General features: G+C 66.6%; 40 protein-coding genes and 1 pseudogene. 22 read left to right on the top strand and 19 right to left on the bottom strand.

Going from position 1 to position 48707, the window contains the following annotated elements; genetic code table 11:
* From J7024_RS25975 to J7024_RS25960, 4 genes are all read left to right on the top strand, one after another.
* Window positions 1-130 (top strand): 4Fe-4S dicluster domain-containing protein (locus J7024_RS25975; protein WP_148091825.1); only part of this gene is annotated, 130 nt, incomplete at its 5' end.
* A 49-nt stretch (window positions 131-179) separates the two neighbouring features.
* Complete coding sequence (gene bktB / locus J7024_RS25970; protein WP_124897628.1) at window positions 180-1373, top strand: beta-ketothiolase BktB; 1194 nt, start codon at window positions 180-182, stop codon at window positions 1371-1373.
* A 37-nt stretch (window positions 1374-1410) separates the two neighbouring features.
* Window positions 1411-2265 (top strand): 3-hydroxybutyryl-CoA dehydrogenase, encoded by an 855-nt coding sequence (locus tag J7024_RS25965; protein WP_124897629.1) that lies wholly within the window; start codon window positions 1411-1413, stop codon window positions 2263-2265.
* Window positions 2266-2719: 454 nt separating this feature from the next.
* Entirely contained in the window at window positions 2720-3493 is a 774-nt protein-coding gene (locus tag J7024_RS25960) for an ABC transporter substrate-binding protein (protein WP_124897689.1), read from the top strand.
* Between the two features lie 313 nt (window positions 3494-3806).
* On the opposite strand, the gene J7024_RS25955 is transcribed toward J7024_RS25960, so the two are convergent.
* Entirely contained in the window at window positions 3807-4760 is a 954-nt protein-coding gene (locus tag J7024_RS25955; protein WP_175751856.1) for a LysR substrate-binding domain-containing protein, read from the bottom strand.
* Window positions 4761-4929: 169 nt separating this feature from the next.
* On the opposite strand from J7024_RS25955, the gene J7024_RS25950 reads away from it, so the two are divergent.
* The 6 genes from J7024_RS25950 (at window position 4930) to J7024_RS25925 (ending at window position 13082) form a co-directional block, all read left to right on the top strand.
* A complete protein-coding gene (locus tag J7024_RS25950) occupies window positions 4930-5979 on the top strand; it encodes an aromatic ring-hydroxylating dioxygenase subunit alpha (protein ID WP_175796487.1) in 1050 nt (349 codons plus the stop codon).
* A gap of 1 nt (window position 5980) precedes the next feature.
* Window positions 5981-7141 (top strand): 2Fe-2S iron-sulfur cluster-binding protein, encoded by a 1161-nt coding sequence (locus J7024_RS25945; protein WP_124897632.1) that lies wholly within the window; start codon window positions 5981-5983, stop codon window positions 7139-7141.
* 76 nt (window positions 7142-7217) lie between these two features.
* Window positions 7218-8342 (top strand): DUF2817 domain-containing protein, encoded by a 1125-nt coding sequence (locus J7024_RS25940; protein WP_124897633.1) that lies wholly within the window; start codon window positions 7218-7220, stop codon window positions 8340-8342.
* A gap of 139 nt (window positions 8343-8481) precedes the next feature.
* Window positions 8482-9513 carry a GlxA family transcriptional regulator gene (locus tag J7024_RS25935; protein WP_390680787.1) on the top strand — a complete coding sequence of 344 codons (1032 nt, stop codon included), beginning with the start codon at window positions 8482-8484 and terminating at the stop codon, window positions 9511-9513.
* A gap of 229 nt (window positions 9514-9742) precedes the next feature.
* Complete coding sequence (locus tag J7024_RS25930; protein ID WP_124897634.1) at window positions 9743-10954, top strand: M24 family metallopeptidase; 1212 nt, start codon at window positions 9743-9745, stop codon at window positions 10952-10954.
* 745 nt (window positions 10955-11699) lie between these two features.
* Window positions 11700-13082, top strand: a complete 1383-nt coding sequence (locus J7024_RS25925; RefSeq protein ID WP_175751860.1) for an MFS transporter — start codon at window positions 11700-11702, stop codon at window positions 13080-13082.
* 343 nt (window positions 13083-13425) lie between these two features.
* Here the strand turns inward: J7024_RS25925 and J7024_RS25920 are convergent, their stop codons facing one another.
* Entirely contained in the window at window positions 13426-13848 is a 423-nt protein-coding gene (locus tag J7024_RS25920; protein WP_124897635.1) for a PGDYG domain-containing protein, read from the bottom strand.
* A 208-nt stretch (window positions 13849-14056) separates the two neighbouring features.
* On the opposite strand from J7024_RS25920, the gene J7024_RS25915 reads away from it, so the two are divergent.
* Complete coding sequence (locus J7024_RS25915; protein ID WP_175858513.1) at window positions 14057-15118, top strand: hypothetical protein; 1062 nt, start codon at window positions 14057-14059, stop codon at window positions 15116-15118.
* A 25-nt stretch (window positions 15119-15143) separates the two neighbouring features.
* Here the strand turns inward: J7024_RS25915 and J7024_RS25910 are convergent, their stop codons facing one another.
* Complete coding sequence (locus J7024_RS25910) at window positions 15144-20606, bottom strand: AAA family ATPase (protein ID WP_234745588.1); 5463 nt, start codon at window positions 20604-20606, stop codon at window positions 15144-15146.
* A gap of 208 nt (window positions 20607-20814) precedes the next feature.
* Window positions 20815-21933: a LacI family DNA-binding transcriptional regulator gene (locus J7024_RS25905; RefSeq protein WP_175751863.1), complete on the bottom strand. Its 1119-nt coding sequence runs from the start codon at window positions 21931-21933 to the stop codon at window positions 20815-20817.
* Window positions 21934-22223: 290 nt separating this feature from the next.
* Between J7024_RS25905 and J7024_RS25900 the strand changes: the two genes are divergently transcribed.
* The 3 genes from J7024_RS25900 to J7024_RS25890 all read left to right on the top strand — a co-directional run bounded on the left by J7024_RS25900 (window position 22224) and on the right by J7024_RS25890 (window position 25691).
* On the top strand, window positions 22224-23546 hold the full coding sequence (locus J7024_RS25900; protein ID WP_124897639.1) for an MFS transporter: 1323 nt from the start codon (window positions 22224-22226) through the stop codon (window positions 23544-23546).
* 87 nt (window positions 23547-23633) lie between these two features.
* A complete protein-coding gene (aroB, locus tag J7024_RS25895; RefSeq protein WP_124897640.1) occupies window positions 23634-24746 on the top strand; it encodes a 3-dehydroquinate synthase in 1113 nt (370 codons plus the stop codon).
* A 12-nt stretch (window positions 24747-24758) separates the two neighbouring features.
* The gene (locus J7024_RS25890; RefSeq protein ID WP_124897641.1) at window positions 24759-25691 is read left to right on the top strand and encodes a PfkB family carbohydrate kinase; all 933 of its coding nucleotides are present in this window, start codon (window positions 24759-24761) and stop codon (window positions 25689-25691) included.
* 95 nt (window positions 25692-25786) lie between these two features.
* Here the strand turns inward: J7024_RS25890 and J7024_RS25885 are convergent, their stop codons facing one another.
* Window positions 25787-26164, bottom strand: coding sequence for a hypothetical protein (locus J7024_RS25885; RefSeq protein ID WP_175770630.1), 378 nt, complete (start codon window positions 26162-26164; stop codon window positions 25787-25789).
* A gap of 96 nt (window positions 26165-26260) precedes the next feature.
* Between J7024_RS25885 and J7024_RS25880 the strand changes: the two genes are divergently transcribed.
* A complete protein-coding gene (locus J7024_RS25880; RefSeq protein ID WP_124897643.1) occupies window positions 26261-26464 on the top strand; it encodes a hypothetical protein in 204 nt (67 codons plus the stop codon).
* A 271-nt stretch (window positions 26465-26735) separates the two neighbouring features.
* The gene (locus J7024_RS25875) at window positions 26736-30257 is read left to right on the top strand and encodes a pyruvate carboxylase (RefSeq protein WP_124897644.1); all 3522 of its coding nucleotides are present in this window, start codon (window positions 26736-26738) and stop codon (window positions 30255-30257) included.
* 146 nt (window positions 30258-30403) lie between these two features.
* Here J7024_RS25875 and deoC read toward each other — a convergent pair whose 3' ends face one another.
* Complete coding sequence (deoC, locus tag J7024_RS25870; protein WP_124897645.1) at window positions 30404-31084, bottom strand: deoxyribose-phosphate aldolase; 681 nt, start codon at window positions 31082-31084, stop codon at window positions 30404-30406.
* A 155-nt stretch (window positions 31085-31239) separates the two neighbouring features.
* Here deoC and deoR point away from each other — a divergent pair, with 155 nt between their 5' ends.
* Window positions 31240-32010 (top strand): DNA-binding transcriptional repressor DeoR, encoded by a 771-nt coding sequence (gene deoR / locus J7024_RS25865; RefSeq protein WP_124897646.1) that lies wholly within the window; start codon window positions 31240-31242, stop codon window positions 32008-32010.
* A 22-nt stretch (window positions 32011-32032) separates the two neighbouring features.
* On the opposite strand, the gene J7024_RS25860 is transcribed toward deoR, so the two are convergent.
* The 3 genes from J7024_RS25860 to rbsK are packed head-to-tail and all read right to left on the bottom strand — an operon-like array spanning window position 32033 to window position 35430.
* Window positions 32033-33085, bottom strand: coding sequence for an aldose 1-epimerase family protein (locus tag J7024_RS25860; protein WP_234745587.1), 1053 nt, complete (start codon window positions 33083-33085; stop codon window positions 32033-32035).
* Window positions 33086-33087: 2 nt separating this feature from the next.
* Window positions 33088-34461 carry an L-fucose:H+ symporter permease gene (fucP, locus tag J7024_RS25855; RefSeq protein ID WP_124897648.1) on the bottom strand — a complete coding sequence of 458 codons (1374 nt, stop codon included), beginning with the start codon at window positions 34459-34461 and terminating at the stop codon, window positions 33088-33090.
* 42 nt (window positions 34462-34503) lie between these two features.
* Entirely contained in the window at window positions 34504-35430 is a 927-nt protein-coding gene (gene rbsK / locus J7024_RS25850; protein ID WP_124897692.1) for a ribokinase, read from the bottom strand.
* A 400-nt stretch (window positions 35431-35830) separates the two neighbouring features.
* On the opposite strand from rbsK, the gene J7024_RS25845 reads away from it, so the two are divergent.
* The gene (locus tag J7024_RS25845) at window positions 35831-36976 is read left to right on the top strand and encodes a mandelate racemase/muconate lactonizing enzyme family protein (RefSeq protein WP_175751872.1); all 1146 of its coding nucleotides are present in this window, start codon (window positions 35831-35833) and stop codon (window positions 36974-36976) included.
* 157 nt (window positions 36977-37133) lie between these two features.
* Window positions 37134-38420: an MFS transporter gene (locus J7024_RS25840; protein ID WP_124897650.1), complete on the top strand. Its 1287-nt coding sequence runs from the start codon at window positions 37134-37136 to the stop codon at window positions 38418-38420.
* A gap of 28 nt (window positions 38421-38448) precedes the next feature.
* Here J7024_RS25840 and J7024_RS25835 read toward each other — a convergent pair whose 3' ends face one another.
* From J7024_RS25835 to J7024_RS25825, 3 genes are all read right to left on the bottom strand, one after another.
* Window positions 38449-39126 carry a hypothetical protein gene (locus J7024_RS25835; protein ID WP_124897651.1) on the bottom strand — a complete coding sequence of 226 codons (678 nt, stop codon included), beginning with the start codon at window positions 39124-39126 and terminating at the stop codon, window positions 38449-38451.
* A 230-nt stretch (window positions 39127-39356) separates the two neighbouring features.
* Window positions 39357-40217 (bottom strand): PhzF family phenazine biosynthesis protein, encoded by an 861-nt coding sequence (locus J7024_RS25830; RefSeq protein ID WP_124897652.1) that lies wholly within the window; start codon window positions 40215-40217, stop codon window positions 39357-39359.
* 190 nt (window positions 40218-40407) lie between these two features.
* Window positions 40408-41379 (bottom strand): AraC family transcriptional regulator, encoded by a 972-nt coding sequence (locus tag J7024_RS25825; RefSeq protein ID WP_234745586.1) that lies wholly within the window; start codon window positions 41377-41379, stop codon window positions 40408-40410.
* Window positions 41380-41473: 94 nt separating this feature from the next.
* Here J7024_RS25825 and J7024_RS25820 point away from each other — a divergent pair, with 94 nt between their 5' ends.
* Entirely contained in the window at window positions 41474-42307 is an 834-nt protein-coding gene (locus tag J7024_RS25820; RefSeq protein ID WP_124897654.1) for an oxidoreductase, read from the top strand.
* Window positions 42308-42652: 345 nt separating this feature from the next.
* Entirely contained in the window at window positions 42653-43489 is an 837-nt protein-coding gene (locus tag J7024_RS25815) for an alpha/beta fold hydrolase (RefSeq protein ID WP_175761848.1), read from the top strand.
* A gap of 133 nt (window positions 43490-43622) precedes the next feature.
* On the opposite strand, the gene J7024_RS25810 is transcribed toward J7024_RS25815, so the two are convergent.
* From J7024_RS25810 to J7024_RS37190, 6 genes are all read right to left on the bottom strand, one after another.
* Window positions 43623-45029, bottom strand: a complete 1407-nt coding sequence (locus tag J7024_RS25810; protein WP_124897656.1) for a 3-deoxy-D-arabino-heptulosonate 7-phosphate synthase — start codon at window positions 45027-45029, stop codon at window positions 43623-43625.
* A 221-nt stretch (window positions 45030-45250) separates the two neighbouring features.
* Window positions 45251-45661, bottom strand: a complete 411-nt coding sequence (locus J7024_RS25805) for an H-NS histone family protein (protein WP_124897657.1) — start codon at window positions 45659-45661, stop codon at window positions 45251-45253.
* On the bottom strand, window positions 45645-46667 hold the full coding sequence (locus J7024_RS25800) for a glycosyltransferase family 9 protein (protein WP_175761850.1): 1023 nt from the start codon (window positions 46665-46667) through the stop codon (window positions 45645-45647). The genes J7024_RS25805 and J7024_RS25800 overlap by 17 nt, the downstream gene beginning before the upstream one ends.
* Before the next feature lie 70 nt (window positions 46668-46737).
* On the bottom strand, window positions 46738-46950 hold the full coding sequence (locus J7024_RS25795) for a hypothetical protein (RefSeq protein WP_124897659.1): 213 nt from the start codon (window positions 46948-46950) through the stop codon (window positions 46738-46740).
* 13 nt (window positions 46951-46963) lie between these two features.
* The gene (locus J7024_RS25790; RefSeq protein ID WP_124897660.1) at window positions 46964-47737 is read right to left on the bottom strand and encodes a winged helix-turn-helix domain-containing protein; all 774 of its coding nucleotides are present in this window, start codon (window positions 47735-47737) and stop codon (window positions 46964-46966) included.
* A gap of 170 nt (window positions 47738-47907) precedes the next feature.
* Window positions 47908-48039: a hypothetical protein gene (locus J7024_RS37190; RefSeq protein ID WP_261323651.1), complete on the bottom strand. Its 132-nt coding sequence runs from the start codon at window positions 48037-48039 to the stop codon at window positions 47908-47910.
* Between the two features lie 11 nt (window positions 48040-48050).
* On the opposite strand from J7024_RS37190, the pseudogene J7024_RS25785 reads away from it, so the two are divergent.
* Window positions 48051-48362: pseudogene (locus J7024_RS25785) on the top strand (BamA/TamA family outer membrane protein); the annotation flags it as partial.
* A gap of 57 nt (window positions 48363-48419) precedes the next feature.
* On the opposite strand, the gene J7024_RS25780 reads toward J7024_RS25785, so the two are convergent.
* A complete protein-coding gene (locus J7024_RS25780) occupies window positions 48420-48614 on the bottom strand; it encodes a hypothetical protein (protein ID WP_175796490.1) in 195 nt (64 codons plus the stop codon).
* Window positions 48615-48707: the final 93 nt, after the last annotated feature.

Genomic DNA, 48707 nt, shown 5'->3' with positions numbered 1-48707 from the left:
CAGCGACCGGCTGGTGATCAACGCGCAGAACTGCGTGCACTGCAAGACCTGCGACATCAAGGACCCGACCCAGAACATCGTGTGGGTCACGCCGGAAGGCGGCGGTGGGCCGAATTACCCGAACATGTAACGCAAACGCATCCCCGCGCCCGCGGGCGCGAACGAACCGGAGTGAGACGATGAGCAATGCAGCGAAGGAAGTCGTGGTGGTGAGCGGTGTCCGTACCGCGATCGGCGATTTCGGCGGGAGCCTGAAGGATTTCTCGCCGACCGATCTCGGTGCGAAGGTCGTGAGCGAAGTGCTGTCGCGCGCGAACGTGCCGGGCGATGCGGTCGGCCATGTCGTGTTCGGCCACGTCGTGAACACCGAGCCGAAGGACATGTATCTCGCGCGTGTCGCGGCGATCAACGGCGGCGTCGCGCAGCACGCGCCGGCGCTGACGGTGAACCGTCTGTGCGGCTCGGGCCTGCAGGCGATCGTGTCGGCCGCGCAGACGATCATGCTCGGCGACGCCGACGTCGCGATCGGCGGCGGCTCGGAGAGCATGAGCCGTGCGCCGTACACGGTGCCGGCCGCGCGCTTCGGCCAGCGCATGGGCGACGGCAAGCTCGTCGACATGATGCTCGGCGCGCTGCACGACCCGTTCCAGACGATCCACATGGGCGTGACGGCCGAGAACGTCGCCAAGAAATACGGCATTTCGCGTGACGCGCAGGATGCGCTCGCGCTCGAATCGCATCGTCGCGCGGCGCGCGCGATCGCCGAGGGCCGCTTCAAGGACCAGATCCTGCCGATCTCGATCCGTACGAAGAAGGGCGAGATCGCATTCGACACCGACGAGCACGTGCGCCACGATGCCGGCCCGGACGATTTCACGAAGCTCAAGCCGGTGTTCGCGAAAGAGAACGGCACGGTGACGGCCGGCAACGCGTCGGGGATCAACGACGCCGCCGCCGCCGTGCTGATGATGAGTGCGGACGCTGCGCGCGCGCAGGGCGTGAAGCCGCTCGCGCGTCTCGTCGCGTATGCGCATGCGGGCGTCGATCCGGCGTACATGGGTATCGGCCCGGTACCGGCCACGCAGAAGGCGCTCGAGCGCGCGGGCCTGAAGATCGCCGATCTCGACGTAATCGAGGCGAACGAGGCGTTCGCCGCGCAGGCGTGCGCGGTCACGCAGGAACTCGGCCTCGATCCGGCCAAGGTCAACCCGAACGGCTCGGGCATTTCGCTCGGCCACCCGATCGGCGCGACCGGCGCGTTGATCACGGTCAAGGCGCTGTACGAACTCAAGCGCATCGGCGGGCGTTATGCGCTCGTGACGATGTGTATCGGCGGCGGTCAGGGGATTGCGGCAATCTTCGAGAACATCTGATAATCGACCGCTCAGCACCCGAACACACAGGAATCGTATGGCCATCGAAACCGTCGGCGTCGTGGGCGCCGGAACCATGGGCAACGGCATTGCGCAAACCGCAGCCGTTGCAGGACTCAACGTCGTGATGATCGACGTCAGCGATGCGGCGCTCGACAAGGGCGTCGCCGCGCTGAAGGGCAGCCTCGAGCGGCTCGTGTCGAAGGACAAGCTCGACGCCGGCGCACGCGACGCCGCACTTGCTCGCATCACGACGTCGACCGATTACGCGAAGCTCGCCGCGGTCGACATCGTGATCGAAGCCGCGACCGAAAACGTCGAGCTGAAGAGCCGCATCCTGAAGCAGATCGAGTCGGTCGCGCGGCCCGATGCGATCATCGCGACCAACACGTCGTCGATCTCGATCACCGCGCTCGCGGCGCTGCTCGCCGATCCGTCGCGCTTCGTCGGCATGCACTTCTTCAACCCGGTGCCGCTGATGCCGCTCGTCGAGATCATCCGCGGGCTGCAGACGAGCGAAGCAACCGCGTCGGCCGTGCGCGCGCTGACCGAGCGTTTCGACAAGTCGCCGATCGGCGTGCGCAACGCGCCGGGCTTCGTCGTGAACCGGATCCTCGTGCCGATGATCAACGAAGCGTTCTTCGTGCTGGCCGAAGGCATCGCGTCGGCCGAGGAGATCGATGCGGGGATGAAGCTCGGTGCGAACCATCCGATCGGGCCGCTCGCGCTGGCCGATCTGGTCGGTCTCGACGTGTGCCTCGCGGTGATGGACGTGTTTCTGAAGGATTTCGGCGACACGAAATACCGTGCATGCCCGCTGCTGCGCGAAATGGTGTCGGCCGGGCGCCTCGGGCGCAAGACCGGGCGCGGGGTGTACGACTACAGCAAGTAAGCGGCGCGTCGGTGCCACTTCGTACGGCCGCCTTCGGGCGGCCGTTTTCTTTGGGTGGCGCGTTCGCGCGTCGGGCACCCGCCAGATCCCGCGGCAACGTCCGTTTGAACATCGCGACTCCCGACGCATCCGCGAGCAGGCTCGCCGGGAACTCCCCGTCCTGCCGGTCGAACTCCTGCAGCGCACGGTCGGCCTGCGCCGCGCGAGCGGGGCGATCAGTGTTCGGCCTGCCGCGACACCCGGTATTCGGCAGATGAATATGCGGCGTCCAGGTGCAAGCCGAATTGCTCGACCGCACGCCGCCATTTTAGAAAAACTTAAGGGACGCGCAGCACGAGGCCTCTGTTCGGCGGAATTGTGGATTTTTAAGCTTGGTCCCGGTCGTTTCAACCTGTCGGCCGGGCACGCGCAACGTGAGTACGCGCCGCCTCGATCCGAGTTTCCTGGAGCACACATGAAAAACGCAATTGCCGGTCTGGTCATGCTGGTGTCGGCTGTTTCCGCCCATGCAGGCGACGCGACACGCCTTCGTTTCGGCGTGGATCCGTCCTACGCACCGTTCGAATCGAAAGCGCCGTCGGGGCAACTCGTCGGCTTCGACATCGATGTCGGCAACGAGATCTGCCGCCGTCTGAACGCGCGGTGCGTGTGGGTCGAGACGGCATTCGACGGCATCATCCCGGCGCTCAAGGGCCGAAAGTTCGACGCGATCCTGTCTGCAATGTCGGTCACCCCGCAGCGCGAGACGCAGGTTGCGTTCTCCACGTCGCTGTTCAATACGCCGAGCCGACTGGTCGGCCCGCGCGGCCGCGACCTCAAGCCGACCGTCGCGTCGCTGCGAGGCAAACGCGTCGGCGTCGCGCAGGGCTCGACTCAGGAGACCTATGCGCGCACGTATTGGGCACCTGCCGGCATCGAGGTCGTGTCGTACGCGAACCAGGAACTCGTATACAACGATCTGCGCGCCGGCCGCCTCGACGCGACGCTGACCGACATGATCGCCGCAAGCGAGGGGTTTCTGAAGACGCCGCAAGGCGCGGGCTATGCGTTCGTCGGTGAGCCGGTCGTCGACGAGAAGACGCTCGGCAAGGGCGTGGCGATCGGCCTGCGCAAGGAAGACGGCGCGCTGCGCGAAAAGATCGACGGCGCGATTGCGGCGATGAACCAGGACGGTACGTTCCGCCGGCTGGAACGCCGCTATTTCGATATCGAACAGTCGAATCCGTAACCGGAAACGGTGCCGTCGCGTGCCGCCCGGCGCATCGGGTGCCTGGGGGCGCCCGGATCGGCAGGCCGACCGATTGCAGCACCTCGCTCGCATGCGGCGAGGCCGACCGATTGCAGCACCTCGCTCGCATGCGGCGAGGCCGACGATAGTGCCGCGCGGATTGTCTCGATCAGGCAGTCGAGGAAGCATTCGGCGGCCGGATCCGGCGGTCGATTGCCCGGCGAGATCGTGCTGACCACGGCCTCTTCGAGCGCCTTGCGTAATGGCAGTGCGCAGCGCGCGGGTCGGCATCCGGCACAAGTTCCGAGTCGTGCTACGCGGCGCCCGTCGGGCGCGCCGCAACCAACTGGTCGCTGACCTGCTGCTGCTCGCGCGCACGCGTGAGCAGCCAGCGATGGAAGCTGCGGCATTCCGGTTTGTCGAACGCGCTTTTCTTCCACGCGAGGAAGTACGGCCACGGCAGCGGCAGTCCCGACGCGAGCGGCACGACGAGCCGCCCGGCGGCGACGTCGTCGACGATCATCGACGATTGCGCGAGCACGAAGCCGTGGCCGTCGATCGCAGCCTGGATCGCGATGCTCGACAGCGAGAAGGCATGGCGGACCGGCGCTGCCGTCGCCGCATCCACGCCATGCGCGTCGAACCAGTCCTGCCACGACGGCGGCGACGCGAATTTCGGCTGCCAGTCGATCGCGATCAGCGGGAACGGCAGCAGGTCGGCCGGCGCCGCGAGCGGTGTGCGATCGTGAAGCAGGTGCGGGCTGCACGCGGGCACCACGGCGTCGCGAAACAGCTCGACCGCGTTGTCGACGTCGGCGACGCGATCGCCATAGCTGATCCGGAAATCGATCTCGCAGCCGTCCGGAAACGGCTCGGTATGCGTGCCGTCGAGATAGAGGCTCAGTTCCGGGTAGGCCTGCTGCCATTCGATCACGCGTGGCGCGAGCCATTTCGACAGCAGCGACGGCAGTGCGCTGATCCGCAGGTTGCGGTCGTGCCGCGAGCGCTCGACTTCCGCGTGCGCGATGCGCAGCCGTTCGAACGCATCCGCGCAGCGCTCGTGGTAGCGGCGCCCGGCCGTCGTGAGCCGCAGCCGCTTGCCGTCCTTCTCGAGCAGGCTGATATCGAGCGTGTCCTCGAGCAGTTTCATCTGCTGGCTGACGGCGCCCGCCGAAATGCCGAGGCGTTTCGCGGCTTCGGCGATGCCGCCGCAGCGACCGACGGCTTCGAAGACCTGCAGCGCGCGCAAGGGAGGAAGCGTACTCATGGCAGTGGATCCGGCAAAAGCGCGATCGTAGACGAAATTCATTTTAGAGATACTAAAGCATCGATCAGTTTTGGGTAGCTATTCTTTCCTGTTGCGGTTTCTTATGCTTTGGTCTGAGCCATCGATACCGGGGAGCGCGGCGCGCGACTCCGAACCACAGGAGAATCGGATGTTTTTGAGAAACGCTTGGTATGTCGCGGCATGGGACAAGGATGTCACGCGCAGGCTGACGCCCGTGACGATGCTCGGCGAGCGCATCGTGCTGTATCGCAAGGCCGACGGCACGCCGGTGGCGCTCGAGGACGCGTGCCCGCACCGGATGCTGCCGCTGTCGATGGGCCGGCTGACGGGCGACGACGTCGAATGCGGCTATCACGGCCTGACGTTCGACTGTTCCGGCGCGTGCGTGCGCGCGCCCGGCTCGGCCCGGATTCCGGCACAGGCGATGGTCCGGCGGTATCCGGTCGCGGAGCGCTACGGGCTCGTGTGGGTATGGATGGGCGACGAAGCGGCTGCGGATCCGGACGCGATCCTGACGATCGACGAATGGGACGATCCGGCGTGGGGCCTCAATCGCGGCGATGCGATGACCGTCGATTGTCACTACCTGTACATGACCGACAACCTGCTCGATCCGTCGCATGTCGCGTGGGTGCATCGGTCGTCATTCGGCAACGCCGCGTGCGAATCCGAGCCGTTGAAGACGAGCATCGCCGACAACGGCGTGACCGTGTCGCGCTGGATGCGCGACGTCGACGTCGCGCCGTTCTACGCGAAATTCGTCCGCTTCGCGGGGCGCTGCGATCGCAAGCAGCATTACGAGGTGCGGTTTCCGTCGGTCGCGGTGATCAAGGCGATTTTCACGCCGGCCGGCACCGGCAGCGACGACGGTGCCGTGCATCCGGACGTGTTCCTGATGAACTCGTACAACTTCATGACGCCGGTCGACGATGCGCATACGCGCTACTTCTGGTTCCAGACGCGCAATTTCGCGCCGGGCGACGAACAGGTGTCGCGCGCGTTCGACGAGGACGTGCGTCATGCGTTCGAGGAGGATCGCGTGGTGCTGGCCGCCGTGCATGCGGGCATGGCGCGCCGGCGCAAGCCGAACATCGATCTTGCGATCGATTCCGGGCCGCTGCGGTTCCGGCGCGCGCTCGGTCAGATGATCGACGCCGAACAGGCGGCGGTTGCCGTCGCCTGTGAGGCGGGGCGATAGCATGGCCGCCGCCGGTTTGACTGCCGCACAGGCGCCGGCCGCGCCGAGCCGGTTCGAGCGGTTTCGCGTCGAGCGCCGCACACGCGAGAGTGGTGCGATCGTGTCGTTCGAACTCGTGCCGATGGACGGTGCGCGACCGCTGGCGTTCACGCCCGGCCAGTTCGTCGTGCTGCGGTTGACGCTGCCGGACGGCGCGCGCGTGCTGCGTCACTACAGCCTGTCGGGCGACCCTGCCGACACGACACGCTGGCGCATCTCGGTCAAGCGCGAGGACGGCGGCGGAGACGTGCCGCCGGGATGCGGCTCCACGTATCTGCACGCGAACGTCGACGTCGGTGCCGAACTCGAGCTGGCCGGCCCGGCCGGTGCGTTCGTGTGCGACGAAGGCAGCGAGCGTCCGGTCGTGCTGATGAGCGGCGGCGTCGGCGTAACGCCGATGGTCAGCATGCTGCATCGGCTGTCGCGCGCGTCGCATCGGCGCGTGCATTTCATTCACGCATGCGAGAACGGCGCGGTCCATGCGTTCGCCGACGAAGTGCGCGCGCTGGCCGCGGTGCGGGACGGCATCGACGTGCACGTATGCTACCGGCAACCGCTCGAGGACGATATCGCGCGCGGCGGTTTCGACAGTCGGGGGATCGTGACGCGCGAGTTGTTGCAATCGTTGCTGCCGCTCGACGACTACGACGTGTACCTGTGCGGCCCGCCCGGTTTCATGCAGGCGAACTGGCGGCTGCTGCGCGGGCTGGGCGTCGCGCGCGAGCGGATGCGCCACGAATTCTTCGGGCCGGCGACGGTGCTTGACGGCGAAGCCGATGCATCGCGGTCCGGCATCGCGGGGCAGGCTGCAACTACGGGTGCGAGTGCCGATCCGGCCGATGCCGACGGCGCTGCGATCACCGTGCGCTTCGAGCCGCATGGCCAGCCGATACACTGGCGACCGGAACACGGCTCGTTACTGGAGATGGCCGAGCAGGCGGGATATGCGCCGGTATTCAACTGCCGTGCCGGCCTGTGCAATGCGTGCATGACGCCGCTGCTGTCCGGCAGCGTCGCGTATGACGAGGATCCGCTGTCGGCGCCACCCGAAGGATCGGTATTGCTGTGCTGCGCGCGGCCGACCGGCGCGGTGACGCTCGATCTGCAATGCGGGCGCCGCTGATGCGCGGCGGCTGCGCGTATGAACCGAACCGGCGACGAGCGGCGCAGTCCGCCGCGCGAGCAAGGAGGATGCAACGATGAAGTACGACTTTCCGGCCGATGCCGATTTCATGCGGCAACGCACGCAGTTCCTGCAGGCGGCCGAAGCGGCCGACGCGACGGTGACGAGCCATCCGCACCCGCTCGCCGGGCCGGCGGGCGAGCCGCTCGCGACCGACGTCGCGTGGCTCGGCCCGCGTGACGCGCGCCGCGTGCTGGCAGTCGTATCCGGCACGCATGGCGTCGAAGGCTATTACGGATCCACGTGTCAGACCGAATGGCTGCACGAACTCGCCGGGCGTGCGCTGCCGCCCGGTGTGGCCGTGCTGATGGTGCATCTGATCAATCCGTGGGGCACCGCATGGGTGCGGCGCGTCACCGAAGACAACGTCGACCTGAACCGAAACTACGTGGATTTCGGGGCCGCGTTGCCCGTCAATCACGGATACGAAGCGATCCACGACATCTACACGTGCCGCGATTTCGACGGCCCGGAACGCCGGCGCGCGGACGAGCGGCTCGATGCGCATTTGCGTTCGCTCGGCTGGCCCGGTTATCTGGCGTTGCTTGAAGCGGGGCAATACGTTCACGCGGACGGGCTCTTCTACGGCGGCCAGCAGCCGACGTGGTCGAACCGGACGCTGCGCGAGATCGTTGCGCAGTGCCTGCGGCCCGCACAGATCGCGATCGCGTTCGATCTGCACACCGGCGCGGGGCCGTTCGGGCATCCGATGCTGATGGCGATCGCGCAGTCACGCTATCCGGCGCTCGCCGATGCCGAAAAGCTGTTCGGCCCGTGGCTCCATACGCTGCTGACGGCGCACGATGCGGCGGTCAGCGACACGGGCGTGGCCGCGCGCGCGACCGGCTATACGTCGCAGGCGATGCTCGATGCGTTGCCCGATACGCATCTGATGCAGTTCGTGATCGAGTGCGGAACGTTTCCCGAGGTGCCGATGCATGCGGCGCTGCGCGACGATCACTGGCTGCATCTGCATGGTGATCCGCGCGACGCGCGCGGCAGGCAGATCAAGCGTGCCCTGTTCGACGCGTTTTTGCCGGCCGATCGCGACTGGCGGGAGATTGCGTGGGTGCGTACACGGCAGGTGCTGAACCGTGCGTTGAGCGGGTTGCCGGACATTCGGCCGAACCACGCAGATTGAGCCGTCCGTGCCGCGTGACCGGTGGACATGCGCGTGCGCCGCCTGTGTGGCGACATGGTGGCGATCACGGCAAGACGGTCGCCGGAGCACGCTCATTGCAGCCGCCGGATCCGCGGCGCTATGATGCCGCATCCGTCCGATGGCACTCATCTCAATGTCGAAAACCGCGCCTGCATCGTCGCTGCCGTCCCGATCGCGCGAAGGCATTCATGACCTTCGCATCGTCCGTTACGGCTTTCTGCTGGTCGACAACTTCTCGCTGATCGCGCTGAGTGCCGCGATCGATCCATTGCGGATCGCGAACATGGTCGTCGGGCGGCGAGTCTACGACTACCAACTGATCGGGTCCGGCGACGCGTTCGTCCGGTCGAGCGACGGCATCCGTGTCGTGCCGGACGTGTCGATGTCGGACAGCGAGGCATTCGACGTGGTATTCGTCGTCGGCCCCAATCCCATTCCGCGCCGACGGACCGGCGCGATCGTCGACTGGCTGCGTCGGCAGGCACGCAACGGGACCGCGCTCGGCGGGCTCGATACCGGCAGCTACTTCCTCGCGCGCGCCGGGTTGTTGAACGGCTATCGCTGCACGATCCATTGGGAGGACCAGGACGTACTGATGGAGCAGTTTCCGAAACTGACCGTGTCCACCCGCCTCTACGAAATCGATCGCGACCGCTATACGTGCAGCGGCGGCGTCGCGCCGCTCGACCTGATGGTCCATCTGCTGGCAGCCGCACCCGGCAGCCCGGCACTGGCCGCGCGCGTGCTCGAATTGCTGGTCGCGGAGCCGCGCAGCCGCGAATACCGGCAGCAGACGTCGCTGCGCCAGTATATTGGCGCGGAACACGAGAAACTGGACGAGGCCTTGCAACTGATGGAAAGCAACGTCGAGGAAACGCTGTCCGTGCCCGAGATCGCTGTCCATTTGCAGGTGTCGCAGCGACAGTTGCAGCGGTGGTTCCAGGATCGCCTCGGCAAGTCACCCGCGCAGGCGTATCTGGAGATTCGCCTGCTGCGCGCGCGGCAACTGCTTTACCGCACGGCGACCCCGCTCGAGGAAGTGTGCGCGCGTACCGGATTCACGTCGACGACCCATTTCGCGACGCGCTACAAGGAACAGTTCCAGATCTCGCCGATTGCCGACCGGCGCCGCTACCAGAATGCGCTGTAGTCCGGCGGCGATCGCTTGCCGGGTTCGGCCGGCATTCATGCTCGTACCGATGATCGTCCCGCCGGCGGACAGGCCCGCGCGCGTTCGCGCGCGGCCGGCCGTGCCGGCTTGATGGTTAACCCGACACGGCCAAATCGCGGATTGTGATGTCCATTCCGGAAATCTTCGAATTTGCCGAACTTCTACCATTTGCTCACACCCACCACGCTTTTTACCGAGGAGCGAGCTCATGAAGATGGAGAACCTGATTCGAATCGAGAATGGCGAAAAGGTGAAGCACACCTTCTCCGATGCCGAATATGCGAACCGTCAGCGCAAGCTGCGCGAACTGATGGCGCGCGAAAACATCGACGCGGCGCTGTTTACGTCGTATCACAACATCAACTACTACTCCGACTTTCTGTATTGTTCATTCGGCCGGAAGTACGGCCTCGTCGTCACGCCGAACAAGGTCGTGTCGATCTCGGCGAACATCGATGGCGGCCAGCCGTGGCGGCGCACGGTCGGCGACTACAACGTCGTCTATACCGACTGGCAGCGCGACAATTTCTTCCGTGCGGTGCAGGCCGAGATCGACAATCGAGGGCGCGTCGGCATCGAGTTCGACCACGTGCCGCTCGAGGTGCTGTCGAAGCTGAAGGCGGCGCTGCCGTCGGTCGAGTTCGTCGACATCGGTGTGCAGACGATGCGCATGCGCATGATCAAGTCCGACGAGGAAATCGCGCTGATCAAGCATGGCGCGAACGTCTGCGATGTCGGCGGCGCGGCGCTGGCTGCCGCGGTGCACGAAGGCGTGCCCGAACACGAAGTCGCGCTGGCGTCCACGCAGGCGATGGTGCGCGAGATCGCGCGACGCTTCCCCGAGTCGGAACTGATGGATACGTGGACGTGGTTCCAGTCCGGCATCAACACGGATGGCGCGCACAATCCCGTCACCACGCGCAAGGTGCAGAAGGGCGACATTCTGAGTCTGAACTGCTTCTCGATGATTGCCGGCTACTACACGGCACTGGAGCGCACGATGTTCTTCGACCACTGTCCGGATGAACATCTGCATTTGTGGAAGGTCAACGTCGAAGTGCACGAAGCGGGACTGAAGCTGATCAAGCCCGGCGTCCGCTGCGGCGATATCGCGCTCGAACTCAACAAGATCTACGCGGAATACGGGCTGCTGCAATACCGCACGTTCGGGTACGGCCACTCGTTCGGCGTGCTGTCGCACTACTACGGACGCGAGGCGGGGCTTGAACTGCGCGAGGACATCGATACCGTGCTGGAGCCGAACATGGTCGTATCGATGGAACCGATGATCATGATGCCGCAGGGGCACCCGGGCGCGGGTGGCTATCGCGAGCACGACATCCTCGTCGTCGGCGAGCGCGGCGCAACCAACATCACCGGCTTCCCGTACGGCCCGGAACACAACATCATCAAGACGTGAGCGGCATGTCGATGCGCGACGTCCGCCGTAGCAGCGGCATCCAGCGCGTTGACGGATGACGCCGCACGCGGCATGGCAGGCATCCTGTAGCCGACGGAGGGCGATCCGCCAGGATCGTCCACGTCGGCTATTCCGTTATGCGAAGCATGTCGAGTCGATCGCGAGGCCTGTCGCGATCGATGCGCGAACCGGCAGGGCATGCGGCCATCTGTCTTCGCGAGCGATCGCGGTCCGGCGTTCCGTCTGATCGATCCTGCGTCATCCCCCCCATTCCCGGGTTGCCCGGTTTCGTCTGACCGGCTGTCAAGTGGCCGGTCGACGCGCGTGTGCGGACGGTTCGTCCAGGCACCTGCGTTTCCTGCCGCTCTCCATCGACAGTCTTCGATGGTCGTCCTCTCCCACGTGACAATCACGCGCTGGCGCGTTCGCGCACTGCGATGCATCGCCGCGTGCGCGATGCCGGCTTTCCTCATAACTTCAGATTCCCGACATGTGATTGCTGCCGACACGGCGCTCTTCGGGCGCGAGCGCGGCGGCGCACTGCCCGACGGTCGGCGGTGTTAACCCTCGATGTCGAATACAGGGAGTTTATTGTCGAAAAGGAAAATCTTCCCCGGACTCCAGCTTCTACCATGCGTTTGAACGGCCGCGATTCGGCACTGCGCAGTGCACTCACCGCACGATCGATCGAATCACGGATGGCGGCCATGACACCGTAACGTACTATTCAGTTTGGAGACTGAGCATGAGTACCAGAAAGGTAATGTCGGACCGGTCGGCTGATGCCGGCACATGGTTGCCAGGCCAGGGCGGCGCCGCGCATTCGAGCGGCGGCACGCCCGCGCGCGGGGAGGTCGATTCGCGGCTGCTCGGGCGCGCCGCATGTGCGAGCTTCATCGGCAATTTCGTCGAATGGTTCGATTACGCATCCTACGGGTATCTCGCGACCGTCATCGCGGTCGTGTTCTTCCCGAAGAGCGACGCGACGACGGGGCTGCTGGCCGCGTATGGCGTGTTCGCGATCTCGTTCGTGATCCGCCCGCTGGGCGGCGTGGTGTGGGGACACTTCGGCGACAGGGTGGGGCGCCGGACCGCGCTGTCGCTGTCGATCCTGATCATGTCGTGTTCGACGTTCCTGATAGCGTTCCTGCCGACTTATGCGCAGGTCGGGATGGTCGCCCCGGTCTTGCTGCTGCTGGTGCGGGTCGTGCAGGGTTTCTCGGCGTCGGGCGAGTATGCGGGCGCGTCGGCGTTCCTTGCCGAATATGCGCCGGAAGGCAAGCGCGGGTTCTACACCAGCATCGTGCCGGCCAGCACCGCGGCCGGCCTGTTGTTCGGGTCGATCTTCATCGCGGTGATGCACGCGGTGCTGACGTCGCAGCAACTGCACGACTTCGGCTGGCGTCTGCCATTCCTGCTGGCTGCGCCGTTCGGCCTGGTCGGACGCTATATCCGTATTCGGCTCGAGGACACGCCGAAATTCAAGGCGCTCGAAGGCGCGCACCATGTCTCTCAGGCGCCGGCCACAGAGCTGCTGACACGGTATCGCGGCAAGATGCTGATCGCGTTCGGCGTGACGTGTCTGAACGCCGTGGCGTTCTACCTCGTGTTGAGCTACATGCCGACCTATCTGTCTACCGAAATGGGTATCGGCGAGACCGAGTCGTTCATCGCGGCGACGATTTCGCTGGCCGCATACATCGGGCTGATCTTCCTGATGGGCGCGCTGTCGGATCGCGTCGGACGCAAGACGATGCTGATCGGCGCATCGGTGATGTTCGCGGTTCTGACGGTGCCGCTGTTCAGGGGGCTGGCCGGCGCGAGCTTCGCGACGATCGTAATGATCCAGATCGCGTTCGGCGCGCTGCTGACGATGAACGACGGGACTTTGCCCTGCTTTCTGTCGGAGATTTTCCCGACCCGGGTGCGTTACACCGGTTTTGCGTTCTGCTTCAATGCGGCGAATGCGCTGTTCGGCGGGACGGCGCCGCTGGTCGCGACGTGGCTGATCGGGGCGACCGGGAACAAGCTGGCACCGGCATGGTATCTGGTCGGGGCGGCGGGTGTCGCGCTGGTCGCGATGCTCGCGAGCAGCGAAACGTCGAAGCGGCCGCTTGCGGACGATTGACGATGCGATGACTCGTTCGAACGGTTTCCGACTGGCTTGAACCGAAGCGCCGCGCGGCGGTTATTTCATTCTCGCGTCGTTCCGGCCGGTTGTCGCCCGACCGGGTGAAATTTGCTCGCCATCGCGGGAGCCGCGCCGGGTAGCACGCCGCGGCGTGCGTGGCCCTCCCCGGAGCCTGCCCGCAGGCGGTATGCGGCCGGCTTCGTGCACGAATATCCAGGGGCAGGCGGGGAGGGGGCGGAATCCATCCAGCGTGTCGTGTTGCGCGTCGAACAGGCTCTCGGCGAATGCCTGCCTGCCGCCTCACGGCCTTGCTGCCAGGCGGAAGCCGCTCGCCGCGCGGCTAGTCGTCGGCCGGACGGTATGTCTGCCGGAAGATCTGCGCGGCGACGACGGCCTGGTCGCCCGGCGCATATTGCACGAGCCAGTCGCCCGGCTTGCCGTGCAGCGATCCGCGCTCGCCGAGCTGCACGTCGAATGCGTCGCCCATCTGTTTCGCGAGCACGCGGTTCGGCAGGCGCCGGTATTGCCCGGATTGCCCGGGCCCGGTCGGCGGCACCGGCGCGTAGGTCGCGTCGAACCGCGCGCGGGCGACCGGCCACCGTTCGCCGGCAACGCCCGTGATGAGCGCGTCGCCGCAGTTGTATGCCACCTCGCCCTCCAGCGTTGCCAGCGTGCCCGCGCACGATGCGATTTCGACCTCGACGGGCGAGCTTTGCTTCGAGAACGCGCGGGCTTCGGGGTCGGTCGCCAGGTCGATTGTCATCGGCATCGGAGGTGGGGTTGCGGGTCGTGCGGCTTGCGGCGGGGCGGTGCCGCAGCCGGCACCGCAATCAGCGCATATGGTAGCGGCTCCAGGCAACGTCGCCTACCGCCGCGGCGCGCGACGCTTGCGCGTGACCGGCGAAATCGTCACGATTACACGTTGCAGCGCACGAGACCAAAACGATCATTCCAATCATCCAATATCGATCATGGACCACCCCTACGCTACGCCGTTCGACCGTATATGTTCGTTCGCATGGGCGCTGTTTCGCCGAATATTCGGCGGGAAAACGCCGCACCACCCCACGTCGGACGGTGCGGCCCAACCGCTCGTCGATCTGCCGAGCCTGCACGAGCAAGCCGCCTACTACGAAGCGGAATCGATCCGCATGGGCACGCGTTACCGCTTCGGCTTTCTGATGAACTTCACGCTCGGCGTCGTCGCCGTCACGCTCGCCGCGATTCCGTTCGCGCTCGACGAGGCGGTCGCACACCACTTCGGCCGGGTGTTCACGGTGGCCGAGGGGGGCTGCATCCTGACCATCCTGGTGATTCACGTGCTCGGGCGCGAGAACGAGCGCGGCGCACTCGCCGGGAAGCTGCTCGGCGTGTTCGGCTTGCGCGCGAATCAGGCGTGGCGGCGCAATTGGGTCGAAAACCGCGTGCATGCGGAGCAGTTCCGGTATGCGCAGCTGCTGCTCGGCTTTCCGGGTGAGCCGCTCGAGGTCGACGCGAGCGCGGGCACGTTCCTCGACCGCAGCCTCACGCGCCATTATTCGACCTGGTACGCGCAGACCCGCGGGGCCGTCGTCTGCCGTCCGGTCGACAGCGACTACGTGGGCCGCTATCGCAATTTCGTGGTCGGCGTGATCGAGCAGCAGATCGGATATCACGAGACCAATGCACATCGCTGCGAAAACATCCATCACCGGCTGCACCGCGTTGCCAACGTGTGCTTCTGGATCACGCTCGGCATTTGCGTCGTGCACTTCTTCTTCCATTATCCGTGGCTGTCCGTGCTCGCGGTGTCGCTGCCGGCTGCTGCGGCAGCGTGCCATGGCATTCTCGGCGCCGGTGAATTCGCGACGTTCGCTCAGCAGTCGGAAGACATGGTCCGTGCGCTGACCGACGCGAAAAAGCGGCTCGATGCGCCCGGCACGCCCGCGCTGGCGGAACTGCACGAGCAGATCCGCCAGCTCTACCGGCTCGTGATTTCCGAGGCGAGCGGCTGGCACGTCGCGCTGCGCAGCAAGGATCTGCAGATCGGCTGAGCGGCGGCCGAACCATGGCGCGGCGCTAACGGGCGGTACAGGTGTTGTCCTCGTCGTCCATGCTGCTCTCGTCGTGGGCGTGGGGCACGGCGGCGGCAACCGGCGGCGCTTCGCGCAAGCGCCTGCCGCCATGCCACGCGTCGAGCCAGAATCCGCTGTCCTGATGCCCGTAGATCCCGTTGTAGCCCTTGGCCATGAGAGTGCCGTCGACGAGATCGCTGAGCCCGGTGATGCCGCCGCTTTCGTCGATCGCCCAATAAACGGGCTCCGCGTATGCTTGCGTGCCGCGCAGCATGAACACGTCCTCGCGGTCGGTCACGCTGATCGCCGACGGCTCGAAGCATGCGAGCGGGACGGCGCCCGCCATGCGTCGCGGCGGCGTCTCGTCGTCCAGATCGTAAGCCGTACAACAGTTGTACTCGATCGCCAACAGCGTGCGTCGGTCCGGTTCGAGCGCGAATCGCGCGGCGCGGTCGAACGAGCCGTCGAACGTGCGGCGCACGCGGCCGTCCGGCTCGCACACGCACCAGGTCTGACTGCCGAACACGGCGAATATGCCGTATGCGCCGTGGTCGCCGTTGGGGCGATCGCCGGTGCAAGCGTCGACCGTGTCCAGTGCGGTGGGCGCCCGGGAATCCTGATCGATCTCGGGTAATTGCGCGAGCCGGATGCGCGCGACACCGGCGCGCGGATCGACGACGTCGAGCTGCTGTCGCTTGCCTTTGCGCATCTCGACGAAGAGGCGCCCGTCCGGCGCGGCTGTGACCCGCGTGATCGCGAAGCCGCGGGGCGCTTCGATAGGGTCGGTCGCGTCATCCGAAGCCGCCTGCGTGCGAAGATCGACGATCCGGTAGTGCGTCGCCGACGCGATCAGCATGCGACCGTGTGCCACGACGGCGTCGCGGATGCCGTCCCCCTTCAGCCGCAGCGTAAGCGTGCATTGTCCGGCCGCACTCCACACTTTTACGCAGCGCTTCGCGATGGTCGCGAAGCTGCCGTTTTCGAGGACCCGCACGTCCAGGACGCCGTCGTCAGTCTGCGCGAGTTCGATCGGCGGCATGTCGTCGGTGGTTGCATCGGAGCCGGCGATGCGCACCAGCGTCGCGCCGCCTCGATACAGCAGCACGAGCACGTCAGTGCCGACCGGACGCACGTCGGTCGACTCGATGCTGGCCTTGTCGATCGGCAGCAACCGGTTGACGATGCACTCGCCGTTGTCGAGCCGATGGACGACCACATGCACGCGGTCATACTCGTCTGCCGTCAGCGTGAACATGACGACGTCGCCGATCTGGTCGATCGACGCGTAACTCTGCGCGCGGTAGGTCACGGGCAGCGCGATTGTCGCGATTTGCTCGGCGTCGATCGCTGCGTCGCCCCGTCGTTTCCACAATGTCCACTGGTCCGCGTGTGTATCCCACGCGAGCAGGTGGTCCGGCGTCAGCATGCGCGCGCCCGTCCAGCCGCCCGGATTCGCGATACGCAGCAGCGCTTGTCGCGTCGCCCGGCGCCAGAGCACCGCATGCCTGCTGTCCTGCCACGTCAGCGCGAGCCCGCCGTCGACGTGAATGCCGCCGCAGGCCGGCCCGGGCGAGTCGACGTGCGCGCAATCGTAGCGAAACAGCGTGTCGTAGATCGATGCGAGCACGGTGCCGTCGTCGAGCAGCCACACGGCGTTCACGAAACCGCGCAGGTTGAAGACGGCCCGCGCGTGGCCGGTTGCCCGGTCCCACGTGCGTACGGTGCCGTCGTCGAGCGACCACGACACGAAGTTCCCGTCCGGTAGTTCGCGCGCATCGTTTACGTAGTTGTAGTGGCCGATCATGCGCGTGACGCAGCGGCCACTTTCGGGATCCCAGCGCTCGATCGGATGCATGGTCGGGTTGCCTTCGTCGACGAACATGAAGCGCAAGAGCAGCAGCCCGTCCGCGCACTGCGACAGCGCGATCAAGGCACGCTCGCCGGTCCAGTTGGCGAGCGGCGTACCGTCTCGCGACCAGCGCCGGATGCAGTATTGATCGCCTGCGCTGTGCCAGTCGCACAGATCGCCGTTCGCGAAGCGTAGCGTGCCCGCGTCGCGATAACCTTCGTCCGGCTCGTCGAGCGATGTCGCGCCGCGCATGTCGCAGAAGACGATCGTCCGGTCGGCGGCGTCGACGACGCAGAGCTGACCGTCATCGAGTGTGACCGCGACGGTGCCATCGCCCAGCGACGTCGCGGAACGAACCGAGACGTCCGAGGGTTTGCCGGTGGACGCGCGAGCGGGAGCGCGTGCGAACAGCGCCGCTGCATCGAGCGATGCATCGTTCCACGCAACGCGCGCGCAGCGAACGCCGGCGTCGGGGGCATCTTCCCGTGCCGCTTCCCAACTGAACACACGGGACGATCGGCCCGGTCGATCGGCGTCCGGCACGACGACGTGACCGTCGCGGCAGATCTGTGTGGCGGTGTCGCCGTCCGTGCGCCACAGCCAGCGCTCGACGACCGTTTCGCCATCGCGGGCGACGACGATCGCGTGCAGGTCGTCGACCGGCTCGAGTTCGCACCACCCGCCGCCGTGCCGCATCGTTGCGAGCAGCGACAGATCGTCGTGCCGTCGGCATTCGACTCGTCCGTCGTCGCATGCGAGCAGCAGTCGCGACGACGGAAGTTTCGCGAGTGCGTCGATCTTGACGTCGCCGATGTTCTCGATTTGCAGGCACTTGCCGTCGTCGAGCGACCACAGGCGTACGGTCCCGTCGAGCGATGCGGTCGCCAGCCGCCCGCCCGGCAGATCGGTGAAGCCGCTGACGCTGTTGCGATGCCCGCGCAGTTCGAGCTCGATCAGGCCGGAATCGCGGTTCCACACGCGTACGAACGTATCGAGGTACCCTAGTTTGCCGAAGACGCTGTCTTCCTCGCGGTGGTCATGCGCGGGATCGAGCGTGGCCAGCCGTCCGTCGGGCAACGGCAGGACTTTCTCGAACGCCGATACGTCGGCCGGCGGCTCGGGGCAGATGAAGCGGGCACGCAACGCCGGCACGGTCGCATGGCGCGGCCGGTCGCGGCGGCGCAGCCACAGCCACGTGCATGCACCCGACGCGAGCCAGCGGTCCGCGGCCGTCGCGATCGGGCTGTCGTCGGCTTCTTCGGCGGCAAGCTGCAGCAGAATCCGGTGCGCGGGCCAGTCAGGCCGGTCCTGAAGCAGCAGCGACGCGTTCGCCTCGAAAAAGCGCCGCCATGCGTGCAACGTGCCGTCGCAGGCCTCGGCGTTCCGATAGTCGTCGAGCAGATCGGCCACGCGCCGGGCGGCGCACTTCGCCATCAGGTACGAGAAGTCGACGAGCAACGCGCGTACGGCTTGCGTTTCGCCGCACGCGTTCAGTTGCCACGCCTGCTCGGTCAGGCGCCGCAGCGCGTCGGGCTCGCGCCGTTCGGTCGCGCGGATCAGCTCGGTGCCGTCCGGCGTGGAGAACGCGGCGGCGATTCGCTGCCGGCACGCGCGCTGGTCGGCGGCATCGAGCCGCGCGAGCGCCGCCGCCGAGAATTCGAGGTGAAAGAACGTGCATAGCAGGTTGCCGTCTACGTGCTTTTCGGTGAGATAGGCGGCGAGATCGAGCCGCAGCCGCGACCACAGTACCGGCGGCAGCCCGCGCGCGGCCACGTCCCACGCGAAGTAGCTGCCGCGGCGGAATTCGTCCAGCACCTGCGGGGTCGATGCGAGCAGGCGGCCAAGTTCGACCTCGCTGAGCCCGTGGCGGCTCGCCGCCAGATAGCCGAGCGCGTGTTTCAGCAATGCATGCGGATGGCGGCGCGCGAGCACGTCGAACGTGTGGCCGATGATGCCGTCGAGCGTACCCGGCAGTGATTGCGGCTCCGTCGTGCTCGACCAGCCGCTCGCGATCTCGAACGCCAGCTTGAGCCACAGCGGCAGCGCGCACGCGGCGAAGCCGTCGAGCACGGTGCGGCGCTGCTCGGCTGTGAGCGTGCGTTCGCGCTCGGCGAGCCAGGTGTCGAGCAGGCGGGAAGCGTCGGGTGCGGACAGCGGCTCGAGCGTGATCCGGTCGGCCCGGTCGGCCACGGGCAGCGTATCGCGGCACGACATCACGACGCGCACGTGCTTCGGCAGCGGCATCGGCAGCCAGAGCAGCGTGCAGGCGCGCTCGGCGGGCGGCAACTGGTCGAGGCCGTCGAGAAACAGGGCGATCGGTCGTGCTGCGCTCGCGAGCGCGAGCCGCTGTGCGAGGGCAGCCTTCAGCGCGTCGGGGGCAATGAACGTCGGCGAGGGCGCGTCGGGGCGGTACAGCCGGTCGAGCTGCGCGCAGACGTCGGTGACGAGCGACGCGAGCGTGCTGCTCGTGCCGGTCACGCCGACGAAGCGTGCGACGCACGCGTGTTTCGCCGACGCGCTTGCAGCGCGCGATACGGCGGCCAGCACGCTGGACTTGCCCGAGCCGCCGGGGCCCGACACGACGAGCGGCACGCGGGCGCGCTTCGACGGCGCGAGGTACCGGCCAAGGTGTTCGATCAGTGCGTCGCGGCCGGTCAGGTCGCGCGCGCGCTCGTCGGCGAAGCGCGCATGCGCGGCGTTCTCGTCGTCGAGGGCGGACGTGCGGGCGTGCGCGCGAAACGCGTCCCGCACGATTCGCAGCAGCGTTGCGAGCACGTGCCGCGCGAACGCGCGCAAATAGCGCTCGCGTTCCGGGCAGTCGTTCTCGAACTGCGCGACCGTCAGCGTGCCGCTACCGAGCAGCGGGGCATCGAGACTCGCGCGGATTCGGTCTTCGAGGTCGTCGAGGCGGTGCCGGGAGTCGACGTCGCGCATGCCGTTCGTGTCGTAGTCGGCGAGTAGCGTCGCCGGCGGGCGAGCCGGATCGATGTGCGGCGCGATACCGTCCAGCCGTCGGAACCAGCCGACCGCGTGCTCGTGCGCATCGGGCTGCTCGAAGATGCCGCGAACGATTTCCTGATGCGTCGCGCCGCCGTCTAGCAGTAGCCGCACCGACGGATCGCAGTGTGGCGCGGCCTGCCGGAAGTGCTCGCCAAGCCGGTGCTCGAGCGCGTCGTCGTCAGCGCCGGCCGACGGGTTGCGTGGCTTCAGCGTGAAGCAGGGCGGCACGGCGTTGTCGTCGCGCGCGTAGGCGTGTCGCAGATCGTCGCGTGCCGCCGGGTCGACGAGTTCGCAGACCCGCTCGAATACCGATTCCGGCAGCGTATCGGGGAGCGGTCGCCAGCCGTAGCGGTCGCCGACCAGAACGAGAAAGTTCGGCCGCGGGGACAGTGCGCGGCTGCGTGCGATCTCCGACAGGCAGATCTGCATCGTCTGGCGATCCCGCGCCAGATCGTCGCTGATGCCCCAGCGCAGGTCAACGGGCTGGAAGGTCGCGCCACGGCGTTCGCAATATTGGCGGACGCGCGGAAATACCGTGTCCTGCAATACCGCGCGCTCGAGTTGAAAGTCGCTGAAGGTCGAACTGACGAAGAGGCGGAATATTTTTGTGCTTTGCATGGGCCGATCGCGAGGACGCTGCGTGTGTGTCGGCATTCTATCTGCTGGATTCGGCTCGCGCCGCACCTGTCGCGATGCCGGGGCGAAGGCGTCGCATCGGCCCGGCAGGCTCCCCGGCCGCCTCCGGCGCCGATGGCGGTATCCCTCGCTGGCGGGGTTCCGCAGGCACCTATCCGTGGCCTCTCGGCAGGTATCAGGCGGGCATCACTCAGCCCTCCAGGCGAGGTGCCGGCCCGGTCGATTCGCGTTCAATGATCGAAACGTCGAGCATCGGCGGGCATTCGCGTTCCTTGCCGGCAATGCGGTCGAGGAGATACTCGGCGGCAAGGACGCCGATGTCGCGATCGGGAACGCGTATGGTCGTCAGCGCGGGTTGAAATTGCGCCGCGAGTTCTATGTCGTCGAAGCCGGAGACCGACACGGCGCCCGGGACGTCGATGCCCATGGCGTTTGCTTCGATCAATGCGCCGACCGCCAGCATGTCGTTGCCGCAAATGATGGCCGTGGGCGCCGGGCTGGCCGTCATGATGCGCCGGAATGCTTGTCTCGCGAAGCCAACCTTGATGCTCTCGGCATCCTCGGCCACCGCCATGTGTTGCGGTCTGACGGCTATGCCGTTGGCCGCCAGTGTCCGGCTTATCGCCGCCAACCGCGCCTGGACGCGACTGTTGTCCCCGGGAGACTGGAAGATCACGCCAAAGCGCTGATGTCCGAGTTCCAGCAACCGCTGCGTCATCAGCTCATACGCGCGTGCGTGCAGGAGCCCGACGCAGGGATGCGGTGCGTCCTCGCGCTTGCCGAACGTGACCACATACGGGATGCCCTTCGACACCAGCAGTTCGAACAACGCATCCGGGTAGTCGTCGCCGACCAGCGCCAACGCGTCCACGCCACGGGCAATCATGCTGCGCGCCTGGCGATACCCCTCCATCGGGTCGTAGGACGAGCAGGCCACCAGAACGCCCAGCCCTTGCGCACCCAGTCGCGCCTGGAACGCCTGCAACTGCTGGTGAAACTTCTCGTGCTCGAGCGTGGGAACGATAGCGCCCACGGCATAGGAGCGGCGCGACACCAGCGAGCGCGCTGCGGCGTTGGGCACCCAGTCCAGCCGGGAAATGGCCGCCTGCACCTTCGCCCGCGTGCGCTCCGTCACGCGCGACGGCTCGTTGAGAAAGCGCGACACGGTGGCCGTCGACACGCCCGCCAGGCGGGCCACGTCAGCCAGCAGCGGTTGTCCTGCGCCTGCTGCGGTGTCGGCGCCGTGAGCGTCCGGATGCCGGTCGTCCGAAGAAAGGCTGCTCGACGCTGCGCTGTCGGAAACTTCCATGACCCATCCATGCGATGTAAGCGATACGCCAAAGATAAGTGTTTGCCCTAAAAGACGCAACTCGGGAACCGAGCGCACCATCCGCCTACGCTCTAAATGTAAGCGTATAGCAAATCAAAATGAGCCATAAGAATTCGCGTATTTCGCAATTTTCCAGATGTATCGGAAATATTTGCTTTGCGCTTTCAATTTTTTGAAAACTGGCCCGGAACGGCGGTGCATCCCACTGGGCACGGCACGCGTCGCTCCAGTCGATCCAAGAACGACCAGTCCAACTGGAGACATCCGCCATGCATCACGCTTCGCCTCCGCCGGCCTCGCCTCGCATCCGGCGTCAACAGACCATTGCGATGGTCCTGTTGGTCCTCAGCGGCGTCATCAATTACCTTGACCGCGGCACCCTTGCGGTTGCAAACGAGCTGGTCCGTGCGGACATGGGGCTCAGCATGGGGCAGATGGGTGTTCTCCTGTCCGCGTTCTCCTGGACATACGCGATCTGCCAGTTACCCATCGGGGCGCTGGTCGACCGCATCGGTCCGCGATGGCTGCTGGGGGCCGGCCTCGTGGTCTGGTCGGTTTCGCAGGCTGCAGGCGGTCTCGTATCGACGTTCGGCTACTTCATCGTTGCGCGCCTGGTACTGGGTATCGGGGAGGCGCCTCAGTTTCCGTCGGCCGCGCGCGTCGTCGGAAACTGGTTCCCGCCTTCGTCGCGCGGCACGCCGACCGGGATCTTCAATTCGGCGTCGCCCCTTGGCATCGCACTCGCGCCGCTGGTTCTCTCGCCGTTGATCGCAGTCTTGAACTGGCGCTGGGCCTTCTTCGTGACGGGAGCCGCCGGCCTTGTCGTGGCCGTGATCTGGATCGCCGTGTATCGCGACCCCGTCAAATCGCGGATGACCGCGGAGGAGCGCGCGTATCTCGACTCGGGCGTGGAAGCCGGCAAGCCGCCGGCTCACGTCAGCCTCGCCGAGTGGCGCGCGCTGTTCTCTTACCCGGCGACCTGGGGCATGCTGATCGGATTTTTCGGGTCGGTCTATCTGAACTGGGTCTATCTCACGTGGTTGCCGGGCTACCTGAGGACGGCACGTCACATGAGCCTCGCGCAGACGGGCTTCGCCGCGGCCGTGCCGTTCTTCTGCGGCTTCCTTGGCGCACTGGTTGCCGGCTGGGTGTCCGATCGCATCGCAAGCCGCAGTGCCACGCCTGTCGGCGGGCGCCGAAATGCGATGGTGTTCGCGATGCTCGGGATGGTTGTCTTCACCGTGCCGGCGACATTTGTCGAAAGCAACACCGTTGCGCTCGCATGCGTTTCCGTCGTCATCTTCCTGGCCAATGCATCGTCGGCCTGTGCCTGGTCGCTGGCGACGGTGGTCGCGCCGCCCAGCCGGATTGCATCGCTCGGTGCGATCCAGAACTTCGGCGGGTTTCTCGGCGGCGCCCTGGCACCTCTGCTGACCGGATATATCGCGCAAACCTGGTCCTTCGTGCCCGCTCTTCTGACCGGCGCCGGCATCGCCCTCGTCGGGGCAATGTCGTATCTGTTCCTCGTGCGCAAGCCCATCCCGGAACGCGGTTCGGGCGTCGACATCACCCGTCTGCAAGCATCGAGCTAGCGGCCGTCGCGAATCGAATCGGGGTCATGCATGCGCCGGACGCGTGTGACCCGCAACATCCGACCTTATCGACAGGAGCATTGAGCCATGGCCGTCGCAACGGTTGCAGGGCAACAGACGGACAGACGTATCGTGCGTATCAGCCTCGGCGAGCGCAGTTATCCCGTCATGATCGGGCGCGGGTTGTTCGACGATCCTGCGGTCTGGGACTTCGCGGGACAAGGCGAGAGCGCCGCGATCGTGACGAATGCCACCGTGGGGCCGTTGTACGCACGCGCCCTCGCGCGCGCAATCTCGGAGCGCTATCGGCGCGTGATCCACATCGAACTCGACGACGGCGAGAAGTTCAAGGACACGGCGTCGCTGAACAGGATCTTCGATGGTCTCGTCGACGGGCGGGCCGACCGCAAGACGGTGGTATTCGCGTTGGGCGGCGGCGTCGTTGGCGACATGGCCGGTTTCGCGGCCGCGTGCTACATGCGCGGCATCGAATTCGTGCAGGTGCCGACCACGCTGCTGGCGCAGGTGGATTCGTCGGTGGGCGGCAAAACGGCGATCAATCATCCGCGTGGAAAAAACATGATCGGTGCGTTCCATCAGCCGCGCCTGGTCGTTGCCGATCTCGACACGCTGTCGACGCTTCCCGCGCGAGAGTTTTCCGCCGGGCTCGCCGAGGTGATCAAATATGGTCCGGTTCTGGACATCGCGTTCTTCGACTGGATCGAAGCCAATATCGATGCGCTGACGGGGCGCGACGAACAGGCGCTGGGTTATGCGATTCAACGCTGCTGCGAGTTGAAGGCCGAGGTCGTGGCAAAGGACGAAAAGGAAGCAGGTGCCCGCGCGGTGCTGAATTTTGGACACACCTTCGGTCATGCGATCGAGACGGGCGTCGGCTATGGGGTGTGGCTGCATGGCGAAGCGGTCGGGTGCGGGATGGTGATGGCGGCACAATTGTCGGCTCGGCTCGGGCTGATTTCCGACGATTTCGTGCGCCGACTGACTGCGACGATCAAGCGCGCGGGCCTTCCGGTCGTCGGCCCGAAGCTCGGCGCCGACCGATACATCGAACTGATGCGCCACGACAAGAAGTCCGAGCGCGGCGAGATTCGTTTCGTGCTCATCGACGGGAGCGGACGCGCATGGATGCAATCCGCGCCGGACGAACTGGTCCGCAGCGTTGTGGAAGCCAACTGCTAAGGATGTAAAACCATGTCGGACAAGCCCATCATCTGCCTCGGTTCTGCCCTGTGGGACACCATCCTGCAGGTTGACCATATCCCGTCGCACGGCGGAAAGATCCTGCCGACTGCCGCGGTGCAGGCCGCATCGGGCATGGCGACGGTTGCGGCGGTCACCATCGCGAGACTGGGCGGCCGCGTCAGCCTGTGGAGCCGGATCGGCGACGACCCTGTCGGTCAGATGTTCCTGGAAGATCTTGCTCATGAAGGCGTCGACACCACGGCAGTCAGGCGCCAGCCGCATGTGCGCACGCCGTTTTCCACCATTCTCGTCGACCGCAATGGCGAGCGGCTGGTCGTGCCGTACTTCGACCCGAATCTGGATACCGACACGGCTTCGCTGCCGTTGCATGAAGTGGCCGGTGCCGGCGCCGTGCTGTGCGACATGCGGTGGACGCAGGGTGCGGCGCGGCTCTTTGAAGAGGCCCGGCGGCATGGCGTTCCCGCGATCCTCGACGCCGATGTCGCGCCTGTCGACGATCTGCGTTTCATGATGCCGTTGGCCGATCACGTCCTGCTGTCGGAGCCGGCATTGCATTCGCTCAGCGATGCAGTGCTGCCGGAAGAGGCGCTCAAGGAGGTGGCCGCAACCCTGAGCGCCAGTGTCGTCGGCGTGACCCTCGGGGCACGAGGATCGATCATTTGGGAGAAAGGCGATCATGGCGGAACGGTGCGGCACTTCCCCGCGATCAAGATTCGTGCCGTGGATACGCTGAATGCGGGCGATGTGTGGCATGGGACCTATGCATACGGGATGACACGCGGCTGGAATCTCGAGACAACCGTTCGCGCGGCAAGCGTCGCCGCCGCAATGAAATGCGAGCACTTCGGGGGGCGCGCCGGTGCGCCGCGATGGCAGGCTCTGGAAGAGCGGCTCAGCGCCACTCAACATCTATTGTGTTAGCAGGCGAGGGGCCGGCGGGCCGCGCGCGAGGCGTGCCGCATACGCCGCCCGGCATGCAGCAAGTCGGCTGGCGCGATGCACGGCCCGTGTCGCATTCAAGCCGTCGAATTCATTTCGCGATGCGTCACGCTGAAATGACCGAGAAAATCTCGCACCCGGCGTTTTTCAAGCGAGTCGGCATATCGATTTCGACAGACGCAAAAAAATAATGCAGGGCTCTTGCAGGGCGGCAGGCCTTCGGCTGTCTCGGCCCGCGAGGTCTGACGGTCGCGGGCCTTCCCGGCGCGGTGATCGCATGCGTGCCCGATCGGGCTGATGGCCCGGATCACGACGGCATGCGTTGATTTCAGAATTGAAATATCAATTTCATCCATGAGACGGTGCGGGACCGGATCGCGCATCCGGTCACCGCCCATCAACGCCGTCCGTCCGACCGGCGACGTGGCCTGCTTTTTGCGTAACCGGAGCGACATTCTCGATGTCTTCTCGTCCGACCGGTCTTTCCACATGGAACGATACGAACCCGGCAGTTCGAGGGACGACCCGCTTTCCAATCGAAAGGTGATGCAATGACTGGCTACGGCAAACGAAACCCGGTATCCGGGAACGACGCGCGTCGCGTTGTGCAGGAACACGTGACGGACGCGAATCCATCTGCCATGACATCCGGGCGCTTCGGCGAACGACGCCGCGATACGAACTGGGCCTGGGCGAAAGGCGCGACAGGCTACGACTGGATGGATCACGCACCGCTTTTCGACCACCGCGACTGATCCTGTCGCGAGCCCGGCCGTGGCGCGGGTCGCCGTGTGTCGACCGACGGCCGGCCGGCGAGCCGGTCCCTCGTTTTCGCCTGGTCGGCTGGATACCATTCATCGTCGCGACGGTTATAGCGGCCCTCGGGCGATATGGCGAACATGTCGACTGGCGAAAGCCGGGACGATGCAACCGCGAATGACCGATGCGACGATCCGCACGCCGCCCAGTGAAGCAAGCGGGTGGCGGACGGCGCATCGGCGTGCTTGATTCAACTATTCACTATCCATGGCTGCCGTGACGCCCACTCCCATCCAGTCCATCCTGATCGCGAACCGCTCGGAAATCTCGATTCGCGTGATGCGTGCCGCCGCCGAGCTGAACATCCGCACGGTGGCGGTGTATTCGAAGGAAGACCGCCTCGCGCTGCATCGCTTCAAGGCGGACGAGAGTTACCTGATCGGCGAGGGCAAGAAGCCGCTCGCCGCGTATCTGGACATCGACGACATCCTGCGTGTCGCGCGGCAGGCGAAGGTCGACGCGATTCACCCCGGTTACGGCTTCCTGTCCGAGAACCCGGACTTCGCGCAGGCCGTGATCGATGCGGGCATCCGCTGGATCGGCCCGTCGCCGGACGTGATGCGCACGCTCGGCAACAAGGTGGCCGCGCGCAACGCGGCGATCGCCGCCGGCGTGCCGGTGATGCCCGCGACCGCGCCGCTGCCGGGCGATCTCGACGCGTGCCGGGCGCTGGCCGCGGAGGTCGGCTATCCGCTGATGCTGAAGGCGAGCTGGGGCGGCGGTGGACGCGGGATGCGCGTACTGGAAAACGCTCGGGACCTCGAAACCCTGCTGCCTGTCGCGCGCCGCGAGGCGCTGGCCGCATTCGGCAACGACGAGGTGTACGTCGAGAAACTCGTGCGCAATGCGCGGCACGTCGAGGTGCAGGTGCTCGGCGACCTGCACGGCACGGTCGTGCATTTGTACGAGCGCGACTGCACGGTGCAGCGACGCAACCAGAAGGTCGTCGAACGCGCACCGGCGCCATATCTCGACGACGCGGGCCGGCAGGCGCTGTGCGAATCCGCGCTGCGCCTGATGCGCGCCGTGGGCTATACGCATGCAGGTACCGTCGAATTCCTGATGGATGCCGACACCGGCCAGTTCTACTTCATCGAGGTGAACCCGCGCATCCAGGTCGAGCACACGGTGACGGAGATGATCACCGGCATCGACATCGTGAAGGCGCAGATTCGCATCACGGAAGGCGCCCGTATTGGTCTCGCCGAGGACGCAACGGACGGCGACGGCGCGCTTGTCGCACGTGCGGCAGGCGTGCCGGAACAGCAGGCGATTCCGCTGAATGGCAACGCATTGCAATGCCGGATCACGACCGAGGATCCGGAGAACGACTTCCTGCCCGACTACGGGCGGCTCACCGCGTATCGCAGCGCGGCGGGCTTCGGCGTGCGCCTCGATGCCGGCACCGCCTATGGCGGCGCGGTGATCACGCCGTACTACGACTCGCTGCTCGTGAAGGTCACGACCTGGGCGCCGACGGCGGCCGAATCGATCCACCGGATGGATCGCGCGCTGCGCGAGTTCCGCATTCGCGGCGTCACGTCGAACCTGCAGTTCCTCGAGAACGTGATCAATCACCCGGCCTTCATCGCGGGCGACGTGACGACGCGCTTCATCGACAAGACGCCGGAGCTGCTCGCATTCGCGAAGCGCGGCGATCGCGCGACGAAGCTGCTGCGCTATCTCGGCGAGCTGAACGTGAACGGAAACGCCGAGATGAGCGGCCGCACGCTGCCGGCACTGCCGTTGCCGAAGCCGGTGTTGCCGAAGATCGATACGGCCGTGGCGATTCCTGCGGGCACTCGCGATCGCTTGCGTGAGCTTGGTCCCGAGAAATTCGCGCGCTGGATGCTCGACCAGAAGCAGGTGCTGCTGACCGACACGACGATGCGTGACGCGCACCAGTCGCTGTTCGCGACGCGCATGCGCACCGCCGACATGCTGCCGATCGCGCCGTTCTATGCGCGCGAGCTGTCGCAGCTGTTCTCGCTCGAATGCTGGGGCGGCGCGACGTTCGACGTCGCGCTGCGGTTCCTGAAGGAAGACCCGTGGGAGCGGCTCGCGCTGCTGCGAGAACGCGTGCCGAACATCCTGTTCCAGATGCTGCTGCGCGGCTCGAACGCGGTCGGTTATACGAACTACGCGGACAACGTCGTGCGCTTCTTCGTGCAGCAGGCGGCCAGTGCCGGCGTGGACGTGTTCCGCGTGTTCGATTCGCTGAACTGGGTGCGCAACATGCGCGTGGCGATCGATGCGGTGGGCGAGAGCGGGATGCTGTGCGAAGGCGCGATCTGCTACACCGGCGACCTGTTCGACACGTCGCGTTCGAAGTACGACCTCAAGTATTACGTCGGCATCGCGCGCGAGCTGCAGCAGGCCGGCGTGCACGTGCTCGGCATCAAGGACATGGCCGGCATCTGCCGTCCGCAGGCGGTCGCGACGCTCGTGAAGGCGCTCAAGGAAGAAACCGGGCTGCCCGTGCATTTCCATACGCACGACACGAGCGGGATCGCTGCGGCGTCGGTGCTCGCGGCGGTCGGTGCGGGCTGCGACGCGGTGGACGGCGCGCTCGATGCGATGAGCGGGCTCACGTCGCAACCGAACCTGTCGAGCATCGCGGCCGCGCTGGCCGGCAGCGAACGCGACCCTGGGCTGGATCAGGACCGCCTGCACGAAGCATCGATGTACTGGGAAGGCGTGCGCCGCTATTACGCGCCGTTCGAATCGGAGATCCGTGCAGGCACGGCCGATGTCTATCGCCACGAAATGCCGGGCGGGCAGTACACGAACCTGCGCGAGCAGGCGCGCTCGCTCGGCATCGATCATCGCTGGACCGAGGTGTCGCGTGCGTATGCGGACGTGAACCGCCTGTTCGGCGACATCGTGAAGGTCACGCCGACGTCGAAGGTGGTCGGCGACATGGCGCTGATGATGGTCGCGAACGATCTCGGCGTGGACGACGTGCGCAGCCCGGATAAGGACATCGCGTTTCCGGAATCGGTCGTGTCGCTGTTCAAGGGCGAGCTGGGCTTCCCGCCCGACGGTTTCCCGGCGGAGCTGTCGCGCAAGGTGTTGAAGAGCGAGCCGCCGGCGCCGTATCGCCCGGGCGACCAGATTCCGCCGGTCGATCTGGACGCGGTGCGCAAGCAGGCCGAGGCCGCGTGCGAGCAGCCGCTCGACGATCGGCAACTGGCGTCGTACCTGATGTATCCGAAGCAGACGGTCGACTACTACGCGCACGTGCGCGCGTACAGCGACACGTCGGTGGTGCCGACGCCCGCGTTCCTGTACGGGCTGCAGCCGCAGGAGGAAGTGGCGATCGACATCGAGCCGGGCAAGACGCTGCTCGTGTCGCTGCAGGGGCAGCACGCCGATGCGCAGGACGGCATCGTGAAGGTGCTGTTCGAACTGAACGGTCAGTCGCGTTCCGCGCTGATCGAGCAGAAGATGGTCGTGCAGGCGGGCAAGGAGCGCCACGGGCTGCAGCGCGCCGATCCGGGCAATCCGCTGCACGTCGCGGCGCCGATGCCGGGCTCGGTGGTGACGGTTGCCGTGCAGCCGGGGCAGCGCGTGGCGGCCGGCACGACGCTGATCGCGCTGGAGGCGATGAAGATGGAAACCCACATCGCGGCGGAACGCGATTGCGAAATCGCGGCCGTGCACGTGAAGCCCGGCGAGCGGGTCGCGGCGAAGGATCTGCTGATCGAGCTGAAAGACCCGGCGCAATGAGTGTTGCCGCGCTCGGTCGTCCGTACTGACCGGTGCCGGGCATCGCAGCCGGCACGCCGGCCGACCGCGTGCCGGCCGAACCGTTCGACACCGGCTGCCTGCGTGCCGCGACCTGACGACGCGCAGGCGGCCGGCCCGCCGTGCGGTCAGTACGCCGCGTCGCTGCCGTCCTTGTCCGTGACGATCGCCACGCCCGAGCTCGTGCCGAGCCGTGTCGCGCCGGCTTCGAGCATCGCGAGCGCGGTCGCCCGATCGCGCACGCCGCCCGAGGCTTTCACGCCGAGCGTCGGGCCGACCGTGCGGCGCATCAGCGCGACGTCCGCGAGCGTTGCGCCGCCGTGACCGAAACCGGTCGACGTCTTCACGAACGCGACGCCGAGCGCGCGGCACATCTCGCACACGCGCACCTTCTCGTCGTCGGTCAGCAACCCCGTTTCGAGGATCACCTTGAGCGGCACCGTGCCGCATGCGCGGTGCACGGCATCGATATCGGCCTGCACGTCGTCGGCGCGGCCGCTTTTCAGCGCGCCGAGGTTGATCACCATGTCGATCTCGCGCGCGCCGGCCTCAATCGCAGCCGACGCCTCGAACGCTTTCGCGGCGGACAGCCCCGCGCCGAGCGGAAAGCCGACCACCGCACAGACGCGCACGCCTGTGTCGGCCAGCTCGCGCGCGGCGAGCGGCACGTTCGCCGAATTCACGCAGACCGAGTAAAAGCGATGCTCGGCCGCCTGGCGGCAGAGTTCGCGGATCTGCGCGTCGCTCGCTTCGGGCGCGAGCAGCGTGTGATCGATGGTTTGGGCGAGTTGGGCGTTGGAAAGCGGCATGTGTCAGGACTCCACGGATCGTGTGCCGGAAAGGCACACGGAAAGTTGATGTTTTCACATCGGTTTGTTACAAATACGACATTCCGGCCGGGCCTGCGCGCCCGGCACGACGAGCGACGCGGGCGACCCGTGTGACGGGCAGGCAGGATACAGGCATGGAAACGAAGAAGGGCGAACGGATCAGGACGTTGATGAACGTACTGCAAGGGCAGAACGCGATTCATCTGAAGGAAGTGGCCGACCTGTTCGGCGTGTCGGAAATGACGATCCGCCGCGACCTCGCGGATAACCCGCACGGCCTGAGCCTGATCGGCGGCTACGTGACGCGCCATTTCGCCGCGCAACGCAGCGACATCGGCGAATACCTGATCAGCGACGAGAACAACCGGCAGACCGAGGAGAAGCGCCGCATCGGCAAGCTCGCCGCGCAGTTCGTGAAGACGGGCGACACGATCTTCGTCGACTGCGGCTCGACCACGCCGTTCATCGTCGACTTCATTCCGGACGACCTCGAATTCACCGCCGTCTGCAATTCGCTGAACGTGTTCGCGAAGCTGCAGCAGAAGCCGCATTGCAGTGTGATCCTGTGCGGCGGCGCGTATCACCGCAAGAACATGGTGTTCGAGTCGGTGGCCGAGACAGGCATTCTCGATACGGTGCGCGTGTCGAAGGCGTTCATCTCGGCGGCCGGCGTGAGCGAGCGCTGCGGCGTCACGTGCTTCAACTTCCACGAAGTCGACGCGAAGAAGAAGGTGATGGCGCGCGCGCAGAACCGCTTCCTGCTCGTCGATCACACGAAGTTCGACGAAGTGCGCGCCGCGTACTTCGCGGAGCTCACCGACTTCAACTACGTGATCTCCGACGGGCAGTTGAGCAGCCGGTACGAAACGACGATCCGCGAACACGGGATCGCGCTCGTGACCTGACGGCGGGCGGCCACGCATCGCGCTACGCATCGGGCCGTTCCGTCGCGCTCAGACAGCCCGTGACGACCTCGAAGCGGCGCGTCGCGCCCGGCGCAAGCGCCGCGACATGGCCTTTGCGGCGCTCGGCCTCATAGCCTTCCGGCTCGCACGTCGACGGCAGCGCGAACGCGGCCACCTGTTGGTCCGCGTTGTGCAGGATCCAGCGTGTCGCGTGCGGAAACTGTTCGGGACGATACGCGGTGTGGAATGCGCCGCCGTCCGGATGCGCGAGCAGGAAATGCGCGACGCCATGCGCATCCGTTGCCGCGCCGTTCATGAAGAATACGATTTCCGGGTCGTACGGCGCGGCGGCATCGAGCGTCGCGAGCCGTTCCGGTTCGCGTGCGAGCGTGGCCGTGTAGTCGCGCCACGCGGCCGTCGGCTTCACGTGCGCGGGCACGCTGTCGCGCAGCCGCAGGCCGCCGCGCGGCAGCGACTGCACGAAGCGGCCGCCCGGCACGTACGCGTAGTTCAGGTGCGCCATGTACATCAGGTCCATCGGCGTGCCGCCGAGATTCGTCACGTCCATCCCGATCGTCATCTGCGCGTCGTGCTCGGCGAGCCGCACCGACGGGCGCGCGACGTAGTGGCTGCCGAAGCCCTGCACGTATTCGTACTCGCCGGTCACTTCAACGATCGCGCCGTGCGCATCCGTGCCGACGACGAGGCTGGCGCGATCCATCGGCGCGCACGGCATCTCGCCATGCAGCGCGTGCGTGTCGTCCGGGCCCGGGCAACCGTTGCGCAGCAGCCCGCTGTGGAACATGAAGCAGCCGTACGTATCGATGATCGACGCCGCGCGCTTCGGCTGCCGGAACATGTGCTTCATCGTCAGGTCGCAGCCGTCGAACGCGGCGGCCCAGATCATCTGGCCCAGATACGGCAGCACGACGACGTGGCCGCGCCGGTTCTCGAGCTTCAGCGCCTCGACGCCGGACGGATACGCGAACGCGGTGACGGTGACGCCGTCGGCGCGGTACAGCGTGCGCGGCGTGTCGCGGAAGTCGTCGCGGCGCAGTTCGATTTCGCCTCGCATCGTCAGGCTCCCGACGTATTGCGCGTGTCGACGTAGCGCGCGGACGTGCTGCCTTCGCCTGCGGTGTCGGGTATCGCGGCCGGCCGGTGGCGCAGGCAGTAGAAGCCGTAGTAGACGATCACGACGAAGCATGCGAGCGGCACGACGAACGCGAGCTGCATGTTGCCGCCCGTGTGATCGGAGATCAGCCCCTGGATCAGCGGCACGACCGCGCCTCCGACGATGCTCATCACGAGGATCGAGCCGCCGTATTCGGTGTCCTTGCCGAGACCGTCGATCGTGAGGCCGTAGATCGTCGGCCAGCATGGGCCGAGAAACACGCTCACACATACCGCCGCATAGACGGCCGTGATGTCGTGCACGCCGATCGTGTACGCGAGCAGCGCGATGCACAGCACGCCGTAGGCGATCAGCACCTTCGCCGGGCCGACGCGCTTCATCACGAGCGTCGCGATCAGCTTGCCGACGAAGAACGCGAAGAACGTCGCGAGCAGATAGTGCGATGCGCCGCGCTCGTCGAGCCCGCCGATCTGCATTGCGAGCCGGATCGTGAAGCTCCACACGCCGACCTGCGCGCCGACGTACAGGAACTGCGCGACGATGCCCGCGACGAATCGCCGGTTGCCGAACAGTCGCACGAGCGTGCCGCGCGCGTCGATCCGGTGCGCGGCCGCGCCCGAGCCGTTGCCCTTGCAGGCCGGATACGGCGTCAGCGCGAACACGACGAACACAGCCGCGAGCACGACGATCAGCCATTTGTACGGTTCGAGCGTCGCCTGGATCATCGCGAGCTGGTGCTGGTGCGCTTCGGCTGCCGACATCGCCGCGAGCTGCGCGTGCGATGCGTCGCCTTCCTTGAAGATCAGGAAGCTGCCCATGTACACGCCCGCCATCGCGCCGAACGGGTAGAACGTCTGCGAGATGTTCAGGCGGCGCGTGCTGGTGTCGCGCGGGCCCATCAGCGTCGAATACGAGTTCGATGCCGTTTCGAGGAACGACAGGCCCGCGGCGATCACGAACAGCGCGACGAGAAACATTCCGTATTTCGCCATCGAAGCCGCCGGGAAGAACAGCAGGCAGCCGGTCGTGTAGAGCAGCAGGCCGACGAGGATCGTCGTCTTGTAGCTGAACTTCTTCACGACCGTCGCGGCGGGAATCGCGAGGAAGAAGTAGCCGAGATAGAACGCGGACTGCACGAACGCCGATTCGAAATCGGACAGGAAGAACGATTTCCTGAACTGCGCGATCAGCACGTCGTTCAGGTTCGCCGCGGTGCCCCACAGCGCGAACAGGCAGCAGAGCAGCGTGAACGCGAAGAGGGGCGTGCGGTTGAGGTGGTAGCCGTCGGGTGTGTGTTCGATTCTGGCTCGGCTCATGGGTGTCTCCTTCCAGTTGATCTCGTCGATGGACGGCGCCGTTCAGCGGCCGGCGTCGCGCAGAAAGCGTTCGAACGTCGCGGCGTCGGCGTACGACTTTTGCGTGCCGAGGCCCGTGACCGAATGCGCGGCGTACGCCGACGCATGGCGCATCGCGTCGAGCGCGTCGCGCGACGCCGCGTAGCAGCGCGCGAAGCAGCCGATGTACGCGTCACCGGCGCCTGTCGTGTCGCGTGCGTCGACCGGGACGCCCGGCACGTGCCGCGCGCCGTCGCGCGACACCAGCAGCGAGCCCTCGCTGCCGAGCGTGACGAGCACGTGCTTCAGCCCGCGCGCGACCAGCGATTCGGCGGCGCGGGTCGCGCTCTCGCGCGAATCGACCGGCATTCCGGACACGATCGCGAGCTCGGTTTCGTTCGGCACGAAGAATTCGATGGAGCGGATCCGCTCGAAATCGAGGTCGGCGACGGCGGGCGCGGGGTTCAGCAGTACCGGAATGCCGTGCTTCGCGCCGAATTCGATCGCGTGATAGACCGTGTCGAGCTCGATTTCGAGCTGCAGCACGATCAGCGCGCATTCGACGAGCGTTGGCGCGGCCGCGTCGATGTCGGCCGGCCGCAGGTGGCGGTTCGCGCCCTTGACGATCAGGATGCTGTTGCTGGAATCGGGTTCGACGAAGATCGGCGCGACGCCGCTCGGCACGCCGGCGACCCTGCGTACGTGCGTGGTGTCGATGCCTTCGCGCGCGAAGTTGCGGAGCGTGTTGTCGGCGAACACGTCGTCGCCGACCTTCGTGACCATCACGACGCGCGCGCCGAGGCGCGCGGCGGCGACCGCCTGGTTCGCACCCTTGCCGCCGCAGCCGAGCTCGAAGTTCGGCGCCTCGAGCGTTTCGCCCCGGGCGGGCATGCGGGCTACATAGGTCACGAGGTCGACCATGTTGCTGCCGATGACGGCGATTGTCTCCATCTGAGTCTCTTCCTTGGAATGGGGTGGGCCGTGTGCGCGATCGGCAGCGGCCGGAACGAATGATAATAAAATCACAGTAAATGTGAGAATGCAATCTTTCGATGTTAGCCTGGTCACTGTGTGGGAAGAATTCACGAGCGGGATCGCCGTCACGGAGGTAATACATGTGAAGTTGTGGGATGTCGTATGAGAAGGAACAAACGAATCCCGGCAGTCATGTAGGGTTTTACGAGAGGGTCACTTGTATTTGCGTAGCCCAAGTCATATGATGACCGATCATTGGGGCGATCCACTGCACTGCACCGCGTTCGAGCGCAGCGCACCGGCATTGCCCGTCATATCGCGCCTTTCGCAGTCGGCCGCATACGCGCCGCCGACCCGCCGCATCGGGAATCCATTCGTGAAAATCGCCGCCATCGAAGTCATCCGCCTGTCGCTCGCGTTCGACGCGGGCCGTCGTCCTGTCACCGGTGCCGAACAGGCCGCCGCCGATACCTACAACGCCGCCGACCGCACGCTGCGCCGCATGGAATCGCTGCTCGTCAGGCTCACCGACGACGCGGGCCGCGTCGGCTGGGGCGAGGCGTTCGGCCATCTGATCAACCCCGTGACGTACGCGGCGCTCGAAGGTCCGGTCGGCCGCTGGTTCAAGGGCGCCGAATTCGAGCCGACGCGGCAGGGGATCGCCGCATTGCGCGACGCGGCCGACCGCGCGCTGCATGCGTTCGGGCGCACGGGGCCGGTGCTGTATGCGCTGTCCGCGATCGACACGGCGCTGCACGACCTCGCCGCGCAGGCGGCCGGCTTGCCGCTGTATCGCTGGCTCGGCGGCCGTCGCGACGAGATCGACGTCTATGCGAGCCTCGTCAGCTACGACAACGCGCCCGACGAAGTCGCCCGCCATGTGCGACGCGCGTGGGACGAAGGGTTCCGGCGCATCAAGCTGCACGAGACGCAGCGCGAGGCGATCGCGGCCGCGCGCGACGCGTTGCCGGCCGGCGGCGAACTGATGGTCGACGTGAACTGCCCGTGGACCGCGAGCGACGCGCTCGAGCGCGTGAGCGAGTTGGCCGACCTGCGGCTAGGCTGGATCGAGGAACCGGTCTGGCCATGCGACGACGCGCAAGGCATCGCACGCGTGCGCGGCACGGGCGTGCCGGTCGCGGCCGGCGAGAACGCGTCCGGTGTCGCGGGTTTTCGCGACCTGCTCGAACACGGCGCGCTCGACGTTGCGCAGCCGAGCGTCGCGAAGATCGGCGGACCGACCGGCATGGCCGAGGTGATCGCGCTCGCCGCGCATCACGGCGTGCGCGTCGTGCCGCATTGCTTCTATTACGGCGCGGGGCTGCTCGCGACCGCGCACGTCGTCGCGACGCTGCCGGACGATGTCGCGCTGGAAATTCCGTATCTCGACTGGCCCGAGCGGCTGCACGACGCGCAGCGGCCCGGCGCGCGGCTACGCCTGCCCGACACGCCGGGGCTCGGGTTCGCACCGGACGACGCCGTGCTGGCACGCAACACGATCGCGCGCGCGACGCTCGCGTGAGCACGGACCCGCTGCGTGCCACGCAGCAGACGGCGATGCATCGCATCGCACCGGATCGAAGCGCATGAAGCGGCAGCCGACGTCGGCGCCGCAACCGAAAACCATGAAGCCGGGCACGCATCGACGCGCTCGCCCCGGTCAACAAGAAGGAGACGACATGAAAACGCATTACCGCTGGTGGGTCGGCGCGCTGCTGTTCGGCGCCGGCATGCTCAACTATCTCGATCGCGCGGCGCTGTCCGTCGTCGCGCCGATCATCAAGCGCGAACTCGGCATCGATGACGCGCAGATGGGCATCCTCTTCAGCAGTTTCTTCATCGGCTACTGCGTGTTCTGTTTCGTCGGCGGCTGGGCCGCGGACCGGTTCGGGCCGCGGCGCGTGTTCGCCTGTGCGGCCGGCGTGTGGTCGCTGTTCTGCGGCGCGACCGCGCTGGCCGGATCGTTCGCGCACCTGCTCGTCGTGCGCGTCGCGTTCGGGATCGGCGAAGGGCCGATGGGGACGACGACGAACAAGGCGATCTCGAACTGGTTCCCGCGCCGCGAGGCCGGCCGCGCGGTCGGCTGGACCAATGCTGGGCAGCCGCTCGGCGCGGCGATCGCGGCGCCGATCGTCGGGCTCGTCGCGCTGCAGTTCGGGTGGCGCGTGTCGTTCGTCGTGATCGCCGCGCTCGGCTTCGTGTGGCTTGCCGCGTGGTGGATCTTGTTCCGCGACGATCCGGCGACCCATCCGCGCGTGTCGCCCGAAGAGGCGCGCGAGATCGTGTCGGACCGGATGATCGACGTCGCGCCCGACGCGCACGCACCCGATCGTGCCGCCCGCCCGCTGCTGCGCGATCTGCTGTCGCGCCCGGTGCTCGGCGTTGCGCTCGCGTTCTTCAGCTTCAACTACGTGCTGTATTTCTTCCTGTCGTGGCTGCCGAGCTACCTGACCGACTACCAGCATCTGAACATCAAGCAGATGAGCGTCGTCGGCATCCTGCCGTGGCTCGGCGCGACCGTAGGTTTCGTGGCCGGCGGCACCGTGTCGGACCGCATCTATCGCCGCACCGGCGACGTGCTGTTCGCGCGCAAGGTCGTGATCGTCGTCGGGCTGGCCGTCGCGGCGGCGTGCGTGCTGCTCGCATCGCGCGTGAGTTCGCTCGGCGCGGCCGTCACGCTGATCGCGATCGCGAGCCTGTTCGCGTTCATGGCGCCGCAGGCGTGCTGGTCGCTGTTGCAGGAGATCGTGCCGCGCGAACGCGTCGGCTCGGCGGGCGGCTTCGTGCACCTGCTCGCGAATCTCGCGGGGATCCTGTCGCCGAGCGTGACCGGCTGGCTCGTCCAGTACGGTGGCGGTTATGCGAGCGCGTTCGTGCTCGCGGGTGCGTCGGCGCTCGCCGGTGCGGTGATCCTGACGTTCGCGGTGCGCGCGCGGGCCGTCGCGCAAATGCGCGGCGCCGTCTGACGAAGCGGCGCGGCGGCGCGTACCGCGCTCATGCGTACGCGCGGATCAGCGTGTCGAGATTGCGTCGTGCGACCGGCGTGAGCGGCGCGAATTCCGCGGACTGAAACAGCGGATCCTGTTCGCGCAGATGTTCGAGCGCTTGCCTGCGCCCGATGCGGAATGCCGCCGACGGCGCGTCGGGATCCTGCGCCCATTCTCGTGCGATCGCACGATCGTATTCGCGCAGCCGGTCGGGTGCGGCCGCGAGGATCGCGAGATCGGCGTCGAGAAAAATCCGTCCGGCGCGCTGCACGTCGGGATCGGCCCCGAACGCGTCGGGCAGCCGGTGCGCTTTCGTCGCGAGCACGAGCGCGTGCGCGATCGAGACGTGCGATGCGTGCGCGCGCCGCCACCCTTCGGTGCAGTGCGTCTGCGCGATCTGCACGAGCCATTGCGCGCTGCGCGCCTCGTTTTCCGCATGGTCCGGCAGCGTCGTCGCATAGACGACGTCGTGCGCCCAGACGGCCAGCTCGATCGCTGGCCACAGCGGCTCGGCACGATACGGCGCGAGATGTTCGAACAGCTCCGCAAGGTGCGCGAGCGTGTGATAGAAGCGCTGCGGCTCGCGATACGCGCGCTCGACGAGCGGCCAGACGGTAGGTGTGCCGAAGCACGCGTCGCAGGAGGCGCGCAACGTATGCGCGAGGTCGGGGGCGAGGTCGTTCATGTCGGCGATCGGCTCGGACTGGCAATGCGCGCAGCATAGCAAACGCGTCGTGCATCCCGCGCGTGATTGTCGACGACTCGTCGTGCGCCGCGCGGGCCCGTGCCCAGCCCGGGCAGACGCCGCACGAGGTGACGGTGTGGAAGGCGCGCGCGCGGTGAGCGGGCGGCTCCCCGGAGCACGCCTGTCGCGCGGGTAGCGGGGACCGCGCCCGACGTGGCCGACAGCGGCCGCTACACGTCGATCACGCCGTGCCCGAGTTCCACCACACGGCCGCCGACGTCGATTGCGCCACGCTCGCTGACCGACAACCGAAGCAGGCAGGGCCGGCCGACGGCTTCGCCCTGTTCGACCTCGAACGCGGCGGGCAGCGCATGACCCGCGGCAAGCAGCCAGCCGCCCAGATTCGCACAGGCCGACCCGGTGCCCGGATCTTCAGAAATGCCGCCGCCCTGTTTCGCAAAGAAATAGCGGGATACCACTTTCTCGGGACGATACGGGTCGAATGCGAACACATAAGCGGTCTTGCGGCCGAGGCTGCTGGCCGGCCAGCGATCGAGGTACGTGCTGTCGGGCCGCGCGCGGCGCACGGCTGCGGGGGTTTTGACGGCGACCAGCAGCTGGTCCGCGCCGGTGTCGACCCAGAGCGGCGGCGCGAGCAGGTCGTCCGCCGTCAGTCCGAGCATGGCAGCGGTGTCGGTATCGGGCAATGTGCAGGGCGCCGTTTTTGGCATGCCCGAGTGCGGCGGCGTGAACGTCCACACGTCGTCGCTCGCATTGATGTCGACCACGCCGGCCTTGAATTCGAGCGACAGCGCATTGCCTGCCGCGAGCGTGTCGCGCACGACGTGCGCGGTGCCGAGCGCCGGATGGCCCGCGAACGCCATCTCGTAGCCGGGCGTGAAGATGCGCACGCGCGCATGCGCGCGATCCGACGGCAGCACGAAGGTCGTTTCCGACAGGTTGAACTGCACGGCCAGCGCCTGCATGGTCGCGTCGTCCATGCCGCGCGCATCCTCGAACACGCATAACGGGTTGCCGCCGAACGTGGATTCGGCGAATACATTGAGCAGGCGGAACGCGTACGTGGTCATTCGAATCTCTCGTTGGGGCATGACGCAACGGTATTCGTTCGAGGCGATGCCGTCGTCGTGCGATACCGGCATTGTGCCTCGAAGACGCGCAGCAGGTGTCGCGCGACCGCGATCCGCCCGCCTGCCGAATCGGGTCGGAGATTTCGATGCGGGCGCAACGAAGGTGTCCGTCGAAGCGCCGTTTCCGATGTCAATGCGACGACACATAAACGGCATCGTCGAACGCTTCCGGAATCGCGAAGCATTCGCGCATGCGCTTCTTCTCCTGCGCGGGCGTGAGGCCGAACAGCCGCTTGAATTCCCGGCTGAATTGCGACGGGCTCGTATAGCCGACGGCATGGCACGCGGCTTCCGCCGTCAGGTCCCGACGCACCATCAACAGGCGAGCCTGATGCAGGCGCGTCGATTTCAGGTACTGGATCGGCGACACCTGCGTGATCGCCTTGAAGTGACTGTGGAAGCTCGGCACGCTCATCCCGGCTTGCGCGGCCAGTTGCGGCACGTCGAGCGGTTGCGCGTAGCCGGTATGGATCATGCGCAGCGAACGGCCGATCCGGCCGAACTGTCCACGCATCGCGAGCGCGCTTCTCATGGCGCTGCCCTGCGCACCGGTGAGCACGCGGAAATACAGTTCGCGCAGCAGCGCCGGGCCGAGCACCGCCGCTTCGAGCGGACGGTGCATCGCCTCGACGAAGCGCAGCACGCTCGTCTGCATCGCTTCGTCCATCGGCGTCGACATCATGCTCCTGGGCGCCTGCACGGGTTCCGCGGTGCCGTCGCCGTCGATCTGCGCGGCCAGCTCGGCGGCCATCGTGAAATCGAGGTGCAGATACAGCGCAAGCAGCGGTCGCGCGGGCGTTGCATCGGTTTCCATGCTGAACGGCACGGGCACCGATACGGCCAGATAGTGATCCGCGTCGTACAGATAGCGTTCACCGCCGAAGTAGCCTCGCTTGCTGCCCTGGCAGACGATCACGATCCCCGGGTCATACAGCACCGGCGTGCGCGACAGCGCGCGATTCGAGCGCAGGATGCGCACGCTCGGCAGCGCCGTCAGGTTGTAGCCTTCGTCGGGCGCCAGTGCGTTCAGCAGGGCAATCACGCGGTTGCGGTTGCGCACGGACAGTGACGACGATGGGGCGGCGAGGGATACGGTGCTCATAGTTTTATGCAAGAAGATCAGCGGATTCAGACTTATTCGGCGTAGTGAGTCAGACTAACATGCATGCTTCGATCGACATTCGGGAGAAGTTCACATGGCATCCGGCAACCTCATCCTCATCACCGGCGTCAGCAGCGGCTTCGGCCGCGCGCTCGCGCAACAGGCGCTGGCCGCGGGGCATACGGTGGTCGGCACCGTGAGAAGCGAAGCGGCGCGGGCGGCGTTCGAAGCGCTGTCCGCGCAGGCGGCGTTCGCGCGTGTGCTCGACGTGACCGACTTCGAGCGCATCGACGGCGTCGTCGCGGAGATCGAGGCGAGCGTCGGGCCCGTCGACGTGCTGGTGAACAACGCCGGCTACGGGCACGAAGGCATCATGGAGGAGTCGCCGCTGTCGGAGCTGCGCCGTCAGTTCGACGTGAACGTATTCGGCGCCGTCGCGATGATGAAGGCGGTCGTGCCGTTCATGCGCAAACGTCGCCGCGGCCGCATTCTGAACATCACGTCGATGGGCGGCCACATCACGATGCCGGGCATCGCGTATTACTGCGGTAGCAAGTTCGCGCTGGAAGGCATTTCCGAGGCGCTCGGCAAGGAGCTCGAACCGTTCGGCATTGCGGTGACCGCGGTCGCGCCGGGCTCGTTCCGCACCGACTGGGCCGGCCGCTCGATGACGCGAACGCCGCGCGCTGTCGCCGATTACGATGCGATCTTCGATCCGATTCGCCGTGCCCGCGAGGAGAAAAGCGGGCGGCAACCCGGCGATCCCGTGAGGGCGGCTCGCGCGATGCTCACGGTCATCGACGCGGCGCGGCCGCCGGCGCATCTGCTGCTCGGTAGCGATGCGCTCGAACTGGTGCGCGGCAAGTTGTCTGCACTGGAAGACGAAATTCGCGCATGGGAGGCGGTGACGGTCTCCACGGACGGTTGAGGCGCAATGTTCGTGTGCGGCACGCTCATACAGTTAGTTGCATTGAGTGGGCGGCTGTCCGTCGACGACACTCGATGCACATGACGTCGCCCACGCGGAATCCAGTGACCGACGCGAGCGGGTCGGAGCAGAGAATCCGATGCGATATCGGGGCGCGCCCCGTCGCCGGCATGCCGTTCGTACCGGAACCGAATCCGCTTCATGACAGGGTCTCGGTTTTCCGCTACAACGAGGGGGCTGCGTCGATTCGCGCGGTGTGCCGCCGCGCCGCAGCCCGACACCGACCTCCGCCCTGGCGGTCGGCCAGTACGCAATGCCTACCTTATCCCGAAGGAGCCAGCAGCCATGCCGTACATCACTACGAAGGACAACGTCGACATTTTCTACAAGGACTGGGGCTCGAAGGATGCGCAGCCGATCGTCTTCCATCATGGCTGGCCGCTGTCTGCCGACGACTGGGATGCGCAGATGCTGTTCTTCGTCCAGAACGGCTATCGCGTGATCGCGCACGACCGTCGCGGCCACGGCCGCTCGGCGCAGGTATCCGAGGGTCACGACATGGATCACTACGCAGCCGATGCGTTCGCGGTGGTCGAAGCCCTCGACCTGCGCAACGCGGTTCATATCGGTCACTCGACCGGCGGCGGCGAAGTCGCACGCTACGTGGCCCGCCACGGCGAGCCTGCCGGCCGTGTCGCGAAGGCCGTGCTGGTCAGCGCGGTGCCGCCGCTGATGCTGAAGACCGACGCGAACCCGGAAGGCCTGCCGCTCGACGTGTTCGACGGCTTCCGCAAGGCGCTCGCCGACAATCGCGCGCAATTCTTCCTCGACGTGCCGTCCGGCCCGTTCTACGGCTTCAACCGGCCCGGTGCGACGGTGCACCAGGGCGTGATCCGGAACTGGTGGCGTCAGGGAATGGAGGGTAGCGCGAAGGCACACTACGAAGGCATCAAGGCGTTCTCGGAAACGGACCAGACCGAAGACCTGCGCTCGATCTCGGTGCCGACGCTCGTGCTGCACGGCGAGGACGACCAGATCGTGCCGATCGCGGACTCGGCGCTGAAGTCGGTCAAGCTGTTGAAGAACGGCACGCTGAAGACGTATCCGGGCTATTCGCACGGGATGCTGACCGTCAATGCGGACGTGCTGAACGCCGACCTGCTGGCGTTCGTGCAGTCGTGACGAACGCGGCGCATGCCCGTTTCGGCGGGCTGCGCCGGCCGCTTCTTCTCGGCCTTGCCCGGGTGTCGCGCGTTATCCGGAAAGAGTACGGCGGCGCTGGCGCGGTCACCCGGTTCGCAGGTTGCGCGGTGTGTCACGCTTCGTTCGCGGCGTTGTCGCCGAGATCGCCTTCGATCGCGGCCATCAGATCGTCGACGCCCACCATCAACGCGCGCACCTGACGCAGCGCTTCGTACTGGTGCAACACGGCGCGCCACGACGGCTGCTCCAGCAGCGCGTGCCAGATGACGCCGAGGCCGTGCCGGGCGGCATCCTTTTGCCGCGCCGGCGCGCTCGCATAGTCGAGGCTCGCCGGCGCCGACAGCAACTGCATGCGGCTCGCTGCGCCCAGCAGGCGCGGCGCCGGATCTGCCGCTGCATCGCAGCAGTACAGCACCTCGCGTTGCAGCGCCGCGTCGTCGATCGTCAGCGCGTGCAGCGATGCGCCGTGCAGGCGCACCGTGCCTTCGCGTGTGTCGAACGAATAGACGGTGTCCGGATCCGCTTGCGCGAGCAGGCCCAGGCCGCGCGTAAGACGCGGTAAATCGGTCGTCGCCGCATCGGCCGACGCTTTCGCTTCGACGAGGAAGCGGACGTGCCACGCGGCCGACGGATCGTCGCCGCGCGCGCGGTCGAGCAGCACGACATCCCACTCGGTCTTCGCGCGATCATGCTTGCCCGGTATCGACGAGGGCACGCGCATCGACGTGACCACGCGATACGTGCGTTTTGCATCGTCCGCGTCGAGCTGGGCCGCCAACGCGTCGAGCGCCCGCGCGGCCAGTGCTTCGACGGCCGCGCCGCGCCGTTGCGACGTCGCGCCTTGTGCGACGGCGAGCGCGCTGCCTTCGAGCGGGCCCTGGCGTTCCCACAGCGCGCGGTAGTGCCGGACGTCCGGATCCGGCAGCAATGCGTCGAGACGCTGCAGCCGGCCGAGTGCCGGGTTGTCCTTCAGCTTGACGATGTCCTGTTCGAACGCGGCGTCGGTTGCCGTTTCCGGTTGCGCGAGCAACTGTTGCAGCGTGACCTCGAGATCGTCCCACGACGCATCGGTGGCCGCCGCATGCAGCCGCGCAAGCGGCGCGCGTTGCCACGCCTGTGCGTGACGCTCGAGCCGGGCCGGATGCGCGATCGTGTTGACGGCCGAGCGCAGCGTGCGCCGGTCCTGCTCCGCATGCGCGGCGAGCGACGCGTATTCGCGCACGGCTGCCGCGCCGTGCCGCAGCACCGCGGCCTGAAATGCCGGGTCGCCGGAGTGTGCGTCCATGGCGTCGTCGATCATCCGTGCGAGCGTATCGATGAAGCGATGTTGCAGTTCCGGGCCGGGCGTGTGGCCGTCGGCCTGCACGCGGCGCGCTTCCTCGATCACGATCGCGATGACGGTGGCCGGATTCGCGGCGTCGGTCAGCGACGCCGCGCGCACGAGCGGCGGCAACCGGAAGCGGCGATCGACGGTGCGCAGGACTTCATCCAGCAGGGCGGGCAACGGTGTCGGCGGCATGGCGAATGGCGGCTGTGAACGCGGGTCGCGCGGTCGTGACTTGCGATGTGCAACGGTATCACGCAGCGCCGGCATGCAGGGCCGGGCGTTGCGCGGTCGTCGTCATTTGCTGCCCGACAGCGGCGGCCTCGCCGCGCGCGCTCGGCGAGCACCGGATGGCTGCATCCGCATCTGCGTTCCCGTCGATGCCGGCATGACTTTCCCGGCGCGCCCACCGCTCGTCACTTGATCAGAAACTTGCCGAGATCTGCGACGTTCCTGAGCCAGTGCGGCTTTCTTCCACGCCCGGACCACGTTGCGCCCGTGTGCGGATTCCGGTATTTCGCGCCGGTCCGGCCTCGGCTGATCGCCCGGCCGGAAGCGGATGAATCCTCCGCCGACGGCGGAAAAATATCCTGTGCCGTGATCTTGTATGCCGCCGCCGTCGCGCGCATGTCCTCGACGACACGCTGGAATTCCGCGAGACGCGCCGCCTCGACTTCCGCCGTCAGGTTGTGCAGCTGATTCAAAAGCTCCCGATATGAACTCATCCGATTTTCTCCGTCTGTCTTTGGCGGGATGGTGATTGCTTCGCTAAATGGTTCGATCTGATCGCTCGACTTGCTTCGGTTCCGGTCATGCGGCAACGACACGTTGGCGAGCCGGCTGCCGGAGCAGGCGGCACACGGCTCGCTCGACCACGTCGACGCCGATGGCGTCGACTGTCGCGCCGGCCCGCAAGATGACGTGCGGCACGCCGAGCGGATGCCAGCGCAGGTATTTTTCGGGCCGGTCCTCGAACAGCGCGGCGACCGCCACGCCCAGCGCCGATGCGAGATGCACGGGCGCACTGTCGGCCGACACGATGACGTCGAGCAGGCTGGCCGCCGCAATCAGGTCGGACACCGATGACGGTTCGACATGGTGCGCGCTCAGGCCCTGCCATGCGCGCTTCTCCTGCGGGATCGCGGGATCGTGAAACACGATGACGTCGGCCCGTTCTCCGAGTCGTCGGCCGAGATCCCGCCATTTGTCGTCGTGCCAGCGTCGTTCGGCCGCCTTGTTCGACACGAACAGGCCGACGCGCGGCTTCGCGCTCGGGCCGAACCGGCGATGCCACGCCTGCTGGCGGGCACCGTCGGGATATACGGCCAGCGTGAGGCCGTCGAGATTGCAGCGCCCCAGCTCGGGCACGAGCTGAAAACCGGATAACGCCTCGTGGCAGATCGGCCGCGTGTGCGTATGCGCGGGTCGACGGTCGTCGAAGCCGGTGCGCGCGTCGTGCCAGCGGCAATGCCGCACGCCGAGCCACCGTGCGAACCGGACGCTGCTGCGATGCATCCCGCCGTTCGGGACGACGGCGAGATCGAAGCGCAGGCGGCGCAGGCAACGAATCAGCCGGAACCGGTCGACCACCGCGTGCCAGCGGCCCGGACGGTCGTTGCGCTCGCATTGCCGGCTATACACGTACGTATGCACCGCGTGGACGTCCGGATTGCCGGCCAGAACGGACGCGTTGTACCGGTTCGCGACGATGTGGAGTTCCGCATCCGGCCAGCGCTGCTTGAGTGCGCGGAGCAGTGCGGTGGTGCACAGCATGTCACCCAGAAAATCTATCCGGATCACGAGGATCCGATCCATCGCGTGGTGAATGGACATTGATCGCCAGAGGGTGTGGGTAACGAAACGGGGCAACGCGAGAAGGGGGCCGCGCGAGCGGTGTCCTGTTCTACCAGCGGGCATGTTTGTCGAAATGCCGCTTCCATTGACCGACGGTCCAGAGGTGCCAATAGAGCGGGTTGAACACCATCGACAGGTAGGAGACGCCGGGCGGCGTGCCGAGTTGCCGGCAGACGTTCCTGATGCGCCGGGTGCGATACCCATGTATCAGCTTCGGTGTCGATAGCACGACGATCGCGACGATGCACTCGAATGCTTGCATGAACGGCATACCGTTACCGGCCGGGAAATCGGGCGGGCGTCGGCGCGCATTCGTCCCACAGGCCGTGCGCATCGCTCGCGGGCGCGGTGACGGGCGGCACGAACATATAGCCCCTGCCGCGCACGGTCCGGATGTAGCGATGCGGGCGCGCCCCGCGCTGAATGACCGAGCGAAGCCGGAACACGCGCACGTCGAGCCCGCGCTCCGACTGTTCCAGCGCATCCTTGCCGAGCAGCGCGAGCAGGTTCGCGCGGGACAGCACGCGCATCGGGCGCAGCACGAACGCCTCCAGCAGCGCGAATTCGCTGGCGCGCAGGCCGATGTCGCAGCCGTTGCGACGTGCGCATCGCGTGACGAAATCGACTTCCAGGTCGCCGAATCGGCAGGTCTCGCGAGCGGCCGGCAGTTCCTGGACGTACGCGGCATAGCGGCGCAGCACGCATTTGATGCGCGCAACGAGTTCCATCGGATAGAACGGGTCGATCAGATAATCGTCCGCGCCGAGTTCGAGCGCATCGATCTTCTCGGCAATATTCGCATCGCGGCTGAGCATGATCACCGGCATCTCGTAGCCCGCGGCCCGCAGCTTCCGCAGTGCCACGTACACGTCGTCGAACGGCCGGTCCGCCCGCAGCACGATCGCGGACGGCATCTCCTTCCCGACGTGGGCGAGCAGCGACGACGGATCGCGCAGCGCGGACATCTCGATCCGGTACTTGTGAAGGCAGGCGCGCAGCGTATCGCGCAGGCCGCGATTGGGTTCGAGAACGAGAATCCGGGTAGTCATGGGGGTATCGACGATCCTGACTGCAAATCAACGGGCGTGGCACCGCGCCGTTCGGCGCGGCGAGCGCCACGCCGAATGGTGCTCAGGCTAGAGCGCAACTGCGCACCGAGGATGGAGAAATCGAGGAGAAAATATGGAGGTCGCCCAACCCGCCTTCCGGGCGCACCGCATCACGGGTAATCGGCGAACCGGTCACCTCGTGCCTTCTGCGCGGTTGCCGCATAGCCGGGCACCGTGGCGGCGAATTCGCACGCGAGCCCGCTGTCGGCCGTCCCGAATCCCTTCAACTGAAGCTGGACCATGATTCGCGATCCCGCGTGATACGACGACGGGCGATCCGGTCGGCGGCTCAAAGATGGTTGCCGGCAGCGTCGAACTGACGCTGCCGCTGCCGGGTTCCGGTTACGAGCGCACGTTGCGCGTGTTCACGTTCGTCGACGGCGGTAACGTCTGGGGCACCGAAGGCAGCAGTACGGGCACCAACGGGTTGCGCTACTCGTACGGCGCGGGGCTCTCGTGGATCTCGCCGATCGGGCCGCTCAAGCTCAGCCTCGGTTTCCCGATCGTCCGCCACAGTGCCGACAAGTATCAGAAATTCCAGTTTCAGATCGGCACGTCGTTCTGACTGCCGGTGCGCCGCGCCCGGATCGAAAGTCCGACCCGGGCGCGGTGTCCTGACCGATCAGGCGAGGTTCTGCGCATGCGGTACGGCAATCGCTCCCTGCGGGCCGCCTCTTCCCGGCCCCGGGCCCCCGGGGCCGCCGCCCGGGCCGCCGTAACCGCCGCCGCCCGGGCCGAAACAGTACGGCCACCAGCAACATCCGCCGAGCGCCAGCGCCAGCGCGCACAGTCCGATCATTGCAAATGCTTTTTTCATGATGTTCTCTCTCTCGTCTATCGACGGTATGGATCAAGCAGGACGCTTGCGGCGACACCGGCAGCGACGGCTGCCGGCATCAGGGGTTCATCG

This window comes from Burkholderia sp. WTPI3, assembly GCF_021483755.1.
Lineage (GTDB): Bacteria > Pseudomonadota > Gammaproteobacteria > Burkholderiales > Burkholderiaceae > Burkholderia.
The sequence above is the reverse complement of the archived record's forward strand: the minus strand, read 5'-3'. Positions and strand labels throughout refer to the sequence as shown.

Coding starts and splice junctions, on each gene's coding strand:
- bktB (WP_124897628.1), top strand. CDS start 180: ATGAGCAATGCAGCGAAGGAAGTCGTGGTGGTGAGCGGTGTCCGTACC.
- J7024_RS25965 (WP_124897629.1), top strand. CDS start 1,411: ATGGCCATCGAAACCGTCGGCGTCGTGGGCGCCGGAACCATGGGCAAC.
- J7024_RS25960 (WP_124897689.1), top strand. CDS start 2,720: ATGAAAAACGCAATTGCCGGTCTGGTCATGCTGGTGTCGGCTGTTTCC.
- J7024_RS25955 (WP_175751856.1), bottom strand. CDS start 4,760: ATGAGTACGCTTCCTCCCTTGCGCGCGCTGCAGGTCTTCGAAGCCGTC.
- J7024_RS25950 (WP_175796487.1), top strand. CDS start 4,930: ATGTTTTTGAGAAACGCTTGGTATGTCGCGGCATGGGACAAGGATGTC.
- J7024_RS25945 (WP_124897632.1), top strand. CDS start 5,981: ATGGCCGCCGCCGGTTTGACTGCCGCACAGGCGCCGGCCGCGCCGAGC.
- J7024_RS25940 (WP_124897633.1), top strand. CDS start 7,218: ATGAAGTACGACTTTCCGGCCGATGCCGATTTCATGCGGCAACGCACG.
- J7024_RS25935 (WP_390680787.1), top strand. CDS start 8,482: ATGGCACTCATCTCAATGTCGAAAACCGCGCCTGCATCGTCGCTGCCG.
- J7024_RS25930 (WP_124897634.1), top strand. CDS start 9,743: ATGAAGATGGAGAACCTGATTCGAATCGAGAATGGCGAAAAGGTGAAG.
- J7024_RS25925 (WP_175751860.1), top strand. CDS start 11,700: ATGAGTACCAGAAAGGTAATGTCGGACCGGTCGGCTGATGCCGGCACA.
- J7024_RS25920 (WP_124897635.1), bottom strand. CDS start 13,848: ATGACAATCGACCTGGCGACCGACCCCGAAGCCCGCGCGTTCTCGAAG.
- J7024_RS25915 (WP_175858513.1), top strand. CDS start 14,057: ATGGACCACCCCTACGCTACGCCGTTCGACCGTATATGTTCGTTCGCA.
- J7024_RS25910 (WP_234745588.1), bottom strand. CDS start 20,606: ATGCAAAGCACAAAAATATTCCGCCTCTTCGTCAGTTCGACCTTCAGC.
- J7024_RS25905 (WP_175751863.1), bottom strand. CDS start 21,933: ATGGAAGTTTCCGACAGCGCAGCGTCGAGCAGCCTTTCTTCGGACGAC.
- J7024_RS25900 (WP_124897639.1), top strand. CDS start 22,224: ATGCATCACGCTTCGCCTCCGCCGGCCTCGCCTCGCATCCGGCGTCAA.
- aroB (WP_124897640.1), top strand. CDS start 23,634: ATGGCCGTCGCAACGGTTGCAGGGCAACAGACGGACAGACGTATCGTG.
- J7024_RS25890 (WP_124897641.1), top strand. CDS start 24,759: ATGTCGGACAAGCCCATCATCTGCCTCGGTTCTGCCCTGTGGGACACC.
- J7024_RS25885 (WP_175770630.1), bottom strand. CDS start 26,164: ATGTCGCTCCGGTTACGCAAAAAGCAGGCCACGTCGCCGGTCGGACGG.
- J7024_RS25880 (WP_124897643.1), top strand. CDS start 26,261: ATGACTGGCTACGGCAAACGAAACCCGGTATCCGGGAACGACGCGCGT.
- J7024_RS25875 (WP_124897644.1), top strand. CDS start 26,736: ATGGCTGCCGTGACGCCCACTCCCATCCAGTCCATCCTGATCGCGAAC.
- deoC (WP_124897645.1), bottom strand. CDS start 31,084: ATGCCGCTTTCCAACGCCCAACTCGCCCAAACCATCGATCACACGCTG.
- deoR (WP_124897646.1), top strand. CDS start 31,240: ATGGAAACGAAGAAGGGCGAACGGATCAGGACGTTGATGAACGTACTG.
- J7024_RS25860 (WP_234745587.1), bottom strand. CDS start 33,085: ATGCGAGGCGAAATCGAACTGCGCCGCGACGACTTCCGCGACACGCCG.
- fucP (WP_124897648.1), bottom strand. CDS start 34,461: ATGAGCCGAGCCAGAATCGAACACACACCCGACGGCTACCACCTCAAC.
- rbsK (WP_124897692.1), bottom strand. CDS start 35,430: ATGGAGACAATCGCCGTCATCGGCAGCAACATGGTCGACCTCGTGACC.
- J7024_RS25840 (WP_124897650.1), top strand. CDS start 37,134: ATGAAAACGCATTACCGCTGGTGGGTCGGCGCGCTGCTGTTCGGCGCC.
- J7024_RS25835 (WP_124897651.1), bottom strand. CDS start 39,126: ATGAACGACCTCGCCCCCGACCTCGCGCATACGTTGCGCGCCTCCTGC.
- J7024_RS25830 (WP_124897652.1), bottom strand. CDS start 40,217: ATGACCACGTACGCGTTCCGCCTGCTCAATGTATTCGCCGAATCCACG.
- J7024_RS25825 (WP_234745586.1), bottom strand. CDS start 41,379: ATGAGCACCGTATCCCTCGCCGCCCCATCGTCGTCACTGTCCGTGCGC.
- J7024_RS25820 (WP_124897654.1), top strand. CDS start 41,474: ATGGCATCCGGCAACCTCATCCTCATCACCGGCGTCAGCAGCGGCTTC.
- J7024_RS25815 (WP_175761848.1), top strand. CDS start 42,653: ATGCCGTACATCACTACGAAGGACAACGTCGACATTTTCTACAAGGAC.
- J7024_RS25810 (WP_124897656.1), bottom strand. CDS start 45,029: ATGCCGCCGACACCGTTGCCCGCCCTGCTGGATGAAGTCCTGCGCACC.
- J7024_RS25800 (WP_175761850.1), bottom strand. CDS start 46,667: ATGTCCATTCACCACGCGATGGATCGGATCCTCGTGATCCGGATAGAT.
- J7024_RS25795 (WP_124897659.1), bottom strand. CDS start 46,950: ATGCAAGCATTCGAGTGCATCGTCGCGATCGTCGTGCTATCGACACCG.
- J7024_RS25790 (WP_124897660.1), bottom strand. CDS start 47,737: ATGACTACCCGGATTCTCGTTCTCGAACCCAATCGCGGCCTGCGCGAT.
- J7024_RS37190 (WP_261323651.1), bottom strand. CDS start 48,039: ATGGTCCAGCTTCAGTTGAAGGGATTCGGGACGGCCGACAGCGGGCTC.
- J7024_RS25780 (WP_175796490.1), bottom strand. CDS start 48,614: ATGAAAAAAGCATTTGCAATGATCGGACTGTGCGCGCTGGCGCTGGCG.